The organism is Actibacterium sp. 188UL27-1 (genome assembly GCF_016901225.1).
In the GTDB taxonomy this organism is placed as follows: Bacteria; Pseudomonadota; Alphaproteobacteria; order Rhodobacterales; family Rhodobacteraceae; genus 188UL27-1.
The window spans coordinates 1-55,248 of record NZ_JAFEUL010000021.1 but is presented as its reverse complement, the minus strand read 5'-3'; the positions used below and the strand labels follow the sequence as shown (position 1 = coordinate 55,248).

60 protein-coding genes (1 of these 60 only partly in view) are annotated in these 55,248 nt (G+C 59.2%); 45 read left to right on the top strand and 15 right to left on the bottom strand.

From position 1 onward, the window contains the following. From secG to IU397_RS19835, 14 genes are all read left to right on the top strand, one after another. Positions 1-325, top strand: the 3' portion of a protein-coding gene (gene secG / locus IU397_RS19900; protein WP_204417091.1) for a preprotein translocase subunit SecG. Its footprint begins 38 nt before the window's first position; the window shows 325 of its 363 coding nt (coding positions 39-363); its start codon lies beyond the left edge, outside the window; the stop codon is at positions 323-325. Between the two features lie 181 nt (positions 326-506). After that, complete coding sequence (locus IU397_RS19895) at positions 507-2,150, top strand: CTP synthase (protein WP_204417089.1); 1,644 nt, start codon at positions 507-509, stop codon at positions 2,148-2,150. 193 nt (positions 2,151-2,343) lie between these two features. Beyond that, complete coding sequence (locus tag IU397_RS19890; protein ID WP_204417087.1) at positions 2,344-2,637, top strand: DUF1330 domain-containing protein; 294 nt, start codon at positions 2,344-2,346, stop codon at positions 2,635-2,637. Positions 2,638-2,699: 62 nt separating this feature from the next. Next, positions 2,700-2,993 carry a DUF1330 domain-containing protein gene (locus IU397_RS19885; protein WP_204417085.1) on the top strand — a complete coding sequence of 98 codons (294 nt, stop codon included), beginning with the start codon at positions 2,700-2,702 and terminating at the stop codon, positions 2,991-2,993. Positions 2,994-3,035: 42 nt separating this feature from the next. Next, complete coding sequence (locus tag IU397_RS19880) at positions 3,036-3,479, top strand: TerB family tellurite resistance protein (protein ID WP_204417083.1); 444 nt, start codon at positions 3,036-3,038, stop codon at positions 3,477-3,479. Beyond that, positions 3,476-4,219, top strand: a complete 744-nt coding sequence (locus IU397_RS19875) for a phosphate/phosphite/phosphonate ABC transporter substrate-binding protein (RefSeq protein WP_370541738.1) — start codon at positions 3,476-3,478, stop codon at positions 4,217-4,219. Before IU397_RS19880 ends, IU397_RS19875 begins: the two co-directional genes overlap by 4 nt. Positions 4,220-4,300: 81 nt before the next feature. After that, positions 4,301-4,513 carry a hypothetical protein gene (locus IU397_RS19870; protein WP_204417081.1) on the top strand — a complete coding sequence of 71 codons (213 nt, stop codon included), beginning with the start codon at positions 4,301-4,303 and terminating at the stop codon, positions 4,511-4,513. Between the two features lie 191 nt (positions 4,514-4,704). Beyond that, positions 4,705-5,496 carry an ABC transporter ATP-binding protein gene (locus tag IU397_RS19865; RefSeq protein ID WP_204417080.1) on the top strand — a complete coding sequence of 264 codons (792 nt, stop codon included), beginning with the start codon at positions 4,705-4,707 and terminating at the stop codon, positions 5,494-5,496. A gap of 96 nt (positions 5,497-5,592) precedes the next feature. After that, entirely contained in the window at positions 5,593-6,309 is a 717-nt protein-coding gene (locus tag IU397_RS19860; RefSeq protein WP_204417079.1) for a transporter substrate-binding domain-containing protein, read from the top strand. Between the two features lie 113 nt (positions 6,310-6,422). Further along, positions 6,423-7,277 (top strand): ABC transporter permease, encoded by an 855-nt coding sequence (locus IU397_RS19855; protein WP_204417078.1) that lies wholly within the window; start codon positions 6,423-6,425, stop codon positions 7,275-7,277. Then, positions 7,274-8,107 (top strand): ABC transporter permease, encoded by an 834-nt coding sequence (locus IU397_RS19850; protein WP_204417077.1) that lies wholly within the window; start codon positions 7,274-7,276, stop codon positions 8,105-8,107. Before IU397_RS19855 ends, IU397_RS19850 begins: the two co-directional genes overlap by 4 nt. 106 nt (positions 8,108-8,213) lie before the next feature. Then, positions 8,214-8,816 carry a hypothetical protein gene (locus IU397_RS19845; protein ID WP_204417076.1) on the top strand — a complete coding sequence of 201 codons (603 nt, stop codon included), beginning with the start codon at positions 8,214-8,216 and terminating at the stop codon, positions 8,814-8,816. A gap of 264 nt (positions 8,817-9,080) precedes the next feature. Continuing rightward, entirely contained in the window at positions 9,081-9,683 is a 603-nt protein-coding gene (locus tag IU397_RS19840; RefSeq protein WP_204417075.1) for a TetR/AcrR family transcriptional regulator, read from the top strand. Continuing rightward, positions 9,673-10,341 (top strand): hypothetical protein, encoded by a 669-nt coding sequence (locus tag IU397_RS19835; protein ID WP_204417073.1) that lies wholly within the window; start codon positions 9,673-9,675, stop codon positions 10,339-10,341. Before IU397_RS19840 ends, IU397_RS19835 begins: the two co-directional genes overlap by 11 nt. 80 nt (positions 10,342-10,421) lie before the next feature. Here the strand turns inward: IU397_RS19835 and IU397_RS19830 are convergent, their stop codons facing one another. Both IU397_RS19830 and IU397_RS19825 read right to left on the bottom strand, forming a co-directional pair. After that, the gene (locus IU397_RS19830) at positions 10,422-10,925 is read right to left on the bottom strand and encodes a PaaI family thioesterase (protein ID WP_204417072.1); all 504 of its coding nucleotides are present in this window, start codon (positions 10,923-10,925) and stop codon (positions 10,422-10,424) included. Then, positions 10,922-11,356, bottom strand: coding sequence for a PaaI family thioesterase (locus IU397_RS19825; RefSeq protein ID WP_204417071.1), 435 nt, complete (start codon positions 11,354-11,356; stop codon positions 10,922-10,924). The genes IU397_RS19830 and IU397_RS19825 overlap by 4 nt, the downstream gene beginning before the upstream one ends. Before the next feature lie 136 nt (positions 11,357-11,492). Between IU397_RS19825 and IU397_RS19820 the strand changes: the two genes are divergently transcribed. The 12 genes from IU397_RS19820 (at position 11,493) to acpS (ending at position 23,264) form a co-directional block, all read left to right on the top strand. Continuing rightward, complete coding sequence (locus IU397_RS19820) at positions 11,493-11,882, top strand: MerR family DNA-binding transcriptional regulator (RefSeq protein WP_204417070.1); 390 nt, start codon at positions 11,493-11,495, stop codon at positions 11,880-11,882. A 209-nt stretch (positions 11,883-12,091) separates the two neighbouring features. Next, entirely contained in the window at positions 12,092-12,496 is a 405-nt protein-coding gene (locus IU397_RS19815) for a MerR family DNA-binding transcriptional regulator (protein ID WP_204417069.1), read from the top strand. 23 nt (positions 12,497-12,519) lie between these two features. Beyond that, positions 12,520-14,298, top strand: a complete 1,779-nt coding sequence (locus IU397_RS19810; RefSeq protein ID WP_204417068.1) for an acyl-CoA dehydrogenase C-terminal domain-containing protein — start codon at positions 12,520-12,522, stop codon at positions 14,296-14,298. Positions 14,299-14,394: 96 nt separating this feature from the next. Further along, positions 14,395-14,973, top strand: a complete 579-nt coding sequence (locus IU397_RS19805; protein WP_204417067.1) for a hypothetical protein — start codon at positions 14,395-14,397, stop codon at positions 14,971-14,973. 142 nt (positions 14,974-15,115) lie between these two features. Further along, entirely contained in the window at positions 15,116-15,670 is a 555-nt protein-coding gene (locus IU397_RS19800) for a hypothetical protein (RefSeq protein ID WP_204417065.1), read from the top strand. Between the two features lie 18 nt (positions 15,671-15,688). Next, positions 15,689-16,327 carry a glutathione S-transferase family protein gene (locus IU397_RS19795; protein WP_204417063.1) on the top strand — a complete coding sequence of 213 codons (639 nt, stop codon included), beginning with the start codon at positions 15,689-15,691 and terminating at the stop codon, positions 16,325-16,327. Next, entirely contained in the window at positions 16,327-16,695 is a 369-nt protein-coding gene (gene yidD, locus IU397_RS24015; protein WP_204417061.1) for a membrane protein insertion efficiency factor YidD, read from the top strand. Before IU397_RS19795 ends, yidD begins: the two co-directional genes overlap by 1 nt. Positions 16,696-16,712: 17 nt before the next feature. Beyond that, positions 16,713-17,924, top strand: a complete 1,212-nt coding sequence (locus IU397_RS19785; protein WP_204417060.1) for an acetyl-CoA C-acetyltransferase — start codon at positions 16,713-16,715, stop codon at positions 17,922-17,924. Between the two features lie 12 nt (positions 17,925-17,936). Then, entirely contained in the window at positions 17,937-18,887 is a 951-nt protein-coding gene (locus IU397_RS19780; RefSeq protein WP_204417059.1) for a hypothetical protein, read from the top strand. After that, positions 18,884-21,085 (top strand): 3-hydroxyacyl-CoA dehydrogenase NAD-binding domain-containing protein, encoded by a 2,202-nt coding sequence (locus IU397_RS19775; protein WP_204417058.1) that lies wholly within the window; start codon positions 18,884-18,886, stop codon positions 21,083-21,085. The genes IU397_RS19780 and IU397_RS19775 overlap by 4 nt, the downstream gene beginning before the upstream one ends. 115 nt (positions 21,086-21,200) lie before the next feature. Continuing rightward, positions 21,201-22,826, top strand: coding sequence for an AMP-binding protein (locus IU397_RS19770; RefSeq protein ID WP_204417057.1), 1,626 nt, complete (start codon positions 21,201-21,203; stop codon positions 22,824-22,826). A 33-nt stretch (positions 22,827-22,859) separates the two neighbouring features. Next, entirely contained in the window at positions 22,860-23,264 is a 405-nt protein-coding gene (gene acpS / locus IU397_RS19765) for a holo-ACP synthase (protein WP_204417056.1), read from the top strand. A gap of 334 nt (positions 23,265-23,598) precedes the next feature. On the opposite strand, the gene IU397_RS19760 is transcribed toward acpS, so the two are convergent. Together IU397_RS19760 and IU397_RS19755 are read right to left on the bottom strand one after the other, a co-directional pair. Beyond that, entirely contained in the window at positions 23,599-25,965 is a 2,367-nt protein-coding gene (locus IU397_RS19760) for a PIG-L family deacetylase (RefSeq protein WP_204417055.1), read from the bottom strand. A gap of 8 nt (positions 25,966-25,973) precedes the next feature. Continuing rightward, entirely contained in the window at positions 25,974-27,140 is a 1,167-nt protein-coding gene (locus tag IU397_RS19755; protein ID WP_204417053.1) for an ROK family transcriptional regulator, read from the bottom strand. Positions 27,141-27,268: 128 nt separating this feature from the next. On the opposite strand from IU397_RS19755, the gene IU397_RS19750 reads away from it, so the two are divergent. The 6 genes from IU397_RS19750 to IU397_RS19725 are packed head-to-tail and all read left to right on the top strand — an operon-like array spanning position 27,269 to position 33,793. Further along, positions 27,269-28,531: an extracellular solute-binding protein gene (locus IU397_RS19750; RefSeq protein ID WP_204417051.1), complete on the top strand. Its 1,263-nt coding sequence runs from the start codon at positions 27,269-27,271 to the stop codon at positions 28,529-28,531. A 48-nt stretch (positions 28,532-28,579) separates the two neighbouring features. Beyond that, on the top strand, positions 28,580-29,473 hold the full coding sequence (locus IU397_RS19745) for a carbohydrate ABC transporter permease (RefSeq protein ID WP_204417049.1): 894 nt from the start codon (positions 28,580-28,582) through the stop codon (positions 29,471-29,473). After that, positions 29,473-30,357 carry a carbohydrate ABC transporter permease gene (locus IU397_RS19740; protein WP_204417047.1) on the top strand — a complete coding sequence of 295 codons (885 nt, stop codon included), beginning with the start codon at positions 29,473-29,475 and terminating at the stop codon, positions 30,355-30,357. Before IU397_RS19745 ends, IU397_RS19740 begins: the two co-directional genes overlap by 1 nt. Beyond that, a complete protein-coding gene (gene argH / locus IU397_RS19735; protein ID WP_204417045.1) occupies positions 30,354-31,838 on the top strand; it encodes an argininosuccinate lyase in 1,485 nt (494 codons plus the stop codon). Before IU397_RS19740 ends, argH begins: the two co-directional genes overlap by 4 nt. A 3-nt stretch (positions 31,839-31,841) precedes the next feature. Further along, the gene (locus IU397_RS19730) at positions 31,842-32,900 is read left to right on the top strand and encodes an ABC transporter ATP-binding protein (RefSeq protein WP_204417043.1); all 1,059 of its coding nucleotides are present in this window, start codon (positions 31,842-31,844) and stop codon (positions 32,898-32,900) included. Continuing rightward, the gene (locus tag IU397_RS19725; protein WP_204417041.1) at positions 32,897-33,793 is read left to right on the top strand and encodes a carbohydrate kinase family protein; all 897 of its coding nucleotides are present in this window, start codon (positions 32,897-32,899) and stop codon (positions 33,791-33,793) included. Before IU397_RS19730 ends, IU397_RS19725 begins: the two co-directional genes overlap by 4 nt. 104 nt (positions 33,794-33,897) lie before the next feature. On the opposite strand, the gene IU397_RS19720 is transcribed toward IU397_RS19725, so the two are convergent. Together IU397_RS19720 and IU397_RS19715 are read right to left on the bottom strand one after the other, a co-directional pair. Beyond that, positions 33,898-35,163: a DUF2254 domain-containing protein gene (locus IU397_RS19720; protein ID WP_204417039.1), complete on the bottom strand. Its 1,266-nt coding sequence runs from the start codon at positions 35,161-35,163 to the stop codon at positions 33,898-33,900. A 74-nt stretch (positions 35,164-35,237) separates the two neighbouring features. Then, positions 35,238-36,515, bottom strand: a complete 1,278-nt coding sequence (locus IU397_RS19715) for a mechanosensitive ion channel domain-containing protein (RefSeq protein ID WP_239479940.1) — start codon at positions 36,513-36,515, stop codon at positions 35,238-35,240. Between the two features lie 236 nt (positions 36,516-36,751). Here IU397_RS19715 and IU397_RS19710 point away from each other — a divergent pair, with 236 nt between their 5' ends. The 5 genes from IU397_RS19710 (at position 36,752) to IU397_RS19690 (ending at position 40,764) form a co-directional block, all read left to right on the top strand. Continuing rightward, entirely contained in the window at positions 36,752-37,063 is a 312-nt protein-coding gene (locus tag IU397_RS19710; protein ID WP_204417035.1) for a cupin domain-containing protein, read from the top strand. Positions 37,064-37,163: 100 nt separating this feature from the next. Continuing rightward, positions 37,164-37,850: a GntR family transcriptional regulator gene (locus IU397_RS19705; protein ID WP_204417034.1), complete on the top strand. Its 687-nt coding sequence runs from the start codon at positions 37,164-37,166 to the stop codon at positions 37,848-37,850. Positions 37,851-37,965: 115 nt separating this feature from the next. Then, on the top strand, positions 37,966-38,934 hold the full coding sequence (locus tag IU397_RS19700; protein ID WP_204417033.1) for a TRAP transporter substrate-binding protein: 969 nt from the start codon (positions 37,966-37,968) through the stop codon (positions 38,932-38,934). Positions 38,935-38,984: 50 nt separating this feature from the next. After that, positions 38,985-39,482, top strand: coding sequence for a TRAP transporter small permease (locus tag IU397_RS19695; RefSeq protein ID WP_204417032.1), 498 nt, complete (start codon positions 38,985-38,987; stop codon positions 39,480-39,482). 1 nt (position 39,483) lies between these two features. Further along, positions 39,484-40,764, top strand: a complete 1,281-nt coding sequence (locus tag IU397_RS19690) for a TRAP transporter large permease (RefSeq protein ID WP_204417031.1) — start codon at positions 39,484-39,486, stop codon at positions 40,762-40,764. A 3-nt stretch (positions 40,765-40,767) separates the two neighbouring features. On the opposite strand, the gene IU397_RS19685 is transcribed toward IU397_RS19690, so the two are convergent. Further along, a complete protein-coding gene (locus IU397_RS19685) occupies positions 40,768-41,169 on the bottom strand; it encodes a rhodanese-like domain-containing protein (RefSeq protein WP_204417030.1) in 402 nt (133 codons plus the stop codon). 180 nt (positions 41,170-41,349) lie between these two features. On the opposite strand from IU397_RS19685, the gene IU397_RS19680 reads away from it, so the two are divergent. Further along, positions 41,350-41,472, top strand: coding sequence for an entericidin A/B family lipoprotein (locus IU397_RS19680; protein WP_204417029.1), 123 nt, complete (start codon positions 41,350-41,352; stop codon positions 41,470-41,472). 70 nt (positions 41,473-41,542) lie between these two features. Beyond that, positions 41,543-42,022 carry a hypothetical protein gene (locus IU397_RS19675; RefSeq protein ID WP_204417028.1) on the top strand — a complete coding sequence of 160 codons (480 nt, stop codon included), beginning with the start codon at positions 41,543-41,545 and terminating at the stop codon, positions 42,020-42,022. 54 nt (positions 42,023-42,076) lie between these two features. Here the strand turns inward: IU397_RS19675 and IU397_RS19670 are convergent, their stop codons facing one another. After that, positions 42,077-42,952 (bottom strand): 3-hydroxybutyryl-CoA dehydrogenase, encoded by an 876-nt coding sequence (locus IU397_RS19670; protein WP_204417027.1) that lies wholly within the window; start codon positions 42,950-42,952, stop codon positions 42,077-42,079. Positions 42,953-43,109: 157 nt separating this feature from the next. On the opposite strand from IU397_RS19670, the gene IU397_RS19665 reads away from it, so the two are divergent. Next, positions 43,110-43,937, top strand: coding sequence for a DUF6473 family protein (locus tag IU397_RS19665; RefSeq protein WP_204417025.1), 828 nt, complete (start codon positions 43,110-43,112; stop codon positions 43,935-43,937). A gap of 24 nt (positions 43,938-43,961) precedes the next feature. On the opposite strand, the gene IU397_RS19660 is transcribed toward IU397_RS19665, so the two are convergent. The 6 genes from IU397_RS19660 to IU397_RS19635 all read right to left on the bottom strand — a co-directional run bounded on the left by IU397_RS19660 (position 43,962) and on the right by IU397_RS19635 (position 48,102). Continuing rightward, positions 43,962-44,888, bottom strand: coding sequence for an electron transfer flavoprotein subunit alpha/FixB family protein (locus tag IU397_RS19660; RefSeq protein ID WP_204417023.1), 927 nt, complete (start codon positions 44,886-44,888; stop codon positions 43,962-43,964). Continuing rightward, positions 44,888-45,649: an electron transfer flavoprotein subunit beta/FixA family protein gene (locus tag IU397_RS19655; RefSeq protein ID WP_204417021.1), complete on the bottom strand. Its 762-nt coding sequence runs from the start codon at positions 45,647-45,649 to the stop codon at positions 44,888-44,890. The genes IU397_RS19660 and IU397_RS19655 overlap by 1 nt, the downstream gene beginning before the upstream one ends. Before the next feature lie 176 nt (positions 45,650-45,825). Beyond that, entirely contained in the window at positions 45,826-46,398 is a 573-nt protein-coding gene (locus tag IU397_RS19650; RefSeq protein WP_204417019.1) for a cob(I)yrinic acid a,c-diamide adenosyltransferase, read from the bottom strand. Between the two features lies 1 nt (position 46,399). Further along, complete coding sequence (locus tag IU397_RS19645; RefSeq protein ID WP_204417018.1) at positions 46,400-46,603, bottom strand: twin transmembrane helix small protein; 204 nt, start codon at positions 46,601-46,603, stop codon at positions 46,400-46,402. A gap of 58 nt (positions 46,604-46,661) precedes the next feature. Then, positions 46,662-47,489, bottom strand: a complete 828-nt coding sequence (locus tag IU397_RS19640; protein ID WP_204417017.1) for an SDR family NAD(P)-dependent oxidoreductase — start codon at positions 47,487-47,489, stop codon at positions 46,662-46,664. Positions 47,490-47,553: 64 nt separating this feature from the next. Next, entirely contained in the window at positions 47,554-48,102 is a 549-nt protein-coding gene (locus tag IU397_RS19635; RefSeq protein ID WP_204417016.1) for an SH3 domain-containing protein, read from the bottom strand. A gap of 135 nt (positions 48,103-48,237) precedes the next feature. Here IU397_RS19635 and parC point away from each other — a divergent pair, with 135 nt between their 5' ends. Genes parC through IU397_RS24010 form a run of 3 tightly spaced genes read left to right on the top strand, consistent with a single transcriptional unit; the run spans position 48,238 to position 53,007 of the window. Further along, entirely contained in the window at positions 48,238-50,556 is a 2,319-nt protein-coding gene (gene parC / locus IU397_RS19630; RefSeq protein WP_204417015.1) for a DNA topoisomerase IV subunit A, read from the top strand. A gap of 60 nt (positions 50,557-50,616) precedes the next feature. Beyond that, entirely contained in the window at positions 50,617-51,858 is a 1,242-nt protein-coding gene (locus IU397_RS19625; protein ID WP_204417014.1) for a DUF898 family protein, read from the top strand. Between the two features lie 3 nt (positions 51,859-51,861). Continuing rightward, a complete protein-coding gene (locus IU397_RS24010) occupies positions 51,862-53,007 on the top strand; it encodes a M48 family metallopeptidase (RefSeq protein ID WP_204417013.1) in 1,146 nt (381 codons plus the stop codon). Here IU397_RS24010 and IU397_RS19615 read toward each other — a convergent pair. Further along, positions 52,996-54,339 (bottom strand): cytochrome P450, encoded by a 1,344-nt coding sequence (locus IU397_RS19615; RefSeq protein WP_204417011.1) that lies wholly within the window; start codon positions 54,337-54,339, stop codon positions 52,996-52,998. The genes IU397_RS24010 and IU397_RS19615 overlap by 12 nt on opposite strands. 96 nt (positions 54,340-54,435) lie before the next feature. On the opposite strand from IU397_RS19615, the gene IU397_RS19610 reads away from it, so the two are divergent. Both IU397_RS19610 and IU397_RS19605 read left to right on the top strand, forming a co-directional pair. Then, positions 54,436-55,026 (top strand): hypothetical protein, encoded by a 591-nt coding sequence (locus IU397_RS19610; RefSeq protein ID WP_204417009.1) that lies wholly within the window; start codon positions 54,436-54,438, stop codon positions 55,024-55,026. A gap of 100 nt (positions 55,027-55,126) precedes the next feature. After that, positions 55,127-55,248 (top strand): GTP-binding protein (locus IU397_RS19605; protein WP_239479786.1); only part of this gene is annotated, 122 nt, incomplete at its 3' end.

Genomic DNA, 55,248 nt, shown 5'->3' with positions numbered 1-55,248 from the left:
CCTGAGCCTGATCGGTGTCGTGCTTCTCCAACGCTCCGAAGGCGGTGGCCTTGGCATGGGCGGTGGCGGAGGTGGTGGCGGCGTCATGTCGGGCCGCGCCGCTGCAACAGCATTGGGCAAGGTCACTTGGGGTTTGGCCATCGCGTTTATCTCGACCTCGATCACCTTAACCGTTCTGGCCGCGGCAAACAGCGATGGCGGCAGCGTTCTGGACCGCATTACGGATACCCCGGCTCGCACCAGTACGTCCGATGCCCCCGCAGGTGAGGATCTTCTGCCGCCGGATATCGGCAATGCCCCCCTCGTGCCGCAAGTGGCTGACTAAGCACTACATTCTGTCGCCAACGGGGCCATATCCTGTTGCCTTTTGAAGCCGGGCATCAACATCCTGTTGTTGTCCGGTTGTCATCTCAACGCGACTCGGCTATCACTTAAATCCCGTGATGGTGCGGTTATCAGGGCCGCTTCACTCCACATTTATGGGCGGTCGCGGGAGCTTTCAGGGCATGGCACGGTTTGTTTTCATCACGGGTGGCGTGGTGTCGTCGTTGGGCAAAGGCCTGGCATCTGCCGCTTTGGGCGCCCTATTGCAGGCACGGGGATACACGGTGCGGTTGCGCAAGTTGGATCCGTACCTGAACGTCGATCCCGGCACGATGAGCCCGTTTGAGCATGGCGAGGTCTTTGTCACCGATGACGGGGCGGAGACGGATCTGGACCTTGGCCATTACGAACGTTTCACCGGGGTGGCGGCGCGCAAGACCGACTCGGTCAGTTCCGGCCGGATCTATTCGACCGTGCTGGAGAAAGAGCGCCGCGGCGATTACCTGGGCAAAACAATCCAAGTGATCCCCCATGTGACCAACGAGATCAAGGATTTCATCCGTATCGGCGAAGACGAGGTCGATTTCATGCTTTGTGAAATCGGCGGTACCGTCGGCGATATCGAGGGGTTACCTTTCTTTGAGGCGATCCGGCAGTTCAGCCAGGACAAACCGCGCGGGCAATGCATCTTCATGCATTTGACCTTGCTGCCATTCATCAAGGCCAGCGGCGAGTTGAAGACCAAGCCGACCCAGCATTCGGTCAAGGAACTCCGCTCTATCGGGATTGCGCCGGACATTCTGGTCTGCCGGTCCGAAGGGCCGATCCCTCGCAAAGAACGGGAAAAGCTGGCCTTGTTCTGCAATGTGCGCCCCGAAAGCGTGATTGCGGCGCAGGACCTTGCCTCGATCTACGAAGCGCCGCTTGCCTATCATCGCGAAGGGCTGGATCAGGCAGTGCTGGATGCGTTCCATATCAGCCCGGCACCCAAGCCCGACCTGACCGTATGGGAGGATGTGGCGGACCGGATCCACAATCCCGAGGGCACGGTGAAGGTGGGGATCGTCGGCAAATATACCCAGTTGGAAGATGCCTATAAGTCGATCGTCGAGGCGCTGACCCATGGCGGCATGGCCAACCGCGTCAAGGTTCAGGCCGAATGGATTGATGCAGAGGTCTTTGAACGTGAGGATCCGGCCAATCACTTGGACGGTCTCCATGCCATTCTGGTGCCGGGCGGATTTGGCGAGCGTGGGACCGAGGGGATGATCCGCGCTGCACAATTTGCACGGGAACGCCAGGTGCCATATATGGGGATTTGCCTGGGCATGCAGTTGGCCGTGATTGAGGCTGCGCGTCATCTGGCGGATCTGGATGATGCCGGGTCGGAAGAGTTCGACCACGAGGCCGGCAAGAAGCGGTTCACCCCGGTTGTCTACCACCTGAAGGAATGGGTGCAGGGCAATCACCGGGTTGAGCGACAGCAAGGCGATGATCTGGGCGGAACGATGCGTCTGGGTGCCTATAATGCTGCCTTGACCAAGGATAGTCGCGCGGCACGGGTCTATGGTGGTCTGGCCATCGAGGAGCGTCATCGCCATCGCTATGAGGTTGATCTGCGGTACCGCGACGCGCTTGAGAAGCAAGGCGTCGTCTTTTCGGGGATGAGCCCGGATGGCCGGTTGCCCGAAATCGTTGAGGTGAAGGATCACCCCTGGTTCATCGGCGTTCAGTTCCATCCCGAACTGAAATCCAAGCCCTTTGCGCCGCATCCTCTGTTCGCGGATTTCGTGCGTGCCGCAAAGGAAAACTCGCGATTGGTCTGATACTTGCCGGTTTGCGTTGTGGCCGATTTGGGGATAATTTTACCAGTTCACCTGCATTGTTCGGCTATTATCAACGAAAATAGCTATTTTAAGCCAATGCCGTAGAGTTGTTAACCAAGATTGCCCAACTCTCTTTAACCTTGTCGCGAAAACCCCGATAGCTCGTGACGTAATTGGTTAACGAGTGAGTAAAATGCCTAAAGGATATTGGGTCGTCGCCATGGATGCGACGGATCAGGTGGCTGTCGCGGACATTCTGCGCCAGCTTTCCTATACCATCTCTGAACATAACGGGGCGATCCTGGCCGAGAGCGACAATGGCCCACCCCGCGGGCCCGACCCGGAAGAGCGCGTGGTCGTGGTCGAGTTCGCGACCCTGGATGACGCGCGGACCTGTATGGACAGCCCCGCCTTCATCCGCACCCGGCAAATGCGGGACGCTATCCCCAGCCTGCGTATCGTTGTGATCGAACAGGCCGGTTTCTAGCACCGGTTGCCCTTCGTCCCGGACCGTGATCCATATTGGGCAAACGGATTGGGGGAAGGCCCATGCCCAAAGGATACTGGATCGCCAATAATGTGGTGCATGATGCGGCGGCTTACGAGCGGTACAAAACCGCCAATGCCGCCCCTTTTGCAAAGTATGGCGCCCGGTTTCTGGTTCGAGGCGGATCGCAGGAAAACCCCGAAGGCGCGGCCCATTCCCGATCCGTGGTCTTAGAATTTCCAAGCTACGCCGCGGCCTTGGCGTGCTATAACGATCCGGAATATCAGGTGGCCAAGGAGATCCGCGCCTCCATCGCTGATGGCACATTGATCATCGTCGAAGGCTATGATGGCTAAGGCGCCCTTGGACCCGGGCGCCACGCGGATTATATGCGTTCCATGTTTGTTGATCTGCTCAAGCGACTGACCGAACCGGATACGACCCCCCTGGCGGATCCCGATGCTCATCTGGCCCTTGTGGCTTTGCTTGTGCGGCTGGCCCGTGCCGATGGCGACTATGCGGAGGCGGAGGTCACTCGGATTGATCGGATCGCGGCCCGCCGGTTCAACCTCAGCCCGTTTGAGGCAACCAAACTGCGCAGTCAGGCCGAGGAACTGGAGGCCCAAGCTCCCGACACGGTCCGGTTTACACGCGCGATCAAAGATGGCGTTCCCTATGAAGAGCGTACCGGTGTGATCGAGGCGCTGTGGGAGGTGGTCCTGGCGGATGGCGTGCGTGATCAAGACGAAAACACGCTCTTGCGTTTGGCGGCAAACCTGTTGGGCGTGAATGACCGTGACAGTGCCCTGGCCCGCCAACGGGTGGAGGCGCGCGAAGCGTGATCGCCCATCTGCCGATGTATGAGCGGGCCGAAACAAAGCCCGCCCATGATCGGTACTGGAGCCTGATCCGCGCGGCATTCGGCACTGGTCCTGCGGTTCTGACCCGAAACTCCGACCTGTGGGAGACCTGGCGCCACCCCGACCTGCTGTTGTCCCAAACCTGCGGTCTTCCCTATCGCGCGCATTTGCATGGCGAGGTCACCCTGATCGGCACGCCAGATTATGGCGTGCCCGATTGCCCGCCGGGCCACTACCGATCGGTGATCATCGCGCGGCCGGGCGCGCGGATGACGCAGCCATCTGCCGCCTTCAATGAACCGACGTCTCAATCGGGGTGGGCGGCCTTGCACGGCTTTTTGACGGATCAGCAAATCAACCCCGCGCATCTGGTGGAGACGGGCTCCCATGCGGCTTCGGCCATGGCAGTCCTGTCGGGCCAAGCCGACATCGCCGCCATCGATGCCGTGACCTGGCGCATCCTCACCCAATGGGACATGCGGCTTGCCGATTTGAATGTCATCGCGCAAACGCCCCCGGTCCCTGGCTTGCCCTATATCATGGCTGCCGGACGGGACCCTGATCCGATACGCCAGGCCATCATCCACGCCATTGAGAAGCTCTCCGACGGTGATCGCGGGCATTTGCATCTTACCGGATTGGTGATGATCCCTGCCACAGATTACCTGGCGATTCCGGTCCCACCATTGCCACATGAAAGCCGCAGGAATGCCGTTGGGTAAGCGGACAGGTTGAGAGTTAAACTCCGGCCCGGCATGGGCGGGACCCTAGATAAAACCTGATTGATTTCGAAGGACATGATGATGTTGAGATTCCTTGGTGGTGCGATTTTTCTTTGGGGCGCCGCCGACCTGGTGCTGAGTTGGACGGGCATGGACCTTTGGGCAGAGGTCGGTGTCACCCTGCCCGAGTTCATTTGGCAATTTTCCCATTACGCCGCGATGGCGTTGGGGGGTGTCATCTTCATGGCGGGCAGCCCTGATCAAGGCGCCGAAGAGACAAAGAAACCTGAATAATCCGATGCTGCTGCTGGGTCGGTCTTCTGTGCGAGACCGACCCTGTTGCGATCACCCAATATTTCGCCTCAACCCTGGGCAGCTACGGGCCATTGCTGTTCAAACGGGTGGTATTGCGTAGCGTTCCTCTTGCAATTGTTGGCGAAGCGGGCGTTAAGCACGCGTTAACCTGCCGACGCAAAGGCCCGCCTATGACAGACCCCGCCGTGCCCGTGATCGAAATCCGCGATTTGCATAAATCGTTCGGGTCGTTAGAGGTACTGAAGGGGGTCAACCTGATTGCGCGAAAGGGGCAGGTCGTATCGCTGATCGGTTCGTCCGGATCGGGAAAATCTACGCTTTTGCGCTGTGCCAATCTGTTGGAGAACAGCCAGCATGGGGAGGTTCTTTTCCAGAACAAACCTGTGCGCTGGAAAGGCACGGGGCCCAACCGCAGACCCGGTGATGCCAAGCAGGTCATTCGGATCCGGACCAATCTGTCGATGGTATTTCAGCAGTTCAACCTGTGGTCCCACATGACCATCCTTGAGAATGTTATGGAAGCGCCGTTGAGCGTCTTGAAACGCCCGCGGGATCAGGTCGAGGCGATCGCTCGCACACTGCTCGACAAGGTTGGAATCGGGGCCAAATGTGACGCCTATCCATCACAACTGTCCGGGGGGCAACAGCAACGGGCGGCGATCGCCAGGGCCCTGGCGATGGAGCCTGTCGCCCTTTTGTTTGATGAGCCCACCTCCGCGCTTGACCCCGAACTGGAACAGGAGGTTGTGCGCGTCATCAAGGATCTGGCCCGCGAAGGTCGTACCATGGTGATTGTCACCCATGACATGCGTCTGGCTGCGGATGTTTCATCCCATGTGGTGTTTCTGCATGACGGGTTGATCGCCGAAGAGGGGCCGCCAAGTGCGATCTTTGGTAATCCACAGACCGACCGCCTGCGTGGCTTTCTCAGCCATACCGGTGACATGGCCCATGTGGGCTAGGGCGGGCATGACTGGACGGGCCGTGGCAAACATGGTTCCGTCCCACATCAACGGGCGCATACAGTCCGTGTCCAATCAACGTCAGGGAGACATATGATGAAAACGATCCTTTTGGGTGCTGCGGCGCTGGCACTGACCGCGACCATCACGATTGCGCAGGATGTCCGCATGGGGACCGAGGGCGCCTATCCTCCGTATAACTTCATCAACGACAATGGTGAGGTTGATGGGTTCGAGCGTGAGCTGGGCGATGAATTGTGCGCGCGGGCCAGCCTGAATTGCACCTGGGTGACCAATGAATGGGATTCGATCATTCCGAACCTGACCTCCGGCAACTATGACACGATCATTGCCGGTATGAGCATTACGGATGAGCGTGATGAGGTCATTGATTTCACGCAGAACTATATCCCGCCAGCGAATTCCTTGTATGTCGCGCTGAGCGAGGATGCGGATCTGGAGGGTGGGGTCATCGCGGCCCAGGTGAATACGATCCAGGCAGGATATGTCGCCGAAACCGGTGCCATGCTGCTGGAATTTGCAACACCTGATGAAACCGTCGCGGCCGTGCGCAACGGTGAAGCGGATGCGGTTTTTGCCGATGGTGATTTTCTGAAACCCATTGCCGACGAAGATGCTGATCTGAGCGTTGTGGGGGCGCCCGTTCAATTGGGCGGTGGTGTTGGCATGGGTCTGCGCGAAGGGGATCCGCTGATTGAGCAGTTCAATGCGGTCATCACAGAGATGAAGGAAGACGGTACCCTGAACACGATGATCAAGAAATGGTTCGGCGATGAAGCGGTGATTTTCTGATCACGGTGTTGCGCCCTGTCATTGACCTGTTGGCCCCCTCCCCCGGCCCCTCCCCCATTGGGGGAGGGGAGCGCCTGGTGGCGAAGGATGGTGCGTCATGAGTTGGCCCTGCGATGTTTGCAGCCTGCGCTGATCCTGGCCAGATCGAGGGCCTGACCTGGCTTGTCTGCTATCTGACGACGGGCAAGCATATGGCATTTTATGCCTCCTTCGGGACGGTTCTGTTGCTTTTGGCGATCACCGCCCCTGTCGCATTGGCGTTTGGCTTTGTGGGGGCGATGGCGTCCCGCTCGCCCGTGCCGCCGCTGCGCTGGTTGGGATTGGGCTATACATCCATGGTGCGGGGCGTGCCGGATATTGCGTTTTTCCTGTTCTTTGTCATTGCGTTGGACCAGGGGTTGGAATGGTTGCGCCACCACGCGATGTGCCCGGACTGGACAGATCCGGTGCGCCAGGGCGCCAATTTCATCGTTTGTACCCAGGCCAAGTTACCGTTGTCATCGGCGCCGCAGTTTTGGCATGAGGCGTATAATTTTGGCCTTGCGATATTCACATTCTCCATTGTTTTCGGGGCCTTCGCGGCCAATGTTCTTTATGGTGCGATGCGGGCTGTTCCGCGCGGACAACTTGAGACGGCGCAGGCCTATGGGCTGACCCCGGGCCAGACCTTTCGCCGGATCCTAGTGCCGCAGATGTGGATCTATGCGCTGCCGGGCCTTGGCAATTTGTGGATGATCCTGATCAAGGCGACGCCCTTGCTGTTTCTGTTGGGGATCGAGGATATTGTTTATTGGGCGCGGGAATTGGGGGGAGCCAAAACCTCGGCCTTTGCCTATCCGCATCCCGATTGGCGGATCTGGTACTTTCTGGCGCTCTTATTATTTTACCTTGCCTTTACAAAGCTTTCCGAGATCGTGATTGCCCGCCTGACCCGCAGGTTGTCCCGTGGGCAGGCCTTTGCGCCATGAGCTGTTGGGAGACGGTTCAGGCCTATGCGTTGCGGTCCTTGGGCTATGGCGAGCGGTTGTTGCCGCGGGCGGATATCACGCTGTGCGAGCAGATCACGCTGATTGGATCGGGCCTGATCTGGAATGTCTATTTCGGGGCCATCGCGCTGAGTTTGGGCTTTGGTCTGGCGACGCTTCTGGCGCTCGGCAAAGCCTCCAGCCAGATTTGGTTGCGTAAACCGGCCGAGATTTTTGTGTTTGTTTTCAGGGGCTCGCCGCTTTTCATTCAGTTCTTTCTGGCATACGAGACCTTTGTGTTGCTGCCGAAATCGGGCATTCCGATCAACCTTGGCTTTGTTGAGTTGACGGCGGACACACGCTGGCTGACCCGGGCCTGGGCCGGGGCGTTGATCGTGCTGTTTCTGAATACGTCGGCCTATGCGGCGGAGATCTTTTACGGTGCGCTGAAATCCATCCCTCGAGGGGATCACGAGGCCGCGGATGCCTATGGTCTGACCGGCTGGCGCCGCTTTCGTCGCATCACATGGCCCACGATGTTGCGGTTGGCGTGGCCCGCCTACACCAATGAAGCCATTTTCCTGTTCCATGCCACGACGCTTGTCTACTTCTCGGGCTTTCCGGCTTGGCGGCAGATGGGGGACGCGCTGTATTATGCCAGCTACTTTGCCGACAAGACGTTCAACCCGTTCATTCCCTATCCGATTGTCGCCGTGTACTTCATTGCGCTGACCCTGATGATCATTGCGATTTTCGGGGTGATCAATCGGCGGCTGAACCGGCATTTGGGGATACCGAAGCGGATCAGATATCGCCCGCAATTGATCCGCTGACCCCGGCGCACAGGCGATGCAGAACGCATGCACATTCCATACATATACCATACATACGCATCGGACGGGGCGTTAACCGCCTGGCAAGGACGTGAGGGGCCGGAAGATGGCGCAGAAACCATCTGCACTTCTGATCACGGGGACATCCCATGTTGGAAAAACGACGCTGGCGCGGGATATGGGACGGGCACTTGGATGGGCCGCGATCTCGACTGATACGTTGGGGCGCCATCCCGGTCGCCCGTGGCCCACGGTTCGTGTGCCGGTGGCGGAATACTATGCCAGCCTGTCACCTGAGACGATCCAATGGTTTTTGAAGGTCCACTATCAGAACATGCGCCCCCGTTTGGAGCAGGTCATTGAGACGCGTCTGGCCGACGGTGCGCGGTTCGTCTTGGAGGGGTCCGCCCTGCGGCCTGAGATGATTGCGCGCTATTTGGGGGAAGGGGTCATGGGGGTTTGCCTTCATGCTTCTGCGGTTTTACTGCGCAGGCGGATCCATGGTGCCAGCGGCTATGACGATCTGGGGCCGGACCACCGGGTGCTGGTCGATGCTTTCCTGGAACGCTCGCTGCGTGACAGTGTCGACCTTATGGCCGAGGCCCAGAGGTGCGGCCTGCACTGTATCAATGTGGGGGAAAGCGATGCCTTGAAGGACTTCCGCCAGGAACTGTACGACAGCGCTGTCATGGGGTCAGGCCCGAGATGAGTTACACCGCCGAGAGGATCAAGGAGCGACTTTCGTGATCTAGTGTCACGGTCGGGCTAAGTTTGGGGACGGTTTGACCGGCGGTTTCGACCGCGTTCCGAAGTTGTGAGGACGTGATGACGGATTTTTCAGGGAAGCTGTGCGATGTGACTAGGGCTGAGATCACGGTGGAGAGGGGGATCTTGGCTGGGTTGGCAGCAAGCTCTGGTCAGTTTTTCTATGCGACTGTATTGAAATTATTTCTTTGCAGTCGTATGGAAACCTATGGGACGACCGAAATCATATGACAGGGCGGCGGCGGTGGAGGCGGCCTGTCGCGCCTTTTGGGCCGCGGGATACGATGCTTTGGGTGTGCGAGCTCTGGAGGAACGGACGGGGCTGAACCAGTTTGCCATCCGCACCGAATTCGGTGGCAAGGAAGGGCTGCTGCTGGAGGCGATGGCATTCTATGGCGACGCGGCCAAGGCGGAGGCGATGGCACCGATGCGGAGCGGTGGGATTGAGGCGATTGCCGGTTTCCTGGACGGGTTGGTCCAGGAGGGATCCATGACGTCGAGCCCCCATGGCTGTCTGATCGTGAATACCGGGATTGAGAATGCGCGGACCCAGAGCGATGCGGTGACACAGGCCGTGCGCGCCTATTGGGCGGAGTTAGAGGCACATTTCCGCATGGCGCTTGAGACGGCGGAGCGTGCGGGTGCGTTGTGTGCGGACCTTGATCTGGCGCAGGTGGCGCGCGGGTTGGTGACATCGGTCATGGGCGTTCATGCGGCCAACCGTGCCGCGGGGTCGCAGTTTGCCGGAGCGGACCTGGTGGCGATCCTGCGGGAATATCTGGACGCATTGGAGAAACGTGATGGCGGCTGAATTGTCGACCTTTGCCGCATTGGACGGTTGGGACGGGATCTTTGTGGCGGAACGGGCCAATCTGCGCTGCGTGGCGGTGCAATTGCGGGACGGGACCGTGGGATTGTACAATCCGGTTGCGGGTATGGGAGATGCCGCACGTCGGAGCCTAGCGGAGCTTGGCACCGTTTCGGCCCTGCTGACCCCCAACCACTACCATAACAAGGCGCTGGCGGAATATGCGGAGCTTTTCCCCGAGGCCGCGTTGCTCTGTGGTCCGGCTGCGCAACCCCGACTGACGAAGATCACCGGGCTGACCTTTGCAGGCCTTGGGGATCTGGGCGCGGTCTTGCCAAGCGACATCGATCTGGTCGAGACGCAGGGCTTGAAAACCGGGGAGGTCTGGCTGGTGGTGCAGGGTTCAAGCGGCTGGGCCTGGATCCTTGGCGATGCCTTTTGTGGACCCAAGAGCGCGCCGCATCGTGTTGTGGATGCGGCAGAGATGTTGGGGACGTTTCCGAATTACGCCGTCAAGGACAGAACCGTTTATCTGAACTGGATCGAGGCGCAACTTGAGGCAGGTGCGCCGTCGATGATCGTACCGTGCCATGGCGCGTTGATCCGGCGGGCGACGCCCTATTCGGATTTGATTGAGGTGGCGGGAGCCGTGTTGGGCTGATCAATCGATTGCCGAGATCGGAGTGTATTACCCCCCCTCAGCGAGTTTGTTCTGAAAGATTGGACAGAGGGGCGGCTGGTTCAGTCGGCGGGCATCAGGAAATGGCCCGTTGCCTGCGCGAACATGCGATCGCGGTTGTCTTGCCAGCCTTCGACATGGACGCTGGCATATCGTCGCCCGGACCGGTTGATGCGGGCGCGGGCATAGGCGTCGCGGGGCAGACCGGAGCGCAGGTAATCCACGGTGAAGTCGATGGTCTTGGGCATTTTGGGCAAAGCAGCGTTTCGGATGGTCTGGGCGTCGAGGCGCCCGCTCTCCATCTCGTCCCAGAGGCGGGCCCAGGCGAGTTCGATCACGGCCGTGACCTCCAGAAAGGCAGCGATGGCACCACCATGGAGCGCCGGGAGCATGGGGTTGCCGATATGCTGTTCGGCATAGGGCAGGATCGCGGTCAGTTCGTCTCCCCGACGCTCAAACCGGATCCCCATGAAGGTGATCCAGGGCACGCCGCTGACCAACGCGTCAAGCGCCACGTCCCGGCGGACCTTGACGACCTGGACGGGTTCAGGGGCGGGGCGGTTCATGATCCTGCCTCCACCCGGTCAAAGGTGAAGGCCCCCGTGGCGGCGGCGACGGGATCATGGGGATCTTCATCAAAGGCTTGGGCACGGACGAAGGCCACGGAGCGGGTCACATGATAACAGGTCGCCTCTGCCCGGATGCGATCACCTGGCCGGGCCGCGCGCATGTAGTCGATCCGCAGATCGATGGTTGCCGTGCCGCCGCCTGATAGCGGATGGCACATGACCGCCGCCCCGCCACAGGTATCCATCAGGGCCGAGACGGCGCCGCCATGGATCACGCCGGTCTGGGGATCGCCGACCATGTGCATGTCATAGGGCATCGAGATCACGGCGCGGCCATCGCCAACTTCGTCCATGACCATTCCCAGCGTTTTGGAATAGGGGATCGCCTCGATGAATTGGCGGGCGATTTCGGTCTTGTTGGGTGGCATGGCAGGTTGGTCCCGGTTGCGTTGTTCCGTTATCGAGACCCGCAGAGAGCCGCGCAACCGGAATTATGAGACGGTCGACATTGCCTAAGCCCGGGCTTGGTCTTACGCTTACGTTAGGGGAGAGAGGAGGCCGCTTATGTCCGATAGGCTAAGCTTTAAGGAGATGTGCGCCGCGTTCGATGTCACGCCCCGCACACTGCGCTATTACGAATATATCGAACTGCTGAGTCCTGAAAAGGACGGCCGGGCGCGGTTCTACGGCCCCCGTGAGCGGGCGCGGATGACGCTGATCCTGCGGGGGCGCAGGTTTGGGTTTAGCCTGGAAGAGATCCGCCAATGGCTCGAAATTTATGAGACCCAGGGCACCGAACCGCAACTGGAAGCTTGGATCGAACTGGCCGACCGGCAGTTGGAGGCCCTTGGCGGTCAGATGGATGAACTCAAAAAAACGATTAATGAGCTAACGAATCTCAGAAACGAAACAGCCGTTGCGCTATCCTCACGTCAACCTGAGGCAAAAAGGTAGGGTATTCCATACATCTCAAAGAGCCATCCAAAGCGCTTTGCATTGAGGAAAATTGCAAATATTGACGGATCAACTGTACTTATATTTCGCCACCCCCCTTGTGACGCCGCGTTACGTTTACGTTAGGGTCAACCTTTCTTGTAAGGTCCCCGTGAAGCGCGCATTCCAACCGTCGTAGATGTAACAGCGTAATGACGGAGGATGCAGAGATGACGAATACTGAGACCACGATGACCATTCGCGAGATGTGTGACGCTTTTGATGTGACCCCAAGGACGCTTCGGTTCTACGAAGCGAAGGAGCTGTTGTTCCCGATCCGCCAAGGTACGAAGCGTCTGTTCACCAAACGTGACCGGGCCCGGTTGAAACTGATTTTGCGCGGCAAGCGCTTTGGTTTCAGTCTGGAAGAGATCCGCCAGTTGCTGGACCTCTACGATCACGGTGATCAGCAATTCACACAGCTGAGCCAAACCTACCAGATCGGCCAGGATCGCTTGCGCGACATGGAACGCCAGCGGGCCGAGTTGGACGAGGCCATCGACGACCTGAAAGGTCAGCTTGAGTGGGGCCGCCAGATGCTCGCCTCGCTTGAGGTCAAGGAAGCCGCAGAGTAACCAGATATCCGGGAGAGGACACGATGCCCCATTACACGGCGCCCACCAAGGACATGCAGTTTGTTTTGCATGACGTCTTGAACATCAGCGATAGCACGATCCCAGGCTATGACGAGTTGGACCGCGATTTCACCTCGGCCATTCTGGAAGAGGCGGGCAAGCTGGCTGTAGATGTTCTGGCGCCGCTGAACCCTGTGGGGGATGAGCAGGGGTGTCATCTGGAGAATGGTGTCGTTCGCACGCCCGACGGGTTCAAGGGCGCTTACGACAAGATGCGTGAAGGCGGCTGGATGGGTCTGGATTCAGACCCAGAATATGGCGGCCAAGGTATGCCCTATCTGTTGGGCATCGCGGTGGGCGAGCTGTTTGTATCGTCCAACATGGCGTTCAACATGTATCAGGGTCTGACCCACGGGGCGGCTGCGGCCATCCATGTGCACGGGTCGGAAGACCAGAAGGCCATGTATCTGCCCAAGATGATCGAGGGCAGCTGGTCAGGCACGATGAACCTGACCGAACCACAATGTGGGACCGACCTTGGTCTGATCCGGACCAAGGCCGAACCGCAAGATGATGGAACCTACAAGATCAGCGGCCAGAAGATCTGGATCTCGGCCGGTGAGCATGACCTGACGGACAACATCGTTCATCTGGTTTTGGCAAAGATCCCAGGCGGACCGGACGGCGTGAAGGGCATTTCGCTGTTCATCGTTCCGAAATTCCTGGTGAAAGAGGATGGCAGCCTTGGCGAGCGCAATTCCTTAAGCTGCGGCGGGCTGGAGAAGAAGATGGGCATCCACGGGAACGCCACCTGCGTGATGAATTATGATGGCGCAACAGGTTATCTGATCGGCGATATGCACAAGGGCATGCGCGCCATGTTCACCATGATGAACGAAGCGCGGTTGGGTGTCGGACTGCAAGGATATGCCCAAGGCGTGGTCGCCTATCAGAACGCGCTGGGTTTTGCCCAGGACCGGCTGCAGGGCCGCGATGTGACGGGCACCAAGAATGCCGATGGGCCAGCCGACCCGATCATCGTGCATCCAGATGTGCGGCGCAATCTGCTGCACCAAAAGAGTTTTGTTGAGGGCGCCCGTGCGTTTGTGTTCTGGGGTGCCGAGATGATCGACCGGGCCCACCGGATGAAGGATCAGGAGGCGGATGACATGATCTCTCTCCTGACGCCGGTGATCAAAGGGTTCCTGACCGACAAGGGTTTTGAGACGACCGTGCTGGCACAACAGACGCTCGGCGGGTCCGGCTTTACCCAGGAATGGGGGCTGGAGCAGTTTGTGCGGGATGCGCGTATCACCATGATCTATGAGGGTACCAACGGTATTCAGTCGCTGGATCTGGTGGGCCGCAAGCTGGCGCAAAACGGTGGCAAGACCGTGATGGCATTCTTTGAGATGGTCAAAGGCTTCATCAAGGAGAATGAGGGCCATGACGAGTTGAAGGCGCATTTCCTGGATCCGTTGAAGCAGGCGAGCAAGGATCTGCAAACCGCGGGGATGTATTTCATGCAGAACGGCATGAAAAACCCGAACAACGCGTTGTCGGGTTCTTACGACTTCATGCATCTGTTTGGGCAGGTTTGCCTGGGGTTGATGTGGGCCAAGATGGCCAAGGCGTCCTATGCCGCCCTTGAAGCGGGCGCGTCGGATACCGAATTCTACCAGACCAAGATCGCGACCGGGCGCTATTACATGGCCCGTCAGCTGCCCGCGACATCCATGCATTTGTCGCGGATTCAAAGCGGGGCAGAGCCTGTGATGGAACTGGACGCCGCGAATTTTTAAGCGCAAATGGGACGCGCCGACGATTTGGCGCGTCCCAAGCCGATTGAGGCTGTGGGGCGGATATTTTTTGTGTGTAAAACCCGAGGGGAAGAGTTCATGGTTCATTCTGCGGTGCGATCGCCGTTTTCCACAATTCACTACGTATTTGCCGCCTTGGCTTTGGCCGTGGCGGTTTTTGCTGTCAGTCCCGCACTGGCGCGGCAGCCCACTGCCCAGGACAAGGTGGCGCTTGAGGCTGCGGTCAAGACATTTGATCGGGCGGTGACCCGAAATGACGCCAAAACGATGGTGTCTTTCATGCCGCCGCGGTTGGTGTCGGTCCTGGCCGGGGATGCCAAGATGTCACCCACGCGGTTCCGCCAGACTATGGTCTTTGCCAGCGAGTTGATCATCGGTCAGTTTGATTTGGTGTCTTTCACCATGTCGCTGAAGAATGCGCGCTATGGGGAGACCTCTGCCGGGCGTCCCTACGCCTTGCTGCCGACCTCGACAGTGGTGCGTGTGCCCAATGTAGGGCGGGTGCGGGGCACCAGCGCCACGGTTGGCGTGTTCGACAACAATCGATGGTACCTTGTCCGGGTCGAAAATGACCAGCAAAGGCGCGTTTTGCTGCGGGCCTATCCCGATTTTCGGCGCGTCAACATTCCGCGGGCACGCAAAGCATCGTCGCGATGACATGCGCGGCGGCCATTGGGTATGGAATATCGGAGCTTGATTTCGCTCTGAAAATGGCTGCCGATATGCGCACTTTATGTGGTGGGGACCACCTGAACGGCATTACTCCGTTTTCATTGCGAGGACTTAAATGACTTATTCTTTGACCAAACGACCCTTTGCCCTGTGGCGCATGGCCCTGCTGGGGCTGGCGATGGTGACGTCCGCCCTTGTGGCCGACCCTGCCGCCGCCCGGCAACCAAGCGAGGCGCAAAAAGCTCAGATCGCCAACGCCGTTGCGCGGTACGACAATGCGGTCACCAATGGACGTGTTCGCGAGGCGGTCGGGTTTTTCCCGCCCACCTTGATGCGGGTTCTGGCGCGCGATATCGGCACCTCGACCAAGAACACCCGCGCCCGGATGATCAATGGCCGGCTGCGCTTCGGCAATATCATTGACCTATCTTCATTCACCCTGTCGACGACCAATGCGCGGTACGGCGTGACCCGTGCGGGCCGACCATATGCCTTGCTGCCGACCAAGACCGTCTTCCGCCGGAGCGGTGGTGAAAAGTTCACCCGTGTGTCCACCACGGTTGCCGTGTTGGAGAACCGGCGCTGGTATCTGGTGAATGTGGACAACCGCCGGCAGCGCCAACTGTTCGCGCGGGCCTATCCAGACTTCCGCGGCATCTCGATGCCCCGCACCAAACGTTAACACAAAACGAAGGCTCCCATGATCAAACTCTACTGCTTTGGCGAAAGTGGAAATTCCTACAAGGCGGCGCTGACACTGGAATTGTCAGGCTTGGCGTGGGAGCCGGTAAAGGTCGATTTTTTCGGGGGTGAAGCACGCACCCCCGCATTTCGTCAGATCAACGCGATGGGGGAAGTGCCCGTGCTGGTCGATACTGCGGATGACTACACCCTGACCCAATCCGGCGCGATTCAGGACTACATCGTGGAGCAGTCGGGCAAGCTGACCGCCAGTACGGCGGAGGGGCGGCGAGAGGTCCTGCGCTGGATCCTGTGGGACAATCACAAACTGTCCAGCCAAGCGGGGATGACGCGGTTCCTGATGAATTTCCTGCCGGAAGAAAAGCGCCCAGCCGAGGTGATTGGCTTCATGCAGGGGCGTCTGAAAGCTGCCTATGCCGTTCTGAACGATGCGTTGGACGGGCGCGATTGGCTGGTTGGCAACCACCTGACCATCGCCGATATCGCGTGTTGCGGGTATTTGTACTACCCCGAGCCCTTCGGGTTCGACCGTGCCGACTGGCCCCATATCGATGCGTGGTTGACCCGGATCAGTGAGACCCCGGGGTGGAAGGCACCCTATGATTTGATGCCGGGCAGCCCGGCCGACCGCGGCTGATGATGACGCGCGCCGCCCTCGGGGGGATCTGGGTCTATAAGACCTGGCTTTCACCCCACAAGGGATATCGGTGCGCCTATGCGCGGGTCCGTGGCGGCCCCGGCTGTTCGGGGTTTGCCAAACAGGCCATCAAACAACACGGACTGCGCGGTGCCTGGTCGTTGATCATCGCGCGGTTACAGTTCTGCCGGGATGCGGCCATGTCCCTGAACAACCCCGATCCGGCGGATGAAGCAAACCGAACGCAACGTAAAAAACGTTGGTATGATCAATGCTATTGCGGCGGCTGTGATATACCGTTCTGTGGTGGCGGTGGAAAGTCGTGGGGCGGCGATTGCACCCCCGACTGTAGCCCGAGTTGCCTTTGATCCTGGAGGAGAACCCCATGACCGACGCTTATATTTACGACGCTATTCGATCTCCGCGTGGGAAGGGTCGCAAGGATGGCTCCTTGCACGAGGTGACGGCGGTGCGGCTGTCGGCCCAGGTTCTGAACACCTTGAAGGAACGCAATAACCTGGAGGGTCACGCGGTTGAGGATGTGATCTGGGGCAATGTCACCCAGGTGATGGAGCAGGGCGGATGTCTGGCACGGACCGCTGTTTTGGCCTCTGATCTGGATGAAAAGATCCCGGGCCTTGCGATCAACCGGTTCTGTGCGTCGGGCATGGAGGCTGTCAATATCGCAGCCAACCAGGTGCGGGGCGGCGGTGGCCAGGCCTATATCGCAGGCGGAGTCGAGATGATGGGCCGCGTCGCCATGGGCAGTGATGGTGCCGCCGTGGCCGCAGATCCCAGCGTCGCAATGGACAGCTATTTCGTACCACAGGGCATTTCGGCTGATATCATCGCGACGGAATACGGGTTCAGCCGGGACGATTGCGACGCCTTCGCCGCGGAGAGCCAGAAACGCGCCAAGGCAGCCTGGGATGACAAGCGGTTCTCAAAATCGGTGATCGAGATCAAGGACCAGAACGGTCTGCCGATCCTAGCCCATGATGAATATATGCGACCAGAGACCAACATGCAGACGCTTGGCAGCCTGAACCCGGCCTTCCAGGCGATGGGCGAGGTGATGCCCGGTTTCGACAAGATTGCCTTGATGAAATACCCGCATCTGGAAAAGATCAATCATGTTCACCATGCGGGCAACAGTTCCGGTATCGTGGACGGGGCAGCGGCTCTGCTGATCGGGACCAAGGAATTTGGGGAGGCCCACGGCCTCACGCCCCGCGCCCGGATCCGCGCCACGGCCAAGATCGGGACAGATCCCACCATCATGCTGACCGGCCCCGTGCCCGTAACCGAAAAGATCCTGAAGGATTACGGGATGGAGATTGGCGATATCGATCTGTTTGAGGTGAACGAGGCGTTCAGTTCCGTCGTGCTGCGCTTCATGCAGGCGTTCAATGTCGACCATGACAAGCTGAACGTGAATGGCGGTGCCATCGCCATGGGTCACCCCCTGGGCGCTACCGGTGCCATGATCATCGGCACGCTTCTGGACGAGATGGAGCGGTCGGACAAAGAGACGGGCCTTGCGACTTTATGCGTGGCCTCGGGTATGGGCGCGGCGACGATCCTTGAACGTGTGTGACACGCTATCGCCATGGGTGAAGATCCTGATCCGCTAAAGATCTACCAGCACAATCTCGATGTTGTGTCTGAAGCGATCCTGTCGGGGAACTTTGACGGGATCAGCCAACATATCCGCCTGCCCCATATCTGCCGTATGGGGCAGACCGATATCGTGATCGAGCGGGAGGAAGATTACGTCCAAGGCATGCGGGAATATGGCGAGGGCCTGAGAAATCAGGGGGTCACCAACTACATTCGGCTTGGCAAAGCCGCCCGTTTCATGAGCGATCGGTTCATTAGCGGCTGGCATATGACCTATGTGTTGAGCGGCGCAACCTCGATCGTGCGCCCCTACCGTAGCCGTATGGTTCTACAATTGGAGGATGCGTGCTGGCGCGTCGTGCAGTCCGATCATGAACTGGCCGCGGACCGGTGGCCGGTCATCGGGCAAAGTGTCGTCCAAGGCGCGGTATCCGGGGACTATGAAAATTCCGAACTTGATTTCCGCGTCACATCGGAAAGTGCAGATCCAATCTATCAGGCTTTCCTGGATGCCTTGAGCGCCGCCAACAACACCAACGACTTTAAGGCCTGGTGCGGTTTGTCGAGTTATCCCCAGTCGGTCCATATCAAGACGGTGGATCACATCATTCTGCAGGATGAGGACAACCGCCCGTTTTTCGAGATGGTTCGCACAATGTTAGACCGTTACGCCGACGGGCGGATCGACAGGAAGGTAAAGAAGGCGCACTTTCTTACGGCGGACAAGATCGTGGGCTACCATATTTGTACCTTTTACGATGGCGATCAGCCGGTCATGAGCCCTGTCGAAAGCCGCATGATCGTTCATCATGTTTACGGTGGATGGAAGCTGGCTTCGGTTACAAATGCCGTATCCAATGCCACCTTCCCCTACGAAGAACCCGAAGTAACGCAAGGTCTGATGACCATCTGCGAAATCCAAGAGAGGATGCGCCAATGAGCGATTTTTCATATGCGGTCGATGGCGACGGCGTTGCTGTCATCACATGGAATGTGGCCGACAAAAGCATGAACGTCATGAACCAGCAGGGCTTTGCCGATCTGGACGGGATGATCGACAAGGCTTTGGCCGATGACGCGGTCAAGGGCGTGGTGATCACCAGTGGCAAGGATAGTTTTGCTGGCGGTATGGACCTGAACGTGATCTCGCAGATGAAGGACATGGCGGGGGAGAACCCGGCCAAGGGCCTGTTTGACGGGATCATGGGGATCCACCATCTGCTGCGCAAGATCGAGCTGGCGGGGATGGACCGCAAGACTCAGAAAGGCGGGAAGCCGATTGCTGCGGCCCTGCCCGGTACGGCGCTGGGGATCGGGCTGGAAATCCCGCTCTCCTGCCACCGCACGTTCTGCGCCGACAATCCCAAGGCCAAGATTGGCCTGCCTGAGATCATGGTGGGCATCTTCCCCGGTGCTGGTGGTACCACCCGCCTGGTACGCAAGCTGGGCGCGATGGGGGCCTCGTCTTTCCTGCTGGAAGGCAAGCTGGTGGACCCGACCAAGGCGAAATCAGCAGGCCTGATTGACGAGGTCGTGGACGATCCCGTGGCTGCGGCCAAGGCATGGGTGTTGCAGGCCAAGGATGCCGATCTGGTCAAACCATGGGACGCCAAGGGATACAAAATGCCCGGCGGTGCGCCTTATCATCCGGCGGGCTTCATGACATTCGTCGGCGCCGCTGCCATGGTCCATGGCAAGACCCAAGGGGTGTATCCCGCCGCCAAGGCCCTGCTGAGCGCGGTTTATGAAGGTGCCTTAGTGCCCTTCGATACGGCGCTGAAGATCGAGGCGCGTTGGTTCACCAATGTGTTGATGAACCCGTCCTCCGGGGCCATGATCCGCTCGCTCTTCATCAACAAGGAAGCGTTGGAGAAAGGGGCTGTTCGTCCGACAGATGTGCCTGACCAGAAGGTCAAGAAGGTGGGCGTTCTAGGCGCTGGCATGATGGGTGCTGGCATCACCCTGGTCTCGGCCCAGGCGGGGATCGAGGTCGTGTTGCTGGACCAAAGCCAGGACGCGGCCGATAAGGGCAAAGCATACACGGCGGATTTCATGGATAAGGGCATCAAGCGCGGCAAGGCCACGGCGGAGAAGAAAGAACAGGTGCTTGGCCTGATCACCGCCACCACCGATTATGCCGCGCTGAAGGGTTGTGACCTGATCGTGGAGGCTGTGTTCGAGGATCCGGCCATCAAGGCCGAGGTGACCCAAAAGGTGGAAGAGGTTGTGGGGGAAGAGTGCATCTTTGCCACCAACACCTCCACCCTGCCGATCACGGAACTGGCCAAGGCCAGCAAGCGGGCCGAGCAGTTTATCGGCATCCACTTCTTCTCTCCGGTTGAAAAGATGCTGCTGGTGGAGATCATCAAGGGCCAGGAAACCGGCGACCGCGCTGTTGCCAAGGCCCTGGATTATGTGCGCCAGATCCGCAAGACGCCGATTGTGGTGAACGACGCGCGGTTCTTCTACGCTAATCGCTGCATCATCCCTTATATCAACGAAGGCATCCGTATGATCGGTGAAGGCGTTGAGCCCGCGCTGATCGAAAACGCGGCCAAGCTGGTTGGCATGCCCCTTGGGCCCCTGCAGTTGGTGGACGAGACCTCGATCGATCTGGGCGTCAAGATTGCCAAGGCCACGCGTGCCGCCATGGGCGATGCCTATCCCGATGGCGCCGTCGATGAGGTGCTGTTCTGGATGGCCGATGAGGGCCGGTTGGGGCGCAAATCCAATTCCGGCTTCTACACCTACGACGACAAGGGCAAGCGTGGGCTGCTATGGGACGGACTGCAGGCCAAATATCCCGCCGCCGACGCACAGCCCGACGTGACGGAGGTGCAGCACAGGTTGCTCTTTGCGCAGGTACTAGAGGCCGTTCGCGCGTTGGAAGATGGCGTCCTGATGGATATCCGCGAAGGCGATGTCGGCGCGATCCTTGGCTGGGGGTTTGCGCCCTGGTCCGGCGGCCCGCTCAGCTGGCTCGACATGGTTGGTGCGCCTTGGGCCGCAGAGCAGACCGAGGCGCTGACCCAAACCCATGGCGCCCGGTTTGAAACACCTGCCTTGCTGAAAGACCTCGCCGCAAGCGGCGATAGCTTTTATGGCCGCTTTGGGGGGGATGCCGCCAAAGCGGCCTGAACACGGGCGCCCTTCGTGCCGCAGGGCAGTTGCGACGGGCGGTTTGCCCATAAACATCTTTCCAATCCGCCTCCACCGCGTAAATACTTGGGAAAACACGGGTGGAGGTACGCATATGGGTTGGATGGCGGACGAGATCGGTTTGGACCGGCGTCCTGCGAATTATGTGCCGCTGACGCCGCTTTCGCACCTGAACCGCGCCTTGATTGTCTTTCCGGATCGGGAGGCCTTGGTGTATCAGGGCCGCTCGCTGACATATCGGGACTATCACGGGCGGTGCTCGCAGCTTGCCTCGGCTCTGGCGGGGCGCGGTATCCGGCCGGGCGATGTGGTGGCGACGCTCCTGCCCAACATACCAGCCCAGTGCGAGGCCCATTTCGGAGTGCCCGCCTGCGGGGCCGTGTTGAACACGATCAATGTCCGGCTGGATGTCAGCACCGTAACCTACATCTTTGACCATGGCGGCGCGAAGCTGATCCTGTGTGACACCCAGTTTTTGCCCTTGGCCGAGGCTGCGGTGGCGCAGCTGGGCGATGACGCCCCTGCGATCATTGAAGTTCCCGACCCAGGCGCGGGCCATCCGGCCACCGGGCGCCATACCGATTACGAGACGCTGTTGGCGGAAGGTCGCACCGACTTCCCCTGGATCATGCCAGGGGATGAATGGGAGAGCCTGGCGCTGAACTATACATCCGGCACCACGGGGCGGCCCAAAGGCGTCGTGTACCACCATCGCGGTGCGTATATGATGACGATGGGAACCGTGATCTCCTGGCGGATGGTATTGCATCCGCGGTTCCTGACCATCGTGCCGCTGTTTCACTGTAATGGCTGGAACCACACCTGGATGATGCCGGTTCTGGGCGGCACCGTGATTTGTTGCCGGGATATCAGTGCCAAGGCGATCTACGATGCGATTGCCGATGACGGGGTCACTCATTTCGGCGGGGCGCCTATCGTGCTGAACCTGATCGTCAACGCGACGGAGGCGGAGCGGCGGCCCCTGGCGGCACCGGTCGAGGTGTTTACTGCCGGTGCTCCACCCGCCGCGGCAACCCTGAAAGCCGTTGAAAGGCTTGGATTTAACATTACCCAGGTCTATGGCCTGACCGAGACCTATGGCCATGTCACCGAATGCCTTTGGCAAGGCAGGTGGGACGGCTTATCGAAGGATGAGCAGGCCGCTATCAAAGCCCGCCAGGGGGTCGCGTTCCCGATGATGGAAGAGGTGACGGTCGTTGATGACTACATGGCCCCCGTACCGCAGGATGGAATAACCCAGGGGGAGATCGTTATGCGGGGCAATTCGGTCATGAAAGGGTATCTGAAGAACCCCGAAGCGACCGAAGAGGCCTTTGCCGGTGGGTATTTCCATTCCGGCGACATCGCGGTGCAACACCCTGATTCCTATATTCAAATTGCGGACCGGGCGAAGGATATCATCATCTCGGGCGGGGAGAATGTCAGCTCGGTCGAGGTGGAGGGCGTGTTGATGCATCACCCGGCCGTGTCCCTTTGTGCCGTGGTAGCCAAGCCCGATGACAAATGGGGTGAGGTGGCGTGCGCCTTTGTGGAACTGAAGGACGGGCAGAGTGTTGAGGAAGCAGAGCTGATCGCCTTTGCCCGCGAACGTCTGGCCGGGTTCAAGACCCCGAAATCGGTGACGTTCACGGAGTTGCCCAAAACCTCGACCGGCAAGATCCAGAAGTTCGAATTGCGGGTGCGGGCGCGGGATGGGTAACCTGCGCATGAGGGTAGGTTGCGGGGCGGCGCGATGATCCTGGGCATTGGGACGGATCTGGCGAATATCGAGCGTATTCAAGGCGTTCTGGATCGGCACGGGGACAGGTTTCGCAATCGGGTTTTCACCGAGATTGAACAGCGCAAGGCCGAACGCCGCAAGGATGTGGCAGGCACCTATGCCAAGCGCTGGGCCGCCAAGGAGGCGTGCTCAAAGGCGCTGGGCACCGGCCTGCGCATGGGCATTTCGTGGAAGGACATGGCTGTCAGCAACCTGGAAACCGGGCAACCGGTCATGGCGGTCACAGGCTGGGCGGCGGAGCGATTGGCACAGATGACCCCGGCGGGACATGAGACACTCATCCATGTCACCCTGACCGATGATCACCCCTGGGCGCAGGCTTTTGTCGTGATCGAAGCGCGACCTGTCAGCCCGTAAAACCCTGCGCATAGGGCATGCACAACCCATACACATTCCATGCATATCCCATACATACGCGGCGCACTTGGCGTTAACTTTTGAGCAAGATCGGAGATCAGAGGTCGCGGGGCAATTTGCGCAACGGATCGCCGGGGTCGACCGGGATAAGTCGACGGAGACCTGACCCAGTTTGCGACTTTTGGCGGTTTGATTTGGCTGACGAGCGGGGGAATGCGCAGCCTCTGGATTTGGATCCTGTCATTTGCGTGTAGATGTTGAACACTGCCGTCACTGTGACAGAGCATTGGAGCGCGAACCGCTTTCGCAGCGCCAACAACAAACGCTGCTGCGGTTAGGTCCGGCGGGCGATCAGATTGGCCATCAGGCGAAACGCGCCGGGGACGAGGTTTTCCATTTGATGGTGCAGGATGAGGGAGGTGTGGACGTGACGCCCTTGCCCGACATCTGCCGCCAGCAGCGCGCCGTGATGCGAGGCTTCCCCGGGATCCGCCATCTCGATCAGGGGGGTGTAGGCTGGATCCCAGTCCTTTGCGAAGTAGAGGCCACGTTCCTTGACCCAACCCTGCCAATCCTGGTGCCTGATTGTATTGGGGGTGGTCAGCACGGGGTGATCTGGGGCCAGGTGCCGGACCTCTGCCGCTTCATCCGTAACGCGCCAGCGCAGGGATGGTTGCCCAATCTCAAGCCTGTGGGGCGGCACCAGATCCGGGTCCCAATTGTCCCAGGGGCGGTGATAAAGCGTGACCAGGGTCCCGCCTGCTTTGGTCCATTCGTGCAGGTGCGGCATGGCGGGAAAAAGACTGTGGCGGAACCGCATGGCGAAGATGCCGATCACGATTGTATCAAACTGGGCAAGAGCTGCGTCACTGGTCAGGTCAGCATCGGTGAGGTCGGTCAGATCGGCGCCGAGGGCGGTGAGCCAATGACCCACCCGGTCATTTCCGGCGCCGACATAACCCACGCGGATATCGGGCACCTGCGCGTCAAGAACCCCCACGCGAAGTTGGGCCGGGCGGGACAAAGCCGTAGGCTGGATATGGGGATGCGCGATCTGCCGGACGGTCGATGCGGCTGCCCCGTTCATCAAGACGGGCAGATGATAAAGCCCGGGCTCCACTAGAGCGGGCGGGTCGACCGAGATTTTTGCAGCCGACGTGGTGGCGTGCCAGCCAGCTGGCGTTTCAAGTGTGGCGGTGGCGCCATCCGGGTGTAGGTCGGTCAAGGTGACTGCGATCGCTGGCAGCGGGCGGGACCGGTTTATCACAACCGCGTCGGGGTCAATCCACGTGGTCGTGCTGGGCAGAATGCAGGGCGCGCTTTCGAAGGGGAGGCGGATGGCCGTTTTGGCCGTGCCCTTTGTCACGGTCACAGCCATGGCGGGCGCGCGGGAGGCAGCGGGATCATAAAAGGAGGGGTAGGGTGCCGTTGGAGTGGCCTGGTCGGCAATGTGCAGGTGTTTTCCCTGGATGGTCCAGCCATCTGGCAAGTCATACTCCACGGTGGCTTTGTCGGCCGCGCCGGGATCAATTTCGACCGTAAGGGCAGTGTGTTGACCGGGGCGGAGGGCTGTCTGGGCGACCCTGCACCGCGCGGTGACACCCAAGGCAAGGCGGATGACATGGCCAAGCTGCACCTCCTTTGCAGCGAGGCGGTGGGCGATATCGCTGCAGACCTCGGCGGGGCAGTTGGCCATGGCGGCCCGGATGGCATGGAGCGCGGTGACCGCCCCATCCGCAACCTTGGCAAAATTGGGAAACGCCGCGATGGTCGCATTCAGTGCGTTTTGGGCGGTGATCAGGTGGTCGGCGATTGGTGCGGTGCCGGGATGTTCTGCCAGATCACCCACGCCGTAGGGCAGGCCGGACCAGAGGACCGTATCGGGGCATTTCAGATGGGTCTTGGCCAAGTGAAGTGGCCAGTTCGCCCCGTCACCGGATGCCACCCAGCGGCCCATACCTTGGCTGCGGTGAAAGGCGCGCGATTGCTGTCCGATCCGGTTCCAACTCCACCCGGACATGGGATCGCTGCCGCTGCCATCGATGATCAGTGTCGCGGGCGGGGGGGGCTCATCATCGTCGTAGGATTGTCCGGCGCCTGACTGCGCGGGCAGGTAGAGCTTTTTGATTTGCCAGGGCGGCAGGTCGGAGGAGAAGCCAGGATCGGCGGCTGCCTGCAAAACCTCGTGCGCGGCTTGGGTCATCGCGCGGTGGTGGCCGTGCTGGCCCGGCACGTCCAGGAAGGTGGGGCACAGGATATCGGGGCGTTCGGTGCGCACGATCTGGACAAAGCGGGCAAGGGTCCGGCCATGGCCCCAGCGACCAAGGGTTTCGACACCGCTTTTGGAAAAGCCAAAATCGTTGATCGTGTCGGATGGATCCTGCGAATGCCAATAGAGCCGCATACCGAGGATATCGCAGGCCTGCTCCATCTCTCGCGTGCGCAGGGCACCCAGATCGGGCCCGCTTTCGGTTCCGATATCGTTTTGGCCGCCTTCCCCCCGGGTCGAGCAGGCATAGGACAGGTTCAGACCATCGCGCAAGGCAAGGGCGGCCAGCATGCCGGAATGTTCGTCATCGGGATGCGCGCCCGATTGCATGAACCGGACCACGGAGGTGAGCGGTTTCAGCGCCCACCACAGCTCCATCGCGCGGGGGCGGGCGCGATCCGCCACGATACGGGTTTGGTCGGGTGTGGGCATGGGCGGCTCTAGAGTTGGGCAGTGATTGTGGGGGTGAAGGCCTGGTCGATTACCAGGGTGGCAGCCCCCAACGTGGCGGTCCGTCGACCCGAGGCCCCGCGCAACAGCCGGGGATGGTCACGATGATCCCTGTGGGAGACGGATCTGTCCGAAAGATGAATGGTGGCCACGAGGTGATCCAGCACGGTGTCGGGCATGGCCCCGCCAAGGATGACGGCCTGCGGATCGAACAGGTTCTCGACCGTGACGATCGCGGTCGACAGCGGCGCGACTGCGGCATCGAGCCAGTCCAGGAGTGGCAGATTGCCCTGACTGTAGAGCCGGTCAAGGTCATCGACGCTGCCAGCGGGGGTGCCGGAGCTGGCCAGGGCGCGCTGCACTGAGAGGCGGCTGACGACGCTTTCGAGCATGACCTGCTGCCCGCCCGATTGCACCGGGATATGGCCGATCTCACCCGCATTGCCGAACGCGCCCGCCATGAGCCGCCCCTTATGTACGACGCCAAGGCCCAAGCCGCTGCCGAAATAGATGAAGGCATAGGTTTCAAGGTCCTGGGCGACGCCCGTGATCCGCTCTGCAATCGCGGCGGCATTGGCGTCATTCTCCACAAGGACGGTCATTTGCAGGATTTCGGAGAACCAGGTGACGGGATCATGGTCATCCCAAATCTGAAATTCGGAGCCGTCGCCCAGGATCCCTGATTTTCCGAACGGGCCCGGCATGACGATGCCCGCCCCCAGAACACGGTCAGCGGGCGTGTTCGACATGTGCAGGACGCGGTCGCGCAGGGATGTCACGGCGGTGGCGATGTTGGCGTGGTCTGGTTTTGCGAGCGCGTGCCGGTCTGACACGACCGTCTGTCCGCGCAGGTTGAGGAGCGTGGCAAAGACAGCATCCGGCCGCACCTCGACCCCGAGAGCAAAGCCGCCTTCCGGATTGAGCGTGTATTGCACCGCCGGAAGGCCACGCCCGGCGGTCCGGCGTCCGTCTTCGAGGATCAGCCCGTCATCCAGAAGATCGGCGATGATGTTGGAAACGGCCTGGGTGGAAAGGCCGGAGGCGCGGGCAATCTCGGCCCGCCCGATCTGGCCCGCCGCGCGGACGCGGCCCAGCACGACCTTGCGGTTGTGATTGCGCGACCGTTCCGCATTCGCGCCAACGACGATGTCGGTCATGGCCATCATGGCATGCGATTAACTCAACTGTATTGATAACTCAATATCATTGAGTTAATCTTTCGAAACGTGCGGCGTGACCGCGCGACGATCGGCCGAAGCCGGCGGGATAAACAGGGAAAGCAACCATGACATTCAAAACATTGAAGGCACTGGCGCTGGCAACCGCAACCGGCGGAACTGTGGCATTTGGATCCGCGGCCCATGCCGTGGAGATCGAATACTGGCAGTATTTCTTTGACGCGCGGGTTACGGCGATGGAGCAACTGATCGAGAATTTCGAGACGGCGAACCCGGACATCACCGTCACCATGACGCATTTCCCCTATGCCGATTACCGCACCAAAGTGGCGGCCGCGATCCCGGCGGGGGAAGGCCCCGATGTTGTGCAGCTGTTTTATGGCTGGCTGAATGATTATGTTCAGGCCGATCTGATCCAGCCACTGCCTGCCGAGACGTTTCCGGCCAGCCAGATTGATACCGATTTCTTTCCGATGGTGCAGGCGATGAAGGATGGCGATCAGTACTGGGCGCTTCCAACCGCCGTGCGCTCGCTCGCATTGTTCTATAACGAACGGTTGCTGGACGAAGCGGGCGTTGAGCCACCCACCACGTTGGATGAGCTGATGGCCGCGGCGGAGGCGATGACCAAGGTCGATGGCGCGGGTAATATTACCCAGGTCGGTGTCACCGCGGGCATGACGGCCCAGGATCACCATTGGTGGCGGGAGGGCCTGATCCGCCAGATGGGTGGGGAGCCCTATACCAACGATTACCAGACCGTGAATTACAACAACGAAGCCGGGCTGAAGGCGCTGGAATTCTATGCCGGCATGTTCCAGCGCGAAAATCCGGTAACGGCCATCGGATTCATGGATGAGCCCCAGGCGGCCTTTAAGGCAGGACGGGCTGGCATGCATATCGATGGGTCCTTCCGCATCGGCTCACTCGCCGACATTCGCGGGCTCAAATGGGGCGTGACGGAATTGCCCGCGACGGCGGATGGCCAGCGGTCGAACTATTCTTCCTATTGGGTCAATGCGATCACGACCAAGGCGGAAGGCGAGAAATACGACGCCGCCGTCAAGTTCATGCAATACATCACCTCTGACGAGGCCATGCAGATCTGGTTGGATGTGGTCGGCGAACTGCCTGCCAAACCGTCCGTGGGGATGACCGAAGCGAATGCCAATGATCCGATTTTTGGCCCGTTCATCCGTGGTCTGGAATATGCGAACACCACGAAGTTTGCCGATGAAAGCGGCCAGCGCCAGTTGATGGTCGAAATGGTGGAGCGGATGACATTGGAGGGGATGTCGGCCGCCGACAGTCTGGCGATCGCCGCCGAAGCCGAACAAAAGCTGCTGGACGGCTATTTCGCCGCGAACTGATGCGATGCGCACCGGCCTGACAGCCGGGTTTTGCCCATCGGGGGTGTGATGAAACTCTACCGCGATCTCACGATCCATCAAAAACAGATCGTCTGGGCCTGGACCTTCCTTGCCCTGCCGGTTCTGTTTTATGGCGTTATTCGTTTTTACCCCACGGGCAATGCGATCCTGATCAGCTTTCAGGATTGGAACCTGCTGGGCGATCGAACCTGGACGGGGTTTGACAATTATAGCACCCTTTTTGCCGATCCGGTGTTCTGGAAAGTGTTCAAGAACACCTTTGTCTATCTTTTGCTCGGCACGCCGATCAGCTTGGTGATCTCGTTCGTGATCGCCTATCACCTGGATAAGACACGGTTTCTGCATGGCTTTCTGCGGATGCTGTACTTTTTGCCGTTCATGACCTCTGCGGTGGCAATGGCTTGGGTGTGGCGGTGGTTTTACCAACCGGTGCCCATCGGGTTGTTCAACAATGCGCTTGCCTCCGTCGGGATCCCGCAGATCAATTTCCTGAATTCGACGACCAATGCCTTGCCCGCGATCCTGGCCCCTGCCGTTTGGGCGGGTTTGGGGTTTCAGATCATCATATTCATGGCCGGTTTGCGGGCCATTCCCCGCAGCTATTACGAGGCTGCACGGATCGACGGTGTTTCCACATGGTCGATCCTGTGGGAGATTACTCTGCCGCTTTTGAAACCCACGATCGTGTTCCTGGTCGTGTTTTCGTCCATCGGGTTTTTGCGCATCTTCGACCACGTTTTCAACATGACGACGAATAATCCGGGCGGTCCGCTGAATGCGACCAAACCGCTGGTTCTGATGATTTATCAAACCGCGTTCAGCTCCTTTGACATGGGCTATGCCGCGGCGCAGACGGTTGTTTTGTTTGTGGTGCTTCTGGTGGTCAGCCTGCTGCAATTGCGCCTGCTGAGGGATCGCTGATGGCCGTGGTGGATGAGGTCGAGATCAAGGCATCTTCCGACACGCTGCTGCGGGGCGGATCTGCGCGCGGCCCGCGCAATACCGGGCAGATCATCCGGTTCCTTTTGCTCTTTGCGGGCGGGATCCTGATGGTGATGCCAATCGCCTACATGATCTCAACCTCGTTGAAATGGCCGCACGAGGTGTACAACCTCAACTTCATTCCCGATGAGCCCACGATCGAGAATTACACCTACGTGCTGGAAGACGGGCGGTTCTATGGCTGGTTTGTCAATTCCATCCTCATCGCCACGATCACGACGGTCTGCAACGTCATCTTCGATAGCCTTGTGGGCTATACCCTGTGTAAGTTTCGGTTTCCGGGCCGCTACATCGTATTCATCGCGATTCTGTCGACGCTGATGATCCCGACCGAAATGCTGGTGATCCCCTGGTATATCATGTCCCAGCAGTTCGGCTGGTTGGACACCTATTGGGGCATCCTGTTCCCTGGGCTGATGACCGCCTTTGGCACATTTTTGATGAAACAATTTTTTGAGACCGTGCCGGACGATTTCATCGAAGCGGCGCGGATCGACGGCCTGAACGAGTTGCAGATTTGGTGGACGGTCGCCATGCCACTGGTGAAACCGGCGCTGGCCGCCTTGGCCATCTTTGTGTTCCTGGGCAATTGGACGGCGTTCATCTGGCCGCTGATTGTCACGAATTCGGTCGGAATGTACACATTGCCGGTGGGTCTGTCTTCCTTTGGGGATGAGGCCGATGTGGCCTGGGAGTTGATCATGACGGGGGCTGCCATTTCGACCATCCCGACGCTCATCGTTTTTCTGATCTTTCAGCGTTTCATTATCCGGGGCGTTGTCATGGCGGGGCTGAAAGGGTGACGGACACGACAACCTTCCCCGACCCGATTTATCGGGATACCGTTCTGGCACCGCTATTTGAAGGCGTGAAGCGGCACTATGCCCGCGATATGGATGCCATCAACCGGGCGCATCTGGTTATGTTGGCGGAAACCGGCACCCTGGGGCCAGACGATGCGCGCAGGATTGCCCGGGCCCTTTGCGATATCGAGGCGGAGACCGATCTGACCCGGCTGACCTATACGGGCGAGCATGAGGACTACTTTTTCCTGATAGAGGCCGAACTGTGCCGCAGGTTGGGGGATCTGGGCGGTGCGCTCCATACGGCGCGGTCACGCAACGACATGGATCACACGCTGTTCAAGATGGCGCTGCGGGTGCGGGCCGGGGCGCTGCTGGAGCAGATCCACCATCTTACGGACCGCTTGATCACCAAAGCCCGGTTGGAGACAGCGACGTTGATCGTGGCCTATACCCATGGGCAGCCTGCGCAGCCCACCACCTTTGGCCATTATCTGGCCGCCGTGATCGAGGTTTTGCAGCGTGACGCGGCGCGGCTGGATGCGGCGATGGAGGGTTTGGAACACTGCCCGATGGGGGCTGCCGCGATCACGACATCCGGGTTCTCGATTGACCGGGTGCGGGTGGCGGCGCTGCTGGGGTTCGTGGCACCTTTGTTGAACTCATATGGGTGCATTGCCGCAGTCGATTATGTCACCGCGCTTTATTCTGCAATCAAGCTGACCTTTCTGCATCTGGGCCGGGTGATCCAGGATTTGCAGTTCTGGTCGGCGTTTGAGGTGGGGCAGCTTTATGTGCCCAACAGCCTGGTCCAGATCTCGTCCATCATGCCGCAAAAGCGCAACCCGGTGCCCATTGAGCATTTGCGTCACCTTGCCAGCGTCACGGTTGGGCGCTGCGATACGATTGTGAACACGATGCATAACACGCCTTTTACGGACATGAATGATAGTGAGGGCGAAGTGCAGCAGGCAGGATATGGGGCGCTGGCAAGCGGAGGGCGGGTGCTTGATCTGCTGGCAGCCATGCTGCCCGCCTGTTCAATCAACAAGGCACGGGTGAGGCGCAACATGGATGCGGCCTGCGTGACGATTACCGAACTGGCCGACACATTGGTGCGCGACGAAGGTCTAACCTTTCGACAGGCCCATGAAATTTCCGCTCAAACGGCGCGGGCTGTTATCGCGGCGGAACAGCCCCTGGGCGAAGGCTTTGGCGCATTCGCGCAGGCCTTTGCGGCGGAGGTGGGTCGGGCGCCGGATCTGCGGCGAGAGGCGTTTGCGGACGCCGTTGCACCGGAGACATTTGTTGCGCGCCGCGACCGGCCCGGCGGGCCCGCCCCGGCTGCGCTCGATGCTGCGCTGACCGGATATCAGACGGGGTTGGACCAGCTGGTCAAACGCAGCTTGGATCGCAAGTTGCGCCACGCGGGGGCCGCGGCGGCCCGGGCCGATGCCTTTGCCCGGCTTTTGGAGGTCTGAGGGATGGCTGATCTGATCTTGCGCGATCTGGTGAAACGCTTTGACAAAGCAGAAGTGCTGCGCAGCATCAATCTTGAGGTCCATGACGGGGAATTCGTCGTCTTTGTCGGGCCGTCCGGTTGTGGGAAATCAACGACCTTGCGACTGATTGCGGGGCTGGATGATGTCACCTCCGGCACGGTTGAGATCGCAGGCCGCGTGGTCAACAACCTGGAGCCCAAGGACCGTGACATCGCCATGGTTTTTCAGAATTACGCCATCTATCCGCATATGACCGTGCGCCGGAATATCAGTTTCGGGCTGAAAAGCTCAAAGGCCAGCCGTGCGGAAAAAACTCGCCGCATCGAGGAGGTGGCCGCGATCCTGGGCATGACGAACTTGCTGGACCGGAAACCGGCGCAACTGTCAGGCGGGCAGCGCCAGCGGGTTGCCATTGGTCGGGCCATGGTGCGGGATCCGGCTGTATTTTTGTTCGATGAACCCCTGTCGAATCTGGATGCTCAATTGCGCACCCAAATGCGTCTGGAGATCAAGAAACTGCACCAGCGGGTCGGTTCGACCATCATCTTTGTGACTCATGATCAGGTCGAGGCGATGACGATGGCCGACCGGATCGTGATCATGAAAGACGGGCGGATCCAGCAGGTCGGCACCCCAGCCGACGTATATCACAGCCCCGCCAACATGTTTGTCGCGCAGTTCATCGGAGCGCCGTCGATGAACCTGATCCCCGGCGCTGTCGCCCATGACCATGGGGTCACGTTGGCATCCGGCCAAAGCCTGCACTTTGATCGCGCGCTGCCGCAGGGACGCAATGTCACCCTGGGGATCCGGCCCGAGGATTTGTCGCCTGACACACCGGACGCCATCGTGGAGGGGCAGGTCACGGTCCGCGAACCGCTGGGCCACGAGACGCTGATCTATGTCGGCACCCCGTCAGGAGATCTGATCGCCAAGGCCGATGGCCGAACCCCGCCCGAGGTTGGAGCATCTGTCAGGCTGGGTGCGCTGAGCCAGAACATCCATGTCTTCGATGCCGATACGGGCGAGGCGTTGCTATGACCCAAGGCGCGACCTCCCTCGCCATCCTATGTGCGGGGCGGTTCTACTGTGACCTGATCTTTACCGATGTGCCGCGTCTGCCGAGCCTTGGGACGGAGGTTTTTGCCGGTGCGATGGGGCTGCATCCTGGCGGCGGGGCCTTTATCACAGGGGCCCATCTGGCGTCACTCGGGCACCGGGTGGCCTTGGCGAGTGTCTTGCCAGGAGCACCCTTTCGGGAAGCTGTCATGCCCGAGATGGAAAGGGCGGGCCTTGACCTGGATCTGTGTCGTCCGCAAGCACCGGGTCTGGATGCACAGGTGACAGTGGCCATTGCGGGGCAGAACGATCGTGCCTTTCTGACGCGGCGATCCGGTCCGGCCTTGCCGGATCTTCCTGCCGATGCCTTTGCCATGTGCGGCGCGGCGCATCTGCATATCGGGGAACTGGCGACTCTGGTCGAGCGGCCCGACTTGATTGAGATCGCGCGCAGGGCGGGGGCTTCGATCTCCCTTGATTGTGGGTGGGATGAAGGGCTTTTGCCGTCAGACATTGGGGATGCGCTGACCGGGATCGATATCTTTTTGCCGAATGAGGCGGAGGCGGACTGGATCAGTGACATGGGGCTATCTGGGCAGCTTCCCCCCCTGACCGTGATTAAGAGGGGCAGTGCCGGGGCCACAGCCCTTATAGACGGCCAGGAGATCACGGCGGCGGCAAAACCCGTGCAAGCCATTGATACAACCGGTGCAGGCGACGCGTTCAACGCAGGCTTCCTGAGCGCCTGGCTGGCGGGGCGGCCGCCGTTGGCGTGTCTTTCCCACGGGAATGCTCTGGGCGCCCGGGCGATTTCAGATCGTGGCGGGTTTCACGGCGTGCCTGAGGCAGAAGCCGTGAGCGCGAGCAGCATCTGATCTGAAGCGTCCGACGAAATACCGGAAATATCAATCATCACTTAACGCATTGAAATCTTTGACTTCAGGCCGCGCTACATGATCCAGGTTTTTCGCATGACGCTTTAGGTGTCGTGGTCAGGTGCAAGATCGGGGATCGCGGCATCGTTCAGCAGCGCGGCGATATGGTCGCGTTCATTTTCTGTGCGCAACCCGATTTCAGCATGTTGGCGCAGGCCGCTATAAAGATCCGCGATCATCCGCTTTGGCTCATCCTCGCACAGGGTGTTGAGGGTTTGCAGCGCACGGGCAATCGCACCCAGAACATCCTGAAACCCTGCGCCGTCGCGCGCCAGGTCACGGAACGCGATATCGATCAGGGTCGCGGGGCGCAGATCCGGAACATAGACGCGGGTATACTGGGGCTCTCCACCCGCGCGGTCAGCCCGCAGGAATTCCCATAGCAGACGTTCGAGACGCGCGGTGACTTCGATCGCCGTTCCGGGATCGTTGATACCCGGTGAAAGCGCCTTGGACCCGGTCTCTCGCAACACCTGCAACGCGTAGCGGGCATCCTGTTCATAGGTCCGGTTTTGTTCGATCACGAAAGCGCGGCGGAGGTTTTCGGGATCGGGACCGACCGCGCGCCCCAGTCGTTGACCCTGTAGGATTGGATCGCCCGGCAGAAGTTCGATATAGATACGGCCCTTCGCATCCTCGGCGCAGGTTTGCAGATCATCCATGGCGATGCGGCGGATGAAGCCTGACCGGGCGGCCGTGATCTCTGTCGCGTCGGCGGGCACGCTATCTGCCTGGAAACGGCGACCGCCCAGATTGGGCCAGTCCTTGAGTTGGCGGAGTGTCTCTTTCGCGGTAGCCTCGGTCCGGGCGAGGGCATAGTCTATGCTGCCAATTTCGGACAGATGTGAGATCCAGCGCACCAACGATACGACGATGGTGGCGATCACCAGAACAGTCGCCGCAAAAACGATCACAGAGGCACTGTCGCTGTAATAGCCCGCGCGATAAAGGATGATGGCGACCAAGGCAAAGACGAACGCGCCAATGAATGTGGCCAGCATGGTCTGGGTCCGGGTATCTTCCATCAACAGGCGGTGAATGCGGGGTGTGGTCTGTTCCGCCATGCCGCGGTGGGTCGACACCATGACGCCGAGCGAGAACGTCGTTACGGCCAGCATCCCGTTGGCCAGGATGTTGAGCAGCGGCAGGGTCGCCTGTTGCGAAAACCTGTCTTTGGAGGCTGGCGGGATCAGCGGATCAAGGATTTCGGCCGACAACGCCGCGAGGATGGACAGCGCCAGGATCAACGTCACGCGCACCCAAAGGATACGGCTGATCCGGCGGATGGTCAGGAATGTTTGGGCGATCAAGAGGGGCCGGTCCTTTCCGCGCAGATCCGCGAAAGCTGAGGTCAAAGGTGAAGGGGACGTCGATAGTGACTAGCTTACTCGACTTTTTGCCCTTCATTCAAAAGATCGCCATCGGCATTGGCGGCGCGTCGTTCCCGCTCTGCCGCATCGGTTTGGGCATCCTCGGCCCGGTTTGGATCGGCGGCGGGGGGTGGGGCTGCCTCAGTCGCAGTCGCGGGCTTTTCGGGGGCGGGTTTTGAAGTCGTTCCCGTCTGGGTCATCTGACCATCCAAACGTACCCTGTAGATCGGCTCAGGCAGACCGAAATCCGCGCTTTCCAAGGCAACCTTTGCAGTCCGGATGGCCTCCCCCCGGGCGCGCAGGAAATCGGTTTGGCTTTGGTCGATCCAGCCAGCGAATGTCAGCACGACATTTGAATCGCCCACTTCCTTGATCCAGGCACCAATGTCGGGATCGTGCAGAACGAACGGCAGCTGTGTCAACGCATCCACGGCGGTCGTCAAGGCGGCATTCAGGTCACTGTCGGCATCAACGCCCAAGTCGAAGGTGAACCGGCGTTGCGGGTCGCGGGTATAGTTGACGATCCGGTTCTTAAAGACTGTCGCGTTGGGGATGCGGATGTGGTTGCCCTCGGGTGAGATCAGGATGGTGGCGCGCGATGTCAGCCGAGCAACGGTTCCTATGTCGCCATCAATCTCTATAAAGTCGTTGGGCCTGAATGGTTGACGCAGGCTAAGCAGAATGGAGGCGATGAAATTTTCGACCGTATCGCGCACGGCGAAACCAACAGCGAGACCCACCACACCGGCCGCCCCCAGGACCGCGCCGATCAAGGCCGTAGCGTTCAGGATATCGAGCGCCAGGATCACACCGAGCAGGATAAAAACGATCCGTGCGATGGCGCGATACACATCGGCGATGAATCTGTTCGGCGCGATCCGGTTCCACAGGGCTACCCGGGTTGTCAGGGCCCATCCTAGCACTGCGATGACTAAGAAGGCGGAAAGCGCCACCAAAAAGATCGGAACATTAGTCAGAATGTTGCGGGAGCGGTCATAGATGCGGTCAACTGCCGGGGATAGCCGTTCTTCCAAGGTACCGCTGACAATTGTGTTGTCCTCGATAGCGACTACGCCAGCGACCCGGCCTAGGATCTGGCTTAATTGGCTGCGACGGGCATTATCGAGTACCTCGCCCTCCGCCGTGACAACACCTTGGGAAACGGTAATTCGAACCTGATCAAACCCGTCAATCTGGGAAAGCAGAGCCTGAATACGGTCGCGGATCTGACCGTCAGCTGTGGCCGCATCACCGACCTCGATTGTACCGTCGAGTTGCGCGGGTTCGGTCAATGTTTGTGCCCACGCGGCAGGAGCGTGACCCAAACAAAGGAGGCCAGCCAACAAGATGGCATTCAGGTATATAATTTTCATGGCGACCCCAGCATATGCCGGATCAATGCCGCACCGCATGCTTGGGTTCCCGCAAAAGTAATTCGCGAGAAAAATGATCCTCTGTAGACAGGCAGATTTCAGAATACTAGCATACCATAATTCAGAATGAACGCATGGTGATCTTGGGGGAGACGATGCAGACATTTCCAGTGGTCGACGCAGATCCGGGGATCAAACGCCAAGTTCTGGCGGATCACGCCGACCTGATGGTGGTGTGTTTTGCGTTTCAAGCTGAAGGCGCTGAAGGCAAGTTGCATAGCCATCCGCATGTTCAATCGACCTATGTCAAAACCGGGCGATTTCGGTTTTCCGTCGATGGCACATTCTTTGAGGTGGCCGCGGGCGACAGTTTTGTCATCCCATCCAATGCGGAACACGGTTGCATCTGCCTGGAGCCGGGGGAGTTGATCGACTGCTTCACACCCCGTCGCGATGATTTCCTGTGATACGGTCGGAATGCGCCCCTTTGTATGATCTGGCTGACCGCGGTCCGGCAGCTATGCCGGATTCAGGTATGGGGGTTGGTGAGTTAGGGAATATAAATTCATGACGAGGGCAGCAGAGGCAATCGCTGAACGCAAGACAACAGCTGATCTGGTGTTCGAAAACCTGCTGGACAAAATCATGTCCCTGGATGTCTTGCCGGGGACCAAGATGTCAGAGGCAGAGATTGCCGATCAGTACGGCGTTTCGCGGCAGCCCGTGCGCGAGGCGTTCAATCGGTTGGGCAGTATGAACCTGCTGCTCATCCAGCCACAACGGGCGACGATGGTGCGCAAATTCTCCCTCTCGGAGATCGAAGCGGCGCGGTTCATTCGCCTTGCCGTTGAGCTTGAGATCGTTCGCACCGCAGCCCAGCGTTGGACACCGGAACACACGCCGCAGTTTGAGTTGATCTTGGAGCAGCAGGAAGAGGCGGTCCGCGATAATCAACAGGCGCAATTCCACGCCCTGGATCTGGCCTTTCATCAATTGATCGCCGAAGCATCTCATCAGCATGCGGCTTTTGACTTATTGGTCGAACACAAAGCCAGGATTGACCGGATCTGCACCCTGAGCCTGAAGCAGGCTGACGAAATGTCCCGGCTGCTGCATGACCATCGCGAGATCTTTGCCGCCCTTGCGGCGCGTGATCTGGGTCGCCTTGAAGCGGCCTTGCGCCTTCATTTGTCGCGGATCGAAAAGACCATAGAGGCGGTTCGCCATTCCCATGGGAGTTACTTCGACGTGTAAGATCACGTGACCACCGAGAGCCGGCAAAGATCGGGATGGGTGGTGGCGATAGACCGGACGCGGCGCATCCAGTTTGGCCGCCAAAGTCCAAATAATACTTTAAGGGAGGATCAAGATGAATATGAGAACCGTTTTCGGCGCGACAATCGCCACCGTTTTGCTGCCACTGGCCGTGGCGGCCCAGGATTGGCGCGGATGGAACATACACCCTGAAGGGTACCCGAACAGCGCTGCCCTGGATCAGTTCGTGGCCGAGGTAAACGCCACGACCGACCTTAACCTGCAGATCTTTCACGGTGGGGTTCTCGGCTCGCAGCCCGATGCGATCGAACAAGTACGTAACAATGCATTGGAGTTTGGCCAGTTCAACATGGGGCCAATGGGACCGATCATCCCGACGACGAATGTGTTGTCACTGCCCTTCATTTTTTCGGGCGTTGATCACATGCACAAGGCCATGGATGGCGATGTGGGTGAGATCTTTGCCGCTGCGATGGAGCCCGAAGGGATTGTGCCGCTTGCCTGGTACGATGCGGGGTCGCGTAGTTTTTACAACTCGAAACGCCCCATCATGACGCCAGCGGATGTGGAAGGGCTGAAACTGCGTGTCATGAATAATGACCTGTTCGTGGACATGGTTGCACAGCTTGGCGGGAATGCGACGCCCATGGCCTTTGCCGAAGTGTATCAATCGCTCAAGACCGGTGTGATCGATGGGGCCGAAAACAACTACCCATCCTACGAATCCACTGGCCATTTCGAGGTGGCAGGGTTCTATTCGGTCACGGATCACCTCATCATCCCCGAATGCCTGTGTGTGTCGAGCGCCGCCTGGAACAACCTGGATGATGCCACCAAGGATGCGGTGCGCGCTGCCGCTCAGAACTCCGCCCAAACCCAGCGCCAACTTTGGGCCGAGCGCGAAGAAGAGAGCCTGTCCAAGGTGGAGGCAGCCGGTGCCAAGGTGAACGAGGTCGAAAACAAGGTCGCGTTTCAGGAAAAGATGGCACCGGTCTATGAAAATTTCCTGGCCAGTAATCCCGATATGGCATCGGTGATCGAAGCCATTCAGGCTGCCAACTGAGTGTCGAAGGGGGCAGCAAGGGCCCCCTTGACTGGTCAGGGGCGCATTTCATGACTGCACAATCCACCGGGTTGGCTGAACGTATTCTGGACTGGCTCGCCAAGCTTTCCATGGGTGTGGCCAGTGTCCTGATGGTGATCTTGATCGCCATCTTCGGCTGGTTGGTCTTTGGCCGCTATGTCTTGAACAACACACCCACCTGGGTCGAACAGGCGGCCCTGCTGATTGTGGTCTGGATCGCATTTCTGGGGGCTGCGGTGGGTGTGCGGCGGGGTACGCATCTGTCAGTGGAGTTTTTCCGCGACGCCCTGCCGCCCCGGCTGCGGGCAGGCATGGTGACCTTTGCATCGCTGGCCTTGCTCTTCTTCGGGGTGGTCATGGCGTGGCAAGGCTATGTCATGTTCGACCGCACCGTTCGCCGTGACATCCCTCTGCTGGGGATATCCGAAGGCTGGCGTGCCGTGCCGGTGAGTTTGAGCGGTGTGCTTATCGTTCTGTTCTGTCTGGATGATCTTATCCGGCCCGTGCTGTTGCGTCAGAAAGACTAAGATGGCCCTGATCCTGTTATTCGGCGTGTTCTTCTTATGTCTGATGGCGGGGGTGCCGGTGGCATTTTGTCTGGGGATCGCAGCGGTCGTTGGCTTCATGTATGAAGGATTGCCTCTATTCATCGCGTTTCAGCGGATCGTATCCGGCATCTCGATATTTTCGCTGTTGGCTGTGCCGTTCTTCATCTTTGCCGGAGAGCTGATGCTGCAAGGCGGCATTGCGGCGCGACTGGTCAGGTTGGCCTCTGCGGCGGTGGGCTGGATGCGTGGGGGTTTGGGCGTGGTCAATGTCGCCTCCTCCATGCTGTTTGGTGGCATATCCGGGTCAGCGGTCGCCGATACCTCCGCGCTGGGTTCGATTCTGATGCCTGTGATGAAGGAAAAGGGATATGACAGCGACTATGCGGTAAACGTCACCGTCACATCGTCAATTGCGGGCGTCGTCATCCCGCCCAGCCATAACATGATCATTTACGCAATTGCCGCTGGGGGCGTCTCCATCGGGCAATTGTTTGTGGCCGGTGTGGTTCCGGGCATAGTCATGTGTCTGTGCTTGGCCGCGGTCGCGTGGCTTGTTGCCGTGCAGCGTGGTTATCCGGCCGAGCCGTTTCCTGGCCTGACCAGCTTGGCCGTGTCATTCATTGTCGCATTACCGGGGCTCTTTACCGCCGTCATCATCGTCGGTGGCGTCTTGTCGGGGATCATGACGGTGACGGAATCCGGCGCATTTGGGGCCGTCTATGCGATCCTGGTCACGGCATTGGTTTACCGCGAACTGACATGGGAGAAGTTCAAAACAGCGGTATTGGTGGCAGTCCGCACAACGGCGATGGTGATGATCCTCGTCGCCTGCGCTTCTGCCTTTGCGTATCTGCTGACCTTGAACCGCGTACCGGATCTGCTGGCGGGGTTTGTTCTGTCAATGTCCGACTCCAAGATCGTGATTTTGCTGTTGTTGAACGTCATCCTGTTGGTTCTGGGCATGATCATGGATATGGCCGCACTGATCCTGATCACCACGCCGATCTTCTTGCCCATCGTGGTGGATCTGGGGATGAGCCCTATACAATTCGGGATCATCATCATGATGAACCTTGGGCTGGGCCTTACCACACCACCGGTTGGATCATGCCTGTTCGTGGGTTGTGTCGTTGGCGGCGAACGTATGGAGAATGTCGTGCGCACAATCTGGCCATTTTACCTGGCCATCCTGTTTGCGTTGATGCTGGTGACTTACATCCCTGCCGTCTCGCTTGGACTGCCCGGGTTGCTGGAGCCGTAGCTGTCAGCCCGTGGTCTCGGGTTTCTCCACAGGGCCACCGTGATCGGCCCAAGTGGAGAAACCTTCCTTCAGATGCGCAGCTTCGAACCCCATATCCTGAAGCATGGCCACGGTCAGGGCCGAGCGCCAGCCAGAGGCGCAGTGGAAGACGTATTTCTTATCCTGGCCAAACTCTTCCTTGAAATACGGGCTATCGGGGTCCACCCAAAACTCAATCATGCCGCGCGGGGCGTGAAAGCTGCCTGGGATGTAGCCGGTTCGCTGCCGCTCGCGCGGGTCACGAATGTCAACGATCACCACGTCGGGGTCATCCACCATGGCAATCACGGCAGGGGTTTCAGCCTCCTCGATCCGGGCGCGGGCATCTGCCACCATTTGGGCGGCTGTGGTCTTGAGCTTTGGCATTGGGGGGCCTGTTCGGTTGATAGGATCTGACCGGAGTAAGACGGAGTTTTTGGGCAAGAACAACCGCGGCGTTGGTTTCGCGCCATCACGGCTCTGTGTTTCCATGTGAACGATCCGGTCGGAACCCCTTTCCCAGGGACTGCGTTGCACCTTCACGAGTGAGCAAGAAAGGATAACACAATGCTTCGTCTGATTTTGATCGGTGTAACTGTGACACTGCTTGCAGGATGCGAGACGGTCGAAGGTTTTGGCCGTGATGTCGAAGATGCCGGTGGGATCATTCAAGACGAAGCGAGTGGGTGATCCTGGCCCAGGGTTCGGTTATCTCCCGACCCTTTGCTGCATCGCTTTGTTACGACGAAAGGAAAATACAATGAAACGTATCACATCTGTTCTGGCTATCGCCGCCGCCTTGAGTGCAACCACTGCCATTTCCGCGACAGAGGTTGAAGAGATTGACGTGACCGTTGATCTGACCGCCCTTGAAAACGCCGAAGCAGCTGGCGTCTGGACCAATATCGCAAGTGATTTGGAGAACGCGATTGCCGCTCGTCTGGTTGACCAACTGTCCGAAGATGGCGCGAGCATCACCATCGACATTGATGAAGTCGCGCTAGCCAATAGCCTTGACAAGGCCGTGGGTGCCGGTGAGGCGACGTTGCAAGGTGATGTGGAAATTCGCGTGCCAGGTTTGGCCAACAACGAGAATTACACCTTGACGGTTAATGCAGAGCAGGTCCAACCTTTCGTCCCAGAAGGCATGGTGGTCACCGACCTGAAGGTTGAAGATGGCGCATTCTACGACGCCATGATCCAAGGCTTTGCCGAGAATGTAGCGATGAAGTTGAAGTAAAACGCTGGTTCAGTGTGACAAAGGCGGGGATCGGTCCCCGCCTTTTTTGTGCGATCAGCGTGTGGGAACCGGCTCTTCCCCGCGATAGTCGTAAAAGCCGCGTTGGGTTTTGCGGCCCAGCCACCCCGCCTCCACGTATTTCGTCAAAAGCGGGCAAGGGCGGTATTTCGTGTCGGCCAACCCGTCATGAAGGACGTTCATAATGGCCAGGCAGGTATCCAGCCCGATGAAATCAGCCAGGGCCAGGGGGCCCATTGGATGGTTCGTGCCCAGCTTCATGGCGCTGTCAATGGAACTGACGGAACCCACACCTTCGTACAGGGTATAGACCGCCTCGTTAATCATGGGCATCAAGATGCGGTTCACAATGAAGGCGGGGAAATCCTCGGCTGAGGCTGCGGTTTTGCCCAGCCGTTCGACCACGCCGAGGCAGGTTTCATACGTGTCCTGATCCGTTGCGATACCGCGGATCAGCTCAACCAGTTGCATGATCGGCACGGGATTCATGAAATGAAACCCCATGAACCGCTCTGGCCGGTCGGTGCGCGAGGCCAGCCGTGTGATCGAGATCGAAGAGGTGTTTGAGGTCAGGATCGTCGTGGGTTTCAGGTGCGGTTGCAGATCCTCAAAGATTGCCGTCTTGACCGTCTCACGTTCTGTCGCGGCCTCGATCACCAGATCGGTCTGACCAAGATCAGCTAGTTTGAGCGTGGTTGAGATGCGTGCCAAGCTTGCGTCGCGTACGTCACCGGCGATCAGATCCTTGCTGACTTGCCGGTCCATATTCTTGCGGATCAGGGCCATGGCAGAATCGAGCGCGCCCTGATCAATGTCATTCATGACGACGTCATAACCCGCCAACGCAAAAACATGGGCAATGCCATTGCCCATTTGACCAGCCCCCACAACGCCGACGCGATCGATTTCCATGTTGAGCAATCCTTTAAGTTCCGCGGCACCATAAAGCGGGCGGGCTGAGACACGCAAGCAGAGCGGCAGACCCGCCATCGCGCCAAATTCGCACGTCAGATGTTGTTAAAGTGTTGGGTGCAAACTGTGATTGGGTGAATTTAGGTGAGGTAACGATATGACCTACGCTCTGCGTAGCGAAGGTGGTCTGGATTATGAGATCTGCAAATACGGCACGGCAAGGGGGCAGTTTCGTGGCCCCGAGCGAATGACCGACATGCCTTATGTTGCCGTGTTGGGTGGAAATGCGGCATTCGGGCGGTTCATCGCAGAACCTTTTCCGACATTGCTGGAGCGGGATCTGGGTCAGTCGGTCGTCAATCTGGGAGCGCTGAATGCCAGTGTCGACATGTATCTGAACGACCCCGACCTGATGAAGATCGCCCGCGGGGCCGAGCAGGTCGTGGTTCAGATCACCGGGGCGCACAACCTCTCCAACCGGTTCTACAAGGTGCATCCGCGCCGCAATGATCGGTTCATCCGGGCATCCGCCCTCTTGCGCTCAATCTATGCGGAGTTGGACTTTACCGAGTTTCATTTCACCCGGCATCTGCTGTCCGGACTTTACCGGACATCACCCAAACGGTTTGGTATGATTCTGGACGAATTGCGCGATGCCTGGGTCAAGCGGATGGAGTTGCTGATGTCGCAACTGGATGGCCAGGCGGTTTTGCTTTGGATGGCGGATAACGGGCCCGAAGATCGGCCCAACATGGAACTGGAGGAAAGCTGTGGCCCGCTTTTCGTCACCCGCGCCATGGTGGAGGCGGTACGCCCACAGGCCAGGCGATACCTTGAAGTTCTCACACCTGACATGCCGCGCGGTGGCCGCACCATTGGCATGATTTTTGGAGAGACAGAGACGGGTGCGGCCAATCGGATGCTACCGGTGGCGACCCATGCTCAAGCTGCCAAAGGGTTGGCTGCGGTGCTGTCGGCCAGTTGAAGCCGACAGCTTTGGCGAGTGACGCTATAGCCGTTCCATCAGTTCGGGAACGGCATCGAACAGGTCGGCAACCAGGCCGTAATCAGCGACCTGGAAGATCGGCGCCTCTTCATCCTTGTTGATCGCGACTATGATCTTGCTGTCTTTCATGCCTGCCAGGTGCTGGATCGCGCCAGAAATTCCGACAGCGATATAAAGGTCCGGGGCAACAACCTTGCCTGTCTGACCCACCTGCCAGTCATTGGGTGCATAGCCCGAATCCACAGCCGCCCGTGACGCACCGACAGCCGCGCCCAGCTTGTCCGCCAGTTGTTCGATAATGCCAAACTGCTCTTCAGACCCAAGCGCGCGACCACCCGAGACTACGATGCCGGCAGAGGTCAGTTCAGGACGGTCACTTTCGGCGACTTTATCCTCGACCCATTCGGACAGGCCTGGATTTCCGGCAGCATCAATGTTCTCAACCGAAGCAGAGCCACCGTCACCGGACAGATCAAATGTGGCGGTGCGGATTGAGACAACCTTTTTGGCGTCACCGCTTTTGATGGTCTGGATCGCGTTGCCTGCGTAAATCGGACGCTCAAACGTGTCTGCGTCGATAACCCCGGTGATGTCGGAGATCACCATGACATCCAGCAGCGCCGCAACGCGGGGCAGCAGGTTCTTGGCCGCCGCCGTGGCGGGCGCCGTGATGTGATCATAGTCACCAGCCAGTTTCACAACCAGATCGGCGACGGGTTCGGCCAGATCATGACCATAGGCCGCATCTTCGGCGCACAGCACCTTGGCGACACCGTCCAGCTTGGCGGCGGCTTCAGCCGCGCTACCGCAGGACGCACCGGCACAAAGCACGGTGACATCGCCCATTTGCTTGGCGGCGGTCAGGGCTTTGGCGGTCGCATCAACGGCCAATTCGCCGTTCTGGACCTCGGCAATCAACAGAACAGCCATTAGATAACCCCCGCTTCATCTTTGAGTTTCGTGACCAATTCCTCGACCGAGCTGACCTTGATCCCGGCCTTGCGGCTTTCAGGTTCCGTGGTTTTGAGGACAGTCAGGCGCGGGGCGATGTCGACGCCGAAATCGGCAGGCGTCTTTTCGTCCAGCGGCTTTTTCTTGGCCTTCATGATGTTCGGCAGCGACGCATAGCGCGGCTCATTCAGGCGCAGATCGACGCTGATGATCGCTGGCATCGTGACCTTGATCGTCTGTAGGCCGCCATCGACTTCGCGCGTGACGGTGGCATGATCGCCTTCAATCGCAACTTCAGAGGCGAATGTCGCCTGGGACCAACCCAGCAGCGCCGACAGCATCTGGCCGGTGGCGTTCATGTCATTGTCGATGGCTTGCTTGCCGCACAAGACGAGCCCCGCACCTTCGGCTTCGGCCACGCCCTTCAGGATCTTGGCGACCGCCAGCGGTTCGATATCTTGATGCACGTCCTCGGTTGCGACGACGAGGATGGCGCGATCCGCTCCCATCGCGAGCGCAGTCCGCAGGGTTTCCTGGCTTTGCTTGACCCCGATTGAGACCGCGATGATCTCTTCGACCTTCCCAGCCTCTTTCATGCGGATCGCTTCTTCGACGGCGATCTCGTCAAACGGGTTCATCGACATTTTCACATTGGCCAGATCGACACCGGAACCGTCCGCCTTGACGCGGACCTTCACGTTATAATCGATCACGCGTTTCACAGGCACCAGGACCTTCATCTGCGTGTCTCCCTCGAGTTCATCAGTCTAGGCGGATTAGTTAGCGGGTCAGACCCGGTCGGGACAGCGTAAAAGCGACGCATCCCATGCCGGGACGCCGCGTTTTGCACGGCTTTGACTGGGATCCACTGAATATTGTGGCTGTTGCGGGGACATGTGTCGCCAATAGGAAACCGCTAGCGGTTCGCGCCGGGAACCCACAGGACGTCATCCTTACCGTCATTATTCGCAATGCGAGAGGCCACAAAAAACCAATCACTGAGCCGGTTCAGATACTGCACCGCTGCGGGGTTCACATTCTCCATTGTCGCCAGTTCGACCGTCAGGCGTTCGGCCCGTCGTGAAACCGTGCGGCACAGATGCAGATGTGCGGCGAGCGCGCTGCCACCGGGCAAAATGAAACTGCGCAGTGGCTCCAGCGCATTGTTCATGGCGTCGATCTCACCCTCAAGCCGCAGGACCTGGGCGGGTGCCATGCGAAGCGGGGGGTATTCAGACTCCGCATCCTTGTCCATGTCGGGGCGACAAAGGTCGGCGCCAAGGTCAAACAAATCGTTTTGGATCATGGCCAGTTGGGCATCCATCAGCCCCACGGCATGCAAACGGGCCAAACCCACGGTGGCGTTACATTCATCGACCGTGCCGTAGCTGGTCACGCGCATCGAGTATTTGGCCACCCGGGACCCGTTGCCCAAAGCGGTTTCGCCAGCATCACCGGTCTTTGTGTAAATTTTGTTTAGAACGACCATATTATCCCCCTTGGCGCAAGGCGACGAAGCCCAGGATCATTAGGATCGCCACGAATTGTGCGATGATCCGCCAGCGCATTATCTTATTGGCATATTTTTTGTTGAACTCTCCGCCTTTGGCAAAAGCGGCGATGCCAAACAGAAGGATGCCCAATACGATGACGGCGGCCAGAGCAACGGCAATAAACAGGGGGTCGGTGCGCATGGATACTCCTTCGCGATGTTTGACGCGATGTAGGCGGCTGCGGTGCGATGGCCAGCCTTTAGATTTTTTGCAAAACCTTGTCGGCGGCGCGGACGGGCAAAATCCGCTCCATCGCAGCCATGATATACGTCGGTGTTGTCACAAAGTACCGCGGCTTTGGATTGGGATGTGTCAATGCAGTATGTAATTTGCGTGTGACGGCGGCGGCAGGCAGTTCGAACCGGTCTTTGGGGCCCGTTTGATACAATCGCTTCAAAAGCGTCTCTTCATACTGCGCCTTGCGTGGGGATGCTTTCCAATCGATCCAGCGTTCAAAGTGAGGGATTGAGTTTTCGCGGATGCGGGATGTGACCGGGCCCGGTTGGATCAGCACGACCTTTATCGGGGTGTCCGCCAGTTCAAGGCGCATGACATCCGTCAGCCCTTCCAGTGCATGTTTGGTCGCCACATAAGCGCCGCGCCATTTCAGGGCGGCGAAACCCAAGACCGAGGAATTCTGGATGATCCGCCCATGCTCTTGTTTGCGCATAACCGGAATAAGCTCCCGGGTGAGGTGATGAAGCCCAAAGAGGTTGGTTTCAAAGATCGATCGCAAACCGTCAGTCGGCAGATCCTCAACAGCGCCAGGCAAACCGAATGCTGCATTATTGAACAGCGCGCCCAGCGTACCGCCCGTACGGTTCAAAATCTCCGCCAAGGCAGCTTGAATACTGTTCGGGTCTGCCACGTCGAGCGTCACGCTCTCCAATCCCTCGTCTCGCAGCCGCGCGCAGTCGTCAGGGTTGCGGCAGGTCGCAAACACCCGCCAACCGCGCCGTGTCATGCCATGGGCCGCGTCATATCCGATGCCGGACGACGAACCGGTGATGAGAAGCGTCTTCTTCATGACCAACGGCATCGCATGGCGTCATGGCTGGTGCAAGGTCCAGCCAAGCGCCGCGATCAGGGGGTCAGCGGCTATCTGACAAAAAGTCGCCCGACATGAATACGTCGGCAGACAGGCCCGCCACGCGGATCCGGGCCCAACCATTCTCTTCGTAGTCGACCAATTCAACCGCATCCCCGCGGCTCACCCGGCCCAAAACGGTGTCGTTGGTCGAAGGGCCCGCCCGCAAGTTCACACGACGCCCCGTGACGTAAAGCACGATCGTTTCGTCAGGTTCTGCCAGACGCGTATCCGTCGGCTGGACTTCGGGCGGTTCAATGGGTTGATTCGCCAAATTAGCGGCCAGCTGATCTGCGATTTCATCAGCTTCGGTAGCCGGTTCGGCAACGGGCTCTGCCGTCGTGACCTCACGCTCCGGATCGGCTTGGGCATCTTCACCGGGGGTCAGGGACAGGACGTCACTGTTGGTCCTTGTGACAAAGCCAGCTTCCTCACGCTGGGCATTCGCGCGCGCCTCCGCAAGGGCCACCCGGTCCATATCGGGGCCGTCGCCGACGATCCACATCGCGGCACCCAAAACCAACATCAAAATAAACGTCAAGCGCAGTAACATCGCGTTTACCCATCCCTCGTCCCGTCAAGGACCTGTCATTAACGTTAACATCGCCTTCCACGCGAGTCCTGAAAAAATCACAGAAATATTACCCGTGACTTTACCGCATCCCGGGGGTGGCGTATCCCAACCCTTATGAGCGATAACGCAGATCCCCCCAATTTAGATCCCAACCTGTCTGCAGAGCCGTTGCGCCGCGCCATTGGCGAACGGTATTTGCAATATGCTTTGTCCACGATCATGCACCGCGCGCTGCCCGATGCGCGTGACGGGTTAAAACCGGTTCATCGCCGGATCCTTTACGCCATGCGGCGGCTCAATCTGAATTCGACGGGCAAATTCATGAAGTCGGCCAAGATATCCGGGGACACGATGGGGGATTTTCATCCCCATGGGGACGGCGCGATCTATGATGCGATGGCGCGGTTGGCCCAGGATTTCGCCATGCGTTATCCGCTCGTCGATGGTCAGGGCAATTTTGGCAATATTGATGGCGATGCACCGGCGGCGTCTCGCTACACAGAGGCGCGCATGGCAGCGGCAGCCGAAGCGCTGCTGGAGGGGTTGGATGAAAACGCCGTTGATTTCCGGCCCAACTATGACGGCCGCCTGACGGAGCCAGAGGTGCTGCCAGCGATCTTTCCCAACCTCTTGGCCAATGGTTCTAGCGGGATCGCCGTGGGGATGGCCACGAATATCCCGCCACATAACCTGGATGAACTGATCGCAGCGTGCCTGCATCTGATCAAGGCACCCAATGCCCGGGATGAAACACTGCTGGAACATGTCCCAGGGCCAGATTTCCCCACAGGTGGCGTTCTGGTCGAACCCAAGGACAGCATTGCCGAGACCTATCAGACGGGCAGGGGCGCTTTTCGTCTGCGCGCCCGGTGGGAGAAAGAGGATCTGGGCCGCGGGGCGTGGCAGATCGTCGTGACCGAAATCCCGTATCAGGTGCAGAAATCCAAGCTGATCGAAAAGCTGGCAGAGATCATCCAGCTGAAAAAGATCCCGCTCCTGACCGATGTACGTGACGAAAGCACCGAGGATATTCGTCTGATCCTGGAGCCGCGGTCCAAGACTGTGGACGCGGATCTGATGATGGGGATGTTGTTCCGGGCGTCTGACCTAGAAGTGCGGTTTTCCCTCAACATGAACGTGCTGATCGATGGGCGCACACCAAAGGTTTGCAGCCTGCGGGAAATGCTGCGCGCATTTCTGGACCATCGCCGCGCCGTTTTGCAGCGGCGGACCCAGCATCGGATTGAAAAGATTGACCACAGGTTGGACGTTCTGGAAGGTTTGCTGATTGCATTCCTGAACCTCGACCGTGTGATTGACATCATCCGATATGATGAAAGTCCCAAGGCCGCGTTATGTGCGGAAGATTGGGCAAAGGACCATGTCCGCGCGACGTCGGAGGCAGATTACAAACCGCCGCTCGCTACTGGTTTGACCCAACTCAACGAAGTTCAGGCCGAGGCGATCCTGAACATGCGCCTGCGGTCCCTGCGGCGACTGGAAGAGATGGAACTGGTGGCGGAGCGCGATGCGCTGATGGCCGAACGGGCCGAGCTGTCGGACCTGTTGGAGGATGAGGGGCTGCAATGGGCCAAGATCGCCGATCAGTTGAAAGAGGTGCGCAAGCTGTTCGGCAAATCCTCTCCCGGTGGTGCGCGCCGCACCAGCTTTGCCGATGCGGGGGATATCGAAGACGTGCCGATGGAGGCGATGATCGAGCGCGAACCGATCACCGTCGTTTGCTCAAAGATGGGTTGGATCCGCGCTATGAAAGGACATATCGCCCTCGATACCGCCTTGAAATTCAAGGACGGCGATGAGGGGCGGTTCATCTTTCACGCGGAAACCACGGATCGGCTGTTAGTCTTTGGCTCGAACGGGCGGTTTTACACATTGTCCGGCAGTTCCTTGCCCGGCGGTCGCGGCATGGGAGAGCCCGTGCGCCTGATGGTCGATCTGCCGAATGAGGTGGAGATCGTCACCGTGCTGATCCACCGCCCTGGGCAGAAACTGTTGGTGGCCTCGACCGCTGGCGATGGTTTTATCGTGCCGTCGGATGATGTGGTGGCCCAAACGCGCTCGGGCCGTCAGGTGCTGAACGTAAAACCGCCCGAGACGGCGGCGCTGTCCTGCTGCGTTGTCCGGGGGGATCACGTGGCCGCAGTTGGGGAAAACCGTAAGCTGGTGATCTTTCCCACCGCGGAACTGCCAGAGATGGGGCGTGGCAAAGGCGTGCGTCTGCAACGTTACAAGGATGGCGGCCTAAGCGATGTGACCACATTCGCCCTGGCCGATGGGCTGAAATGGCTCGATAGCGGTGGTAGAACCCGCACTGTCACCGAGGGCGATCTGGCCGAATGGATTGCCAAACGCGCCTCTGCCGGTCGTATGGCCCCCCGGGGCTTTCCTCGCACCAATCGATTTGACCCGTGACAGTCTCCAAGGTTGTCTATATCTTGAGTGCTCAAATTATTTTGCCGAAGGACAATTGATATGAGCACTGTCAGCTCGACTGATACCGTTAAAGGTGCCTATGGGGGCGATGGCGGGGCGCTGTTTGGCCTGGCCATGAAAACCGGCTTCCTGACACTGATCACCCTGGGGATCTATCGCTTTTGGGCCAAGACCCGCATCCGCCGTTACATGTGGTCGGCGACTGCGCCGGGCGGCGCGCCGTTTGAATATACCGGCACCGGGCTTGAAAAGTTTCTGGGCTTTCTGGTCGCCATCGTGGTGCTGGCCCTGTATCTGGGCGTCCTGCAGTTGCTGCTCTTTTTCGTCGGGCTGAATATCTTTGCCGGTGGGACAGATCCGCAAGCCGTTCTGCGTCAGCTCGCTGCGACCTATATCACCTTGTTTGCCGTCTTGCCGCTTGTCTTTTTCGCGCAATATCGGTCGCGCAGGTATCTTCTGTCGCGCACCCGTTGGCGCGGCATCCGGTTTGGGGCGGAAACCGGCGCCGTGGGCTATATGCTGCGTGCGCTGGGCTATACGCTACTGACCATCATTTCCCTTGGATTGCTGGCGCCACTCGCTGCGTTCAAGCTGGAAAAATATATGGTCGACCGGACGTGGTACGGCGATATCAAATTCGCCCAAGACGGCAAATGGACCATGCTGTATGGCTCAATGAAACACATTTTCATTGGTCTAGGTCTTGTCATTGGGGGTGCCGCGATCGGGGGATTTTCGGACATTCCTGCCCTAGCCATTCTGGGTGGTGTCGTCGGGACGTTCTGGCTCTATTTCGGGATCTTCTATTTCCAGGTGGATGGGTTCCGCCGCATGGCGAACCACAAAAAGGTGGGTGATGTCATAGGTTTTGACACCAAGCCAAAAGTCTGGACCGTGATCGGGCATGTGCTGCTGGGATCACTGGCTGCGGGTGCGGCGGCTTTTGCCGTAATTTTGGTTGCCGGGCTCGTTGGCGGTTCGATCATTGGGTTCAGCAGCTTTGACATGATGATGAATCCGGACGGCTTGGCAAACCAGCAGCCCGATATGGCCAGCGCTGCCCTGGGCGGTTTGATCTTCTTTTTGGGCTACATACTGGCCATCATTGTCGCTGGTGCCCTGATCCTCGTGATGGTGAACCAGCCGATCATTGCGCATTACGTCACATCCACGACGATCCTCAACGCATCGCGGTTGGACACGGTACGTCAGCGCGGTGATGACGAGATGGTCGATGCCGAGGGGTTTGCCGATGCTCTGGATGTCGGCGGCGGGTTCTAAGCGGTGACCAGCCCGCAATCGACATTGCCGGTCTTTGGGGGCAGGTACTTCGATGGCCAGACAGCGGGTGAACGCGATGTCGAGGTCAGTCTGGATAAACCTGGCGGGTGGTTGATCATCCGCCGGGATCAATCATCCGGCGCCTCGATCCCGCAGGAGAACTGGGACCTTGATGATATGCGCGTCGTCCGTGATCACGGCCATGAGGAAGGCGAGGTCTTTCGGCTAACGGGCAAGGACGAAGCGCGCCTTTTCGTGCCGAACCAGGTCGATGCAGACGCCCTGCGCGACGCGTGCCAATATCTTAGAAAGGCAGATGTCCCCGCGGGGACACTCAGCAAGGTGTTCTTTTGGACGGGTGGTGCGGTGGCGGCGATGCTGCTGATCCTCTTTGTTCTTCTGCCCAACTTGGCTGACACGATGGCGACGCTGATCCCGGCCAAGCGGGAGGAGGCCATCGGCGAGACGGTGGTGGCCCAGATCGAGCAGACCATGAAATTTGCCAATTCAGGCCAGTTTTGCAGCACATCGGAGGCTGAGGCGGCCATCGCCAAGATGTCAGATCGGCTGACGGATGAGTTGGACCTGCCCTATCCGTTGAAAATCCGGATCATGAAAACCGAAATGATCAATGCATTCGCGGCACCTGGCGGGCATATCGTGTTTTTCAGCGGCTTGATCGACAAGGCGGACACGCCGGAAGAGGTCGCCGGAGTCTTGGCCCATGAGATCGCGCATGTCGTGGCACGCGATCCGCTTCGCATCGCATTGCGCGCGGCGGGCTCTGCCGGGATCCTGAGCATGGTCCTGGGTGATTTTGCGGGCGGCACGCTGGTATTGATCATGGCCGAACAGGTCATGCAGGCCTCCTACACGCGGGAGGCAGAGGCCCAGGCAGATGAATTCGCGTTGCGCCTGTTGAAAGATGCAGGTTTGCCGGCGGAGGCTTTCGCAGCGTTCTTTGATAAACTGCGTGAAGAGTATGGTGATACAGATGGCGCCATGGAGTATCTCAGCAGCCATCCCAACCTTGCCAGCCGTGCCGCCGCCGCACGTGCCGCGGAAACCCAGCCCGATGCGTTTGAGCCGGTGCTGTCGGAAACGGAATGGGCCGCACTTCAGTCGGTTTGCAAATCGTCAGGCCGGTGACACGTTCAGCCAGACCCCGCCTTCTGGTCGTAGCGTGATGATCAGGGTTGGCACCGGCACCTTGCCCGGCACCGGTTCAAATCTGTAACGCGCCAGAAGAGTTGCGAGGATGATCACCGCCTCCTGAACCGCAAAGCGTGCTCCGATACAGATCCGTGGGCCATCGCCGAACGGCAGGTAGGTATAGCGGGGGATGGATTTGGGATCGGCGAAACGATCCGGGTCGAACCGGTCGGGGTGATCCCAAAGGGCCCTGTGCCGGTGGACCGCATAAACCGGGATGGTCAGCGTGTCGCCGTGCAAAACCTGTGAGCCCAGGATCTGATCTGGCTCCAGTGCCATGCGCGATAGGAAGGCCGCGGGAGGGTACAGGCGCAATGTCTCGTCAATGATCTGGCGAATGTAGGGCAGCCGCGCCACGTCAGCGGCGGTTGCGGTCTGGCCTTTCAAGACCCACTGGGCTTCCGACCGGGCGCGCTCCTGAATATCGGGGTGACCACCGCACAGATACAGTGACCAGGCCAGTGTCAGTGCCGTTGTTTCATGGCCTGCCACGATGAAGGCTAGTAGATTGTCCCGAATATCCGTTTGGCTAAATCCGTCAGCTTCCGCCTCTAGCAACAGATCCAACAGGTCAGGCGGGCCAGCATGACCGGTCCTGCGGCGAGCATCGATACTGTCATCGGCGATGTCCTTCATGGCCTGCAGGGCAGGGGCCGGCCGGATGCGCGCCGGGCGTGGGATCCATTCCGGCGCGCCCAGCACATCCAGGAACGACATCTTGCCTGCCGCCACGCCGTAGGCCGCAATGGCATTCTGGACGCTGGTCCGGTCGATCCCTTGACCGCCGGAAAAGGTGACATCTGCAATGACGTCGAACGTGGCGCGTGTCATCTCCTCCAACAGGTTTGTGGCGCGCCCCGTTTGGGAGGCCAGACGCTCAACCGCATGATCTGCCGCAGCAGCCATGATCGGGCCCAGACCGGTGACGTGACGCGGCTGAAAGACCGGTGCGGCCAGGCTGCGTTGTCGGCGCCATTCCGTGCCATGGACATTAATCATGCTGTCGCCCACAGCCGGGCGCAGGATGGCACGGGCCACATCGGATTTTGGATAATCTTCGACCCGCGCCTGCAAGATCCGGCGGATCGCGCCTGGATCCATCACCATATGCCAGCGCGTCGCCGTCACGCCTGAAATAATGGGCTTCTCCAGCGCGGCTTTGGGGATTAAACGCAGCAGATTTTGCTGGGACTGGGCGTAAGATGCCAGCAAACCCGCAGGCTGATCGGCCAGCGTTGCGCGGACGGGAAGAGGATACTCTGTGTTCATAGCGTTGCATCTAGGGACCGTGACCGCAGGGACAATTGCGGCGATTTGCCGGACGGGCTAGACCGAACCAAGGATAACCGGGGTGATGTGATGTTGATGATACGCCGTTTTCTTTGGTTGGCGGGGCTGACTGTGCTGGTTGGTTGTGCTGCGGACAAAGACCTGGACGAACCGTTTGAGCCGATCGGAGAGTTTCGTTTGGGCCATAACATCGTCGTTGCGGATAATGCCAAATTCGTACCGCCCTCTCGTCGCGCCTCCGAGGAGGAATGGGAAACCGCGATGAAAAAGGCGATCGACCGCCGCTTCAGCCGGTTTCAGGGGGACCAACTTTATCACATCGCGATTAGTGTCGAAGGATATTCCATTGCCGTGCCCGGTGTGCCCATCGTGCTGTCGCCGAAATCCGTCATGATCATTGGCGCCACGGTCTGGGATGATGCGGCCGGTGGAAAGATCAATCAAAAACCGAAACAAATCACCGTGCTGGAGCGGCTGTCCGGTGAAACGGTCGTGGGCTCTGGTCTGACCCAGTCCAAAGCGGAACAGATCGAAAACCTGGCCAATAATGCTGCGCGTCTGGTTGAGAAATGGATGCGCTCCAACCCGGAATGGTTTGTCCGGAAAGAGGGCGCGCAAAGCGCTGCAACTGCATCTTCCAAAAGTTGGCGCCCGCCTGAGAGTTGATCTGCGCGAGACGGCTTGATTTTTCTGTTTGGCCCGCATACGCAGCGCCCGTTGAAAATCGGGGCGCTTTGCCCCCAGAACGGTAAGGGCACTGCCACCGATGGCTAAGGAAAAGTTTGAGCGCAACAAGCCGCACGTTAACATTGGGACGATTGGGCATGTTGACCATGGCAAGACGACGCTGACGGCGGCGATCACGAAGTATTTCGGCGATTTCCAGGC

What these genes read in the sequence shown, in the direction of transcription:
- IU397_RS19640 (WP_204417017.1), bottom strand. Translation starts at nt 47,489, where the DNA reads ATGAAGAAGACGCTTCTCATCACCGGTTCGTCGTCCGGCATCGGATAT.
- IU397_RS19890 (WP_204417087.1), top strand. Translation starts at nt 2,344, where the DNA reads ATGCCTAAAGGATATTGGGTCGTCGCCATGGATGCGACGGATCAGGTG.
- IU397_RS19700 (WP_204417033.1), top strand. Translation starts at nt 37,966, where the DNA reads ATGAATATGAGAACCGTTTTCGGCGCGACAATCGCCACCGTTTTGCTG.
- IU397_RS19835 (WP_204417073.1), top strand. Translation starts at nt 9,673, where the DNA reads ATGGCGGCTGAATTGTCGACCTTTGCCGCATTGGACGGTTGGGACGGG.
- IU397_RS19795 (WP_204417063.1), top strand. Translation starts at nt 15,689, where the DNA reads ATGATCAAACTCTACTGCTTTGGCGAAAGTGGAAATTCCTACAAGGCG.
- IU397_RS19650 (WP_204417019.1), bottom strand. Translation starts at nt 46,398, where the DNA reads ATGGTCGTTCTAAACAAAATTTACACAAAGACCGGTGATGCTGGCGAA.
- IU397_RS19855 (WP_204417078.1), top strand. Translation starts at nt 6,423, where the DNA reads ATGTTTGCAGCCTGCGCTGATCCTGGCCAGATCGAGGGCCTGACCTGG.
- IU397_RS19895 (WP_204417089.1), top strand. Translation starts at nt 507, where the DNA reads ATGGCACGGTTTGTTTTCATCACGGGTGGCGTGGTGTCGTCGTTGGGC.
- IU397_RS19750 (WP_204417051.1), top strand. Translation starts at nt 27,269, where the DNA reads ATGACATTCAAAACATTGAAGGCACTGGCGCTGGCAACCGCAACCGGC.
- parC (WP_204417015.1), top strand. Translation starts at nt 48,238, where the DNA reads ATGAGCGATAACGCAGATCCCCCCAATTTAGATCCCAACCTGTCTGCA.
- IU397_RS19625 (WP_204417014.1), top strand. Translation starts at nt 50,617, where the DNA reads ATGAGCACTGTCAGCTCGACTGATACCGTTAAAGGTGCCTATGGGGGC.
- IU397_RS19860 (WP_204417079.1), top strand. Translation starts at nt 5,593, where the DNA reads ATGAAAACGATCCTTTTGGGTGCTGCGGCGCTGGCACTGACCGCGACC.
- IU397_RS19610 (WP_204417009.1), top strand. Translation starts at nt 54,436, where the DNA reads ATGATACGCCGTTTTCTTTGGTTGGCGGGGCTGACTGTGCTGGTTGGT.
- IU397_RS19615 (WP_204417011.1), bottom strand. Translation starts at nt 54,339, where the DNA reads ATGAACACAGAGTATCCTCTTCCCGTCCGCGCAACGCTGGCCGATCAG.
- IU397_RS19885 (WP_204417085.1), top strand. Translation starts at nt 2,700, where the DNA reads ATGCCCAAAGGATACTGGATCGCCAATAATGTGGTGCATGATGCGGCG.
- IU397_RS19870 (WP_204417081.1), top strand. Translation starts at nt 4,301, where the DNA reads ATGTTGAGATTCCTTGGTGGTGCGATTTTTCTTTGGGGCGCCGCCGAC.
- IU397_RS19755 (WP_204417053.1), bottom strand. Translation starts at nt 27,140, where the DNA reads ATGACCGACATCGTCGTTGGCGCGAATGCGGAACGGTCGCGCAATCAC.
- IU397_RS19690 (WP_204417031.1), top strand. Translation starts at nt 39,484, where the DNA reads ATGGCCCTGATCCTGTTATTCGGCGTGTTCTTCTTATGTCTGATGGCG.
- IU397_RS19670 (WP_204417027.1), bottom strand. Translation starts at nt 42,952, where the DNA reads ATGGAAATCGATCGCGTCGGCGTTGTGGGGGCTGGTCAAATGGGCAAT.
- IU397_RS19730 (WP_204417043.1), top strand. Translation starts at nt 31,842, where the DNA reads ATGGCTGATCTGATCTTGCGCGATCTGGTGAAACGCTTTGACAAAGCA.
- IU397_RS19805 (WP_204417067.1), top strand. Translation starts at nt 14,395, where the DNA reads ATGGTTCATTCTGCGGTGCGATCGCCGTTTTCCACAATTCACTACGTA.
- IU397_RS19740 (WP_204417047.1), top strand. Translation starts at nt 29,473, where the DNA reads ATGGCCGTGGTGGATGAGGTCGAGATCAAGGCATCTTCCGACACGCTG.
- IU397_RS19680 (WP_204417029.1), top strand. Translation starts at nt 41,350, where the DNA reads ATGCTTCGTCTGATTTTGATCGGTGTAACTGTGACACTGCTTGCAGGA.
- IU397_RS19810 (WP_204417068.1), top strand. Translation starts at nt 12,520, where the DNA reads ATGCCCCATTACACGGCGCCCACCAAGGACATGCAGTTTGTTTTGCAT.
- IU397_RS19785 (WP_204417060.1), top strand. Translation starts at nt 16,713, where the DNA reads ATGACCGACGCTTATATTTACGACGCTATTCGATCTCCGCGTGGGAAG.
- IU397_RS19770 (WP_204417057.1), top strand. Translation starts at nt 21,201, where the DNA reads ATGGGTTGGATGGCGGACGAGATCGGTTTGGACCGGCGTCCTGCGAAT.
- IU397_RS19880 (WP_204417083.1), top strand. Translation starts at nt 3,036, where the DNA reads ATGTTTGTTGATCTGCTCAAGCGACTGACCGAACCGGATACGACCCCC.
- IU397_RS19695 (WP_204417032.1), top strand. Translation starts at nt 38,985, where the DNA reads ATGACTGCACAATCCACCGGGTTGGCTGAACGTATTCTGGACTGGCTC.
- IU397_RS19710 (WP_204417035.1), top strand. Translation starts at nt 36,752, where the DNA reads ATGCAGACATTTCCAGTGGTCGACGCAGATCCGGGGATCAAACGCCAA.
- IU397_RS19725 (WP_204417041.1), top strand. Translation starts at nt 32,897, where the DNA reads ATGACCCAAGGCGCGACCTCCCTCGCCATCCTATGTGCGGGGCGGTTC.
- IU397_RS19705 (WP_204417034.1), top strand. Translation starts at nt 37,164, where the DNA reads ATGACGAGGGCAGCAGAGGCAATCGCTGAACGCAAGACAACAGCTGAT.
- IU397_RS19645 (WP_204417018.1), bottom strand. Translation starts at nt 46,603, where the DNA reads ATGCGCACCGACCCCCTGTTTATTGCCGTTGCTCTGGCCGCCGTCATC.
- IU397_RS19685 (WP_204417030.1), bottom strand. Translation starts at nt 41,169, where the DNA reads ATGCCAAAGCTCAAGACCACAGCCGCCCAAATGGTGGCAGATGCCCGC.
- IU397_RS19815 (WP_204417069.1), top strand. Translation starts at nt 12,092, where the DNA reads ATGACGAATACTGAGACCACGATGACCATTCGCGAGATGTGTGACGCT.
- IU397_RS19865 (WP_204417080.1), top strand. Translation starts at nt 4,705, where the DNA reads ATGACAGACCCCGCCGTGCCCGTGATCGAAATCCGCGATTTGCATAAA.
- acpS (WP_204417056.1), top strand. Translation starts at nt 22,860, where the DNA reads ATGATCCTGGGCATTGGGACGGATCTGGCGAATATCGAGCGTATTCAA.
- IU397_RS19820 (WP_204417070.1), top strand. Translation starts at nt 11,493, where the DNA reads ATGTCCGATAGGCTAAGCTTTAAGGAGATGTGCGCCGCGTTCGATGTC.
- IU397_RS19675 (WP_204417028.1), top strand. Translation starts at nt 41,543, where the DNA reads ATGAAACGTATCACATCTGTTCTGGCTATCGCCGCCGCCTTGAGTGCA.
- IU397_RS19780 (WP_204417059.1), top strand. Translation starts at nt 17,937, where the DNA reads ATGGGTGAAGATCCTGATCCGCTAAAGATCTACCAGCACAATCTCGAT.
- IU397_RS19655 (WP_204417021.1), bottom strand. Translation starts at nt 45,649, where the DNA reads ATGAAGGTCCTGGTGCCTGTGAAACGCGTGATCGATTATAACGTGAAG.
- IU397_RS19745 (WP_204417049.1), top strand. Translation starts at nt 28,580, where the DNA reads ATGAAACTCTACCGCGATCTCACGATCCATCAAAAACAGATCGTCTGG.
- IU397_RS19760 (WP_204417055.1), bottom strand. Translation starts at nt 25,965, where the DNA reads ATGCCCACACCCGACCAAACCCGTATCGTGGCGGATCGCGCCCGCCCC.
- yidD (WP_204417061.1), top strand. Translation starts at nt 16,327, where the DNA reads ATGATGACGCGCGCCGCCCTCGGGGGGATCTGGGTCTATAAGACCTGG.
- IU397_RS19845 (WP_204417076.1), top strand. Translation starts at nt 8,214, where the DNA reads ATGGCGCAGAAACCATCTGCACTTCTGATCACGGGGACATCCCATGTT.
- IU397_RS19840 (WP_204417075.1), top strand. Translation starts at nt 9,081, where the DNA reads ATGGGACGACCGAAATCATATGACAGGGCGGCGGCGGTGGAGGCGGCC.
- IU397_RS19775 (WP_204417058.1), top strand. Translation starts at nt 18,884, where the DNA reads ATGAGCGATTTTTCATATGCGGTCGATGGCGACGGCGTTGCTGTCATC.
- IU397_RS19635 (WP_204417016.1), bottom strand. Translation starts at nt 48,102, where the DNA reads ATGTTACTGCGCTTGACGTTTATTTTGATGTTGGTTTTGGGTGCCGCG.
- IU397_RS19830 (WP_204417072.1), bottom strand. Translation starts at nt 10,925, where the DNA reads ATGAACCGCCCCGCCCCTGAACCCGTCCAGGTCGTCAAGGTCCGCCGG.
- IU397_RS19660 (WP_204417023.1), bottom strand. Translation starts at nt 44,888, where the DNA reads ATGGCTGTTCTGTTGATTGCCGAGGTCCAGAACGGCGAATTGGCCGTT.
- IU397_RS19665 (WP_204417025.1), top strand. Translation starts at nt 43,110, where the DNA reads ATGACCTACGCTCTGCGTAGCGAAGGTGGTCTGGATTATGAGATCTGC.
- IU397_RS19850 (WP_204417077.1), top strand. Translation starts at nt 7,274, where the DNA reads ATGAGCTGTTGGGAGACGGTTCAGGCCTATGCGTTGCGGTCCTTGGGC.
- IU397_RS19825 (WP_204417071.1), bottom strand. Translation starts at nt 11,356, where the DNA reads ATGCCACCCAACAAGACCGAAATCGCCCGCCAATTCATCGAGGCGATC.